Genomic DNA, 41,284 nt, shown 5'->3' with positions numbered 1-41,284 from the left:
ATTCGAATTTTCATATAAAATGAAGTAACACTAAAATAAAAAATAAATGTTGGTGCGGTTGTGACGTTTGAAAAAGAAAACATTATAAGGAGGAGCGAAAAATGGCTGAATATAAAGATTTATGTAAACACAGGCTAAAGAAGGAAGCAGCTGTATTGACGCTGATACTCCTAGCTATATTTGTATTTACCGGTTGTACTGCGCCGGCTACAGTCAATGAAACAGATTTTTCCGGCTATACGCTGATTGAAGTCGATGGTGGGGCTCAATCGGGACAACGCGAGCCGAATGTGGTTGTTGATATTGGCTTTGGTGATCGCGAGTATTATGCCTTTACCAATGAATATGGGCAATTGATTAAGGTAACGGCCGCCGAAATTATTTTACAGGATGATGCGAAGGAACCGGTTCTTGCAACGGGAAGATATTATCCCGATGAAGCAAAAGTGCCTGGCGTTGAAAACCCCACATTGGATGAGGGCCATGTCATCGCCGATTCCCTGGGCGGCGTGTCAAATGCTTATAATATCACCCCCCAGGAGAGTACCCTGAATCGGCATGGCGATCAGGCGTATATGGAAAAGGTCATTCGTGATGCCGGTGGTTGTACCGATTTTACGGCGTTGATTACGTATCCAGACACGTCGACCCAGATACCAAGTCATTATAGTTATACCTACACCTTGAAGGGAAACGTGATTCATGATGAGTTTGATAATGTCAATCCCGATGAAGTGAATAAAGCGCTGGGCATTACCACTCAAAATGATGCGGTAAATACGGGTATCTCCATTAGCGAACTGGATAAAAAGGCCGAATATATTGTGATCAAAAATGCAAGTGCGAATGCGGTTGACCTGACCGGATGGAAAATTGTGTCAGTTTTAGGGAATCAGTCGTTCACCTTTCCCGCGTTTAGTTTAGCGCCAGGTGCCGCGGTTAAGATTGGCGATTCAGCCAATAATTCCGGGATCGATTTTCACTGGTTGGATGGTGGTGGTACCTGGAACAACAGCAAGAGCGATCCAGCTGAGTTATATGATCGCAGCGGTGAATTGGTTGATACCTATAACGATTAAAGATAAAACAGAAGTGCCTATCAATTAAAAAACGGAGATCCTGCGACCATGCTCCCGGCAATTTTAGAAAAAGAGAATGGCCGGGTCTTACTTTTTTTGGTGGCAATACGTTTGACCGGACTTGGCACCATGGTCGCACCATTCTCACCGTGCCAGCAATACGTTTGACTTCTATCCACGTCTCGGGTTTATACGCCCGAGGCTTTTTTCGTGCCTGCCTTTACTGCTTACAGGTCCTGCATCCTGGGCTTAATCTACTATTGGCGAAAAAGTGTTGAAAAAATCAATTAACAATGGCTTTTCCCCAAGGTTAGGAGTAATATTAAAGCAATATGAAACATTGAAGATTTACAACCATAAAATGCTACTCACGATAGAACTATGATAAAGGATTTATCATTCAAGTAATACGCAAAATTTACAAGCTCTATATTAGAGAGAAATGTGAAAAAATATGGAAAGAGGATAGAACATGAAAAGAGGAAATATATTAGTTATTGGTAATTCAGGAGTAGGAAAATCAACTTTGATTAATGCTGTTCTCGGTGAAGAAAAAGCAGCGACAGGAAGGGGTTCGAAAGGAACCACAGAGGAACTAGCTATCCATGAAAGTAAAGTGATACCCTTTAGAATCATTGATACTGTTGGCTTCGAACCATCATTTATTAAGGAACACAAAGCCATCAATGCGGTGAAAAAATGGTCAAAAGACAGTGCTAAAGAAGGACATGAGGATAATCAAATCAATGTGATTTGGTTCTGTGTCGAAGGAACAACAAGTAAGCTATTCCCTGAGACAATTAAAAACCTTTCAAGAGCAACATCAATGTGGAAGTCAGTTCCTGTCGTTGTCGTCATTACCAAATCCTACTCCGTTCCTGAAAGAGAAATGAATATCAAAATGGTAAAGGATGCTTTTGCTGAACAAAAAAGATATTCAAAGAATTTGGCTGAAATAATACCTGTTGTTGCATCACCATATGTCCTCAATGATATAGCTTTTGCGGCCCCTGAAGGAATTACTGAATTAATCGATGCTACAAACGATTTAATACCAGAAGGAATCAAAGCTGGTAAAAAGGATGTATCCACATTTATACTTAACCGGAAAAGAGCCTTTGCACAGAGCATTGTCGGTTTAACCACGACAGCAGCAGTTACTGTAGGTGCGATACCCGTTCCTTTTGCTGATGCGTTAATCCTGACGCCGATAGAAATAGGACAAATTAATGCCCTTGCAAAGCTATATGAAATAAATAAAGGTGAAGATTCCAAACAGTTCATTAATTCAATAATAGAAGTTGGTACCGTGGGCATTGCTGCAAAGACTGCGATAAGTGCACTGAAGGCTATTCCAGGAATAAACTTAGCTGCGAGTGTGATAAATGCCATTATTGCAGGTAGTATTGTAGCTGCCATCGGAGAAGGGTCAATCTATGCGTTTGAAAAAGTGTATCTTGGCGAAAAGAGCGTGGCGGATATTGATTGGGTAAAGAAAGTGATGGAAGTAAAATTATCATCACAATTCATTGAACAAGTAACGCTAATTACAGAAAAGATTGCAAAGAGTGGCAATACTAAAGATATTGGAAAGTTTATTACAGATTTGTTAGTGACGGTATTTGGTGTAACGGACAGTAAAAAAACAGCTTAAAGATAAAGGCTCTAAATAATAACAAAAATCCCTGAATGTATGCAACGGGGACGTTTGGGATCAGCGAAAAAACCGCGTTTTTTTGTTGAATTTCCAAACTATAAGAAACTTATTTTTAAAAAAGAATAGAGAGGAAGCGGAGACGCTGTGTCCCCGCCCCCGGCAATTTTAGAAAAAGAGAATTGCCCGGGGCTTGCTTTTTTTGATGGCAATACGTTTGACAGGTCTTGGCACCGTGGCCGCAATACGTTTGACCTCTCCCCGCGCCTCCGGCTAACGCCCGAGGCTTTTTTCGTGCCGGCCTTTACTGCCTACAGGTCCTGCGCCCTGGTCTACGCTGTCGCTAGGCCCAAGACTAAATCAACGGTTGATGTTTCGCCTTCGTCCTGCCGCGCACGGCAGAGCGAGCGGCGCCATTACTTTTTTGTTCGACGCAATCCACGGGGAGCGTGGGCTCCGCCGGCGTTGCTCTGCCGACTACGCCCACACAACCCCTCACAGCCTACCCGAAAACCGCTCGCACAAACGGCAGTGTACCGCACCCACCCACCCCATATAAGTTTGCTTACGGTTAAAGTGCAGTCGGCTATGATTTTGAAAAATCATAACCGACTGCACTTTTTTTTGTTGTATAATTAAAAGAAAGTGGTTTTAAATTTTATGGAGGTGTAGTAAGTTGGCGAAAATTACAAATGAAATGGTAAAGTGTTCATATGAAGTGGCAAAAGAAGTATATTCTGGTAAATTCTCTCGCAGTGAAGGAAAAACGGAAATCTCTTCACTTACCGGGATGGGTATTGGCTCCGCCAATGATTATATTACTGTTCTTTTAGAGATGCTCAGAGGGAAAGAATATCATCGAACGATAAATACCTTTGCAACAGAATACTATCTGGAAAATATTTTGAATGACTTCGGCCAGGAATCCCTGACAAAAGCGCTGTCAGCTGTAAAAGGGCATGTGAAGTATTATGCGACGCTGGGACATGGTAATTTGGTCAGTATCGAGGATGTCGCCAGTAAATTCGAATGATATCAACCATGCCCCAGGATTATTTCCTGGCGAATATTTTTCTTTTAGGCTACGTTTAATTTAGAGCGTTCTTATAGGATGTTTCAATAGAAGATTGTTTTCGATACTACAGTGATAAAAATTGAAAATTATATTCTTGTTTGCGACAAAATTTAGTGTGCTAAACGTTTCTATTATTAGAACAGCAAATGATAAAAAAACAGAGTCAAAAATTTCTAGGAGGATTTGCCATGGATACAATTTATGATTATGATAATGAATTTAAGAAAATCGAATTTTACGGTCGCTTTCATCCCGAATACTTGCCTTACGTGGGGAAAAACTATGACAAGACGAAAATATTGTTATGCGGTGAATCGAATTATATCAAAGAATCTGAACTGGAACCTGATGAGATTCAATTGATAAAAAGCACCGAATGGTATACAACTAATTCCGGAGATAAAGAAAAACTGCCTGATGAAAATTGTATTGATTGGTGTCAGAACCGTAAAATTATAAGTTCTGCATTGAGCGGTAAAAAGAACGGTGATTCAATACCAAGAGCACATTATAATATGTATATCAAGCCGGCAATAGTCTTTCTTGATATTTTTCCGCAAATTGGGAACCCATGGGATGCGTATACCTATTTTGCTTCGATGAACTATTACCAAAAACCTGCCGTCAGAACCGGTAAAAGTATCGAATCAACTATTGAAGATAATCAGTTTGCGGCTGCAAATTTGAGTCGAGTTGTAAATGTGCTTAAACCTGAGACGATCATCTTTTTATCTAAAAAATCATATCGGGCTTTTAAAGCCAATGAACCGGATGAATTAAAAGAGTTGGATATTGATGCCTGTGCTCATCCTACCTGTGCCTGGTGGAATAGAGATAATGGTAACCATGGACGGGAATTGTTTAAAAAAATAATCAAGAAACGAATAACAATCGCATAACCTTAAATTTTAGAGTTACTGGCATAACTTTTAGTAGGTTTAAGCCTGCAGAGGAGTTGGCAGTAAATGCATCAGCCTTAATTTTGGGGCTCATAGTTTTTTTCATCATTGGTTTAACACATGATATTCTTGAAATATCAGGAGTGAAAATTAAGGAGTACTTATCTATGAGAACTAAAAGAATGATAATTTTGGCAACATGCTAAAAATCTATACTGTATTCGGTGTGGACTATGGGCGCTAATTTTATAGCTGGTGCTCTGCTGGCTTAAGCCTACTATGACAAATTAGGTACCGTCACCGTTTGCCAAAATGGTTTGTTTCTTCCTACGCCCCCGGCTATCGCCCGGGGCTTTGTTCGTCTTGGCCTTCACTGCCGTCGAACCTGCGCCATGGTCTCTGCTATCGCTGCGCCTAAACGCTAACTAAACGCTCCTCTTCGCGCCTACTTCCTAGCCTGCCGGCCAGAGCGAGCAGCTTATCAGCGTTTTGGGTTCGACTCCGTTTATCGGTACGTTATTCTGCTTTTGTCGTGGTCTCTACTTCATTTAATTTATTTTACAAGTTGTAGCAACCAATGTGAAAGCGTATACTAAATGTAACAAAGAAATGGGTGGTGCGTAAATGAAAACCGAATTGACAGAGCTTTTTAGTCAACGCGAAAAATTTCTCGAAGTAATTTATGAATATAACTGTATTGAAAATAACAAGATATGTTCTTTAAATGGTGACTGGGGTAGCGGCAAAACATTTTTCGTTAATAAAATGATTGAAATGAACAATGCCGATAGTGGTCTTAATATCATAAATTTTGATGCCTGGAAACATCAAGGAAACCGTGACATTAATGCTATTTTCCTTGAAGGAATATATGATGATTTAAAAACGAAATATTACGGAGATGATTCTTTTTATGAATTTTTAGTAAAAAACAGAAAGAAAGCATTCGAAAAAACCTGGAAAATATTATTGCAAGCAATTCCAATGGGTGAAACGCTGCGTGGCGGCATTGGTGCAGGTAAGGAATTAATTGACGAGTTTAAAAATAGCTGTACATTTGAAATACTTAATAACGAAATCATAAACAAATTTATCGAAGAAAAAGAGTTTTATGAAATTCTGATTAAAATGATGTTTCCAGAAAATGTAGATGCAACCAGTACTGTTGAAAAACCCGAAAAGTATTTGATTATCATCGATGAGTTGGATCGCTGTGAACCAAAATTTGCAATTGAAATAATAAAGAAAGTCATATACATAAATAGGGAAATTGAAAAAATTAACAAAAATGTTAACTTTTTAATCTGTATTAATAAAATCGAATTTGCCCATCAATTAAAGCATTATTATGGTACCGAATATAATACGGAACAATATTTTGATAAAATATTCGATTATGAGTTCGAATTGCCAAATGGTTTCTCTCATCTTGAGTATCTTAATTTATTTTTTAATGACATTGGGCCATTTACTGAGGAAGATCTTTTGTTTTTCGGTAGAAAAGAAATTGCGGCTTTATTTAGAACTTTAAATTATCGAAAGTTAAGAAGTCTAGCAAATCGTATAAATTCAAATGAAAATTTTAAAAAATGCAAACTGGAATCGAGAACGAATAGATTGTATTTTAACATGGAGATTCTAAAACTTGCAGACTACGAAAAATATTTAAGCATAAAAAGAATAGTATTACAGTTACGAGCGGATAAAAATATCACTTTCATTTCATATGGTATTTCCACGCAATCAAATGGTACTATCGCGTTAAATTCTTTTGAAGATATTCATGAAATAATACAAGATATTAAAGAAATTACGGTATATTTTTCATTTAAATTCCAAGATCATATTGATGTTGAGAATCAAGTTGATAATGAAACTCATCAGATGGAGGTTACGAGTCTAAAGGACATATCCAATGTTGATATAATTACACTTATTAAGACCTATGATTTTTCGATTTGATTTTTTGTGTTTCTTTTGAAACCTATGAATAGACTTACCGAAACATTGTTTAGTTTTAGATGGTGGTTGGACACCGTTCCAAACCGCATGTTTTATCGCAGTCGGCCTCAGTCAACTATAACCTGTAGAACTGCAGTAACCAGCCGAAAAATGCGGGGTTAGACATAGTTATGAAAGAATTCTTTACTATAGCCATATACTAACCAGAAGAGTATAATTAAAGATACGACAAAATAAATTAAAGTTAAGACAATTGCAAATATTAGCTGTTAGGTTAGTGTGAAAAACACCGCATTCATAAAAGACAAAAATTTAATCACAATTACGTTGTTCAGTTATAGAAATGTACCCTTGTTTGCTGCAATATAAAAATCCTGGAAATGGAGCATTTTAATGATGAGTTACATACATAATGAAAATTCAAGAGTGAAAATACCAGCGTTGGTTCATTTTACTCGGCTCGGTTATGATTATATTTCCCTAAAGAACTGTCAGGAAAAATTTGATGAAGATACAAATATCTTTGTTGATACTTTTTGCGAGTCACTAAACAGAATTAATGGTAAGAACCTATCTATCACAGAAACACAAAAAATAATTGATGAAATAAAAATTGTATTGAATGCTGATGATCTTGGCAGAGGTTTTTATAATATCCTGCTCACAGGTTATAATGGTTTAAAGTTGGTTGAATTTAATTCTGACTGTCGTGTTAAAAATACTTTTCAGGTTGTCACGGAACTGACTTGTAAAAATGGGAATGATGAATTTCGACCTGACATTACGGTATTAATAAATGGTTTACCACTTGCTTTTTTGGAAGTTAAGAAACCAAATAATAAAGATGGCATCCAGGCGGAATATACCAGGATGAACAAACGGTTTAGAAACAAAAAATTCAAACGTTTTGCTAATATTACGCAATTAATGGTTTTTTCCAATAATAGCGAATACGATGACAATGAGATTGTGCCATTAGAGGGCGCTTTTTATGCCGCCAGTAGCTATGAAAAGTTATTCTTCAGTCATTTTAGAGAAGAAGACACAAGTATAGTTAATAGTTTAAAGCCCATTGACACCCAATCTGAAAATTTTATATTAAAAGATACGAATCTTGTATCAATCAAAAGTATGCCAGAATACCAGACGAATCTCGCTCCAATAACGCCAACGAATAGAATCATCACTTCATTGTTTTCACGGGAGCGTTTTTTTGATTTTCTAAATTATGCCATAGCATATGTGGAAAAGACCAATGATGACGGGATCACGAAAATCGAAAAACACCTGATGCGCTATCCACAGTTTTTTGCAACAAAGGCCATTGAACAAAAGTTAAGTGCTGGGTCAAAAAACGGTATAATTTGGCATACTCAGGGTAGCGGTAAGACAGCTTTGGCTTATTATAATGTTCACTATTTAAAAGACTATTATAGGAGACAAGGTGTTATTGCAAAATTTTATTTTGTAGTAGACCGACTCGACCTGCTTACCCAGGCTGCGGATGAATTCCGTGCACGTGGGTTATATGTGGAAGAGGTAAACTCAAAAGACGATTTCGTTGCCAATATTAAAACAACAGGGACAACGAATAATACAGGCCTTGATACGATAACAGTATTGAATATACAAAAATTTTCAGAAGAATCTGTAGCCCGAGCGGCAGACTATAATATCACAGTACAGCGTATTTATTTTCTTGATGAAGCGCATCGCAGTTATAAACCAACGGGTTCGTTTCTGGCAAATCTAATAAACTCCGATAAAAATGCCGTGCTGATTGCTTTGACGGGAACACCGTTAATTGGGGATGGCTACAATACCAAAGACGTGTTTGGTGGGTATATTCACAAGTATTATTATAATCAATCCATTGCAGATGGCTATACGCTCAAGCTCATACGCGAGGGGATCGCAACAAAATACAGAATGAAATTACAATCATCATTGAATGAGATTGAAATGCATAAAGGCGCTATTTCGAAGAAAGAGTTATATGCTCATCCTAAATATGTGACAGCACTGGTGGATTATATTATCAATGATTTCAAAACTAGCAGAATTATAATGAATGATGAGACGATTGGTGGTATGATTGTTTGCGATTCCTCGGAGCAGGCTCGGGCAATTTTCAAAGCTATGAAGGATTCGGTGTTTAGTACAGCCCTTATTCTTCACGATGAAGACAATACAGAGTTGCGGAGACAAAATCGTAATGCTTTTAAAAAAGGTCAGATTGATTTTTTGATTGTCTATAATATGTTACTGACTGGGTTTGATGCGCCACGCTTGAAGAAATTGTATCTTGGTCGTATTATTAGAGATCACTCTTTGTTGCAGGCGTTGACCCGTGTAAATCGTCCTTATCAGAAGTTGCGCTATGGTTATGTTGTCGATTTTGCAGATATTCGTGTAGAATTTGACAAGACCAATAAGGCATATTTCGATGAACTACAGGCTGAATTGGGTGATGAATTTAAACAGTATGACAATATTTTCAAAACAACCGAAGAAATTCACAATGATTTACAGTTGATTAAAGACAAGCTATTTTTCTATGATACAACGAATGCTGAGGAGTTTTCTAAACAAATAAGTGCAATTAAAGATAAGACGGTTTTAATTGAATTACGACATGCACTGGAATTATATAAGGAGTTGTACAATATTGCTAAACTCTTCGGCTATGAGGAATTGTCTGATAAATTCGAATTGGTGAATATTAGCGCCCTCTACAATGAGGTTAATAATCGCATTAATCTTATTAATCTTAAGGAAAATATTCAGAATGCAGAGGATATGAGTGCTGTTTTGAATCATGCATTGGATGAGATTGACTTCCAGTTTAAGAAGATTTCAGAGGATGAACTGATTATTGCAGATAAATTCAGAGATAGCCTTGAAAGAGTTCGGAGAGAAATGCAAGGGAATCTTGATCCCAAAGATCCGGTATATGTTACTTTAATGGAAGAACTACAGCGTCTGTTAAAGAAAAAGCATATTGAAGAATTAACAGGGGCAGAAATGAAAGCATATATTGCAGAGCTGGATCGCATACGCCAGGCAGCAGAAAAGAAAAACCGTGAAGATCAAATGCTCACAAAAAAATACGAAAATGACCCCAAATTTATGCGTACTCATAAGCGCTTAAGAGACGCACCGCCACCACTCGCAACTGATTCAGTTTTATATAATGTGTTAGTATCGCTTAAACACCAGATTGATGGACGCGTGTTGACAAATGAGCGGCTTCTGGATAACGAACCATTTTTTGTTAGAGAAATTTTACCTTTAATTAAAAATGGTTTAAGTACCAATAATATACAATTTACAGCCCCTCAGGTTAAATATGTGGGCGCTTGCATTTCAAACGAATATTTTACTGAAAGGAATTGGGCAAATTAATGCAAATGTTAGACATTAAAGGACAAACAAAATCGATGATCGACGATATCAAGGCCATATGTACAAATTATGGTCTCGGTAACGCCAGCAGCGAGTATAAAATTATTACGGAGGTTTTTCTCTATAAATTTTTAAATGATAAGTTTATCCACGAGGCAAGACAAATTGAACCTCGTTTTTCAAAATTGACGGCTGTTGAAGTTGAAGCAGCCATGCTGGAAATGCCAGATGATGATTACGAAATGATGTTGATAGATTTTGGCGGTGCAACGGCATTATTAAAAAAAGATCACTACATCAGCTATTTGTTTAGACATATGAATGATGAGGGTTTTCATACCCTTTTTGATGAGACGCTAATCGATATTGCAAATTATAATATCGATATTTTTTCTGTGCAGACCGGTGGGCAATCAAAGATCAAGCTGTTTGATAGTCTTTCACAGTTTGTCATTGAACAAGAAAAAAAGGACAGCTTCTGTCGGGCTATTATTGACAAGTTGGCAAACTGCAGCTTTGATAGTGTATTTAGCCAGAAATATGATTTTTTTGCGGACATTTTTGAATATCTCGTTAAGGACTATAATAAGGATTTCGGCAAATATGCCGAGTATTACACGCCACATTCGATAGCCAGAATTATAGCCAGAATTATGGTACCAGAAGAGGTGCAGAATGTGACTGTTTACGATCCAGCGGCTGGTTCTGGTACATTGGTTTTGGCGCTTGCCCATGAAATAGGGGAACAAAACTGTACCATTTTCACTCAGGATATATCACAGAAATCCAATGAATTTCTGCGTTTGAATTTAATTTTAAATAATCTTGTTCACTCATTACCTAATGTGGTGCACGACGATACTCTGATCAATCCCAGACACCTCAATGCAAAAAAAGATGGGCTGATGACTTTTGATTATATTGTATCCAATCCGCCTTTTAAGGTGGATTTCAGTGATAACCGTGACACCCTTGCCGGAGAGAAGTATCAGAAACGTTTTTTTGCTGGGGTGCCAAATATCCCCAACAAGGACAAGAATGGTATGGCGATTTATCTGATGTTTCTGCAGCACATCATCTATTCTTTAAATAAAGAAAAGGGAAAAGCAGCGATTGTTGTGCCGACTGGTTTTTTAACAGCAGGTACTGGCATCCCCAAGAAGATTCGCCAGTATATTGTCGATAATCGGATGCTGCGGGGTGTTGTTTCCATGCCTTCAAATATTTTCGCCACCACGGGTACGAATGTTTCAATACTATTTCTTGATTGTGAGAATAAAGAGGGGCAGATTATTTTGATGGATGCTTCAAAGCTCGGAACCAAGGTTAGAGAAGATGGCAAAAATCAGAAAACAGTGTTGAGTACTGATGAAATACGTAGTATTATAAATACTTTTAATACGGTTGAACCGGTGGATGATTTTTGCGTTGTGCTGGATTACGCTGATATTGAAGCTAAGAAGGTTTCTTTCTCAGCTGGTCAATACTTTGATGTAAAAATTGAATACTTTGAATTGACACAAGAAGAATTTGATTTGAAAATGAATGATTACATGGAACGCTTAAATGCTTTCTTTGCAGAGGGGCAAAAGTTGGAAACAACTTTACAGGAACAGTTTAGACGGGTAAAGTATGAAGAATAACTTTAAAAAGTATAAAATCGGAGATTTTTTGACGGTTAAACATGGGTTTCCATTTCAGGGTAAGTATTTTACCACTGAAGGTAAATATATTGTTCTTACACCGGGAAATTTTTATGAAAACGGTAGCTTTAAAAGAATTATTGGTAAAGAAAAATACTATGCAGCTTCTTTCCCAAAAGAATATTTATGTACTGTTGGTGAACTTATAATTGCGATGACCGAGCAAGCAGAAGGTTTGCTTGGCAGTACAGCAATTATACCTGAAGCCGGTATTTATTTACATAACCAGAGAATTGGTCTTATTTCATGTAATGAAGATATTGTAGATCAGGTATATATATATTACTTATTTATGACAAAATCTGTAAGAAAACAGATACGTGATACATCTTCTGGTACAAAGGTCAAGCATACTTCCCCAGAACGTATATATGATGTTGATGTACTTATACCTGAAAGGGATGAGCAGGAAAAAATAGCAATACTATTGCGTAACATCGATAAAAAAATAGATGTTAACAATTGCATTATTTCCGAACTGGAAAAAATGACAAAAACTATCTATGATTATTGGTTTCTACAATTCGATTTCCCAGATGATAAAGGTAAACCTTATCGTTCATCTGATGGTGAGATGGTTTGGAATGAACAATTAAAAATAAAAATACCGATGCATTGGAATGTCGGTAATCTCTATACAATTGCTACATTTACTAATGGCATCGCATGTCAAAAATATAGACCAAGTGAAGATGAAGACACGTTACCAGTAATCAAGATAAAAGAAATGCACAGGGGTATTACAGAAGACACGGAAACGGTAACTGTAAATATACCAGAGAAAATAAAAATCCGTTGTGGTGATATATTGTTTTCATGGTCAGCAACTCTTGAAGTTCAATTATGGGCGGGACAGACTGCTGCTTTAAATCAGCATATTTTTAGAATCACACCGAAAGAACCTTATACAAAAAATTATGTTTATGAACAACTGGCATCGTATGTAGGAAAATTTATAAAAATGGCCGAAGCTCGAAAAACTACAATGGGTCATATAACCAGCGATCATTTAGAACAAAGCCGGATTGTTTTACCGCATGAAGAAATTATTGTACAGTATGAAAAGAAAGTGGCACCATTATTTATAAAGATTATGAAAACGACGCAAGAAAATCAAGAATTGAAAAAACTACGTGATTGGCTCTTGCCCATGCTAATGAATGGTCAAATCAGGCTGAAATAACTAACTGGAAAGAGGGCTATTAAATTTTCATTGTAAGTCGTTTGAAAGGAGAAATATGGACAAAATAACATTTATTGAAAGTTATATAGAAAGATGTGATACCACTGACGGAGCCCAAGGGAAACTAATTTATGAAATAGTGTATGCTTTTGGAAATGAAATCCCAAACATCGAAAATGGATTAGAAGAGTTTAGTCTAATCAGGGATTTAGATCCATCGATTCATGCATACACACAGGATTTAGAGAAATTAAAATCAATCCTCATAAACTATAAATTAGACCTTCAGCGTGAAGACAAGCTCAGAAGTGATGAGTTAAGAATGCTGGAGCTAAAAAACCAGATAACGATCAACAATAATAACACCAATAAATCAACGGCGATTTCCTCTTCTTTGGCTTCTGTTAACTTAACCATCAATCAAACTCTTGAGAGTATCAACCAGTTACCAGAAGAAATAATCGATGATGAAGGTCGTCAAAAACTCGAGGAAATGCTGTTAATCATTGAAGGAATGAAAAGCAAAAAAGATAAAAGTGGTATTAAATCAAAAGTCGGGAATGTTATTAAATTCATTGCTGATAAGGGTGTTGATGTATTTATTGCTGTTGCGCCATTCTTGCTCCAGGCGGCAAATTAGCACCGAGCTGCTTGTTGTTTTGAAATTCAAACAAAATTATTGGAAATGAGTGTTTTATGAAGAAAAATGGTTTAAACGATGATTATACAACTTTTATAATTTTCATCTTCACTGTGTTCGTTATTCTGTTGCCATGCCTATATTTTCAAGAAAATATAGGCACTAGTACAATCGATGCAACGGGTATTTTATCTTTTTACGGTTCAATATTTGGTGGCTTTGCAACACTAGTCGCTGTCGTGATGTCCATTAATCATTCAAAAGTGCAAATCCTCAAAGATCGCATTCTTTCCATTAAACCATACCTACAGGCCTGTTATAAACCTTGTGAGGCAAGGGATACAATAGACCATTCTTCAGATTTAAAAGAAATGTATATCGCAGTTGATTTAACTACCAATAAGATTAAGTCTTGCTATGAATTACCATCTTATTGGGATGTAACTGAGGATAAGGTTATCAAAATATTGAGAAATAAAAGAGAGCATTATCTTATTGAATATACCTTATCCAATGTAGGGGCCGGAAATGCGGTTAATTTAATAATGACGATAAACGGAGAATTTAATTATGCATTTCCACATATGGCGTTACCGGTTAACAAAAGTCAAACATTATTTATACGTTTTAGTAATTTAGATGAGGATTTGCAAGAAAAATGCATATCACTTTTATTCCGGTATTCTGATATACATTCAAAAGTAATTTATGAGCAGATGGATGAGATAGTCATTTGCAGAGGTACAAAAAATGAAGATGATTTTCTGTCTTCACGTCAAGAAAAAGCAATGAAGCCGCCAGTTGAATTGCCAGATTATACAATTGATGATTTACTGAAATTAATATAATTGTCGTTTCTATTACCTCTTCAACGATTACTTAATAGAATGGTTCTAGCACGCCTCCGGCTAACGCCCGAGGCTTTTTTCGTACCTGCCTTTACTGCCTACAGGTCCTGCGCCCTGGGCTACGCTGCCGCTAGGCCCAAGGCTAAACTAACGTTTGATGACTCTGCCTTCGTCCTGCCGCGCACGGCAGAGCGAGCGGCGCCATTACTTTTTTGTTCGCCGCTATCCACGGGGAGCGTGGGTTCCGCCGGCGTTGCTCTGCCGACTACTCCCACACAACCCCTCACAGCCTACCCGAAAACCGCTCGCACAAACTGCAGTGTACCACACCCACCCACCCCATAGTGAGTTGTTTACGGGATTTTAATTAGAGTGTGCCGTCAGCAGTTTCAAATAAATATTTTCCTAACCAAAATTTTTTCGTGTGGTGTTGTCCCAAACACTGGAATGTGGTAATCTACATTTGACTTTTAGAATTGCATGGCTAAAAAACACAACTGAAGTGAATAATTGGAAGCGAATCAAAACAAACAAACGGGGCCTAAATAGATAAGGCCCCGTTTGTTTGATGCTGATTTTTCTTGATTTTCTAAATTTTGAAGTCTATAATTACACATCATTGAGAAAGATATTAATTTCAAGGAGTTTGAGATGAAAAATAATATTTATAAAGGGCAACGCTTTGGACAACTTGTTGCAATAGAGGAGACTGAAAAAATAGGGAAAGATCCTCACCTCGCATGGCGCTGCCAATGCGATTGTGGGAATATTATTATAACAAGAGGTTATCTTTTAACCGGTGGTAAAAAAACGGATTGCGGCTGCATAACGAATAGAGCAGTAAATATATTAGGTGAAAGATTTGGCCGTTTAATGGTAATTGCACCGGCTGGTCTTGATAAATACAAGAATGCACAATGGCTATGCCGTTGTGATTGTGGTACTGAAAAAGTTATTCAAGGTGTAGCTCTTCGACGTGGTGCAGTTCAAAGTTGTGGTTGTCTAAAATTAGAGAAAAAAGCAAACATCCTGTATGAACGGAAAAAAAACTTCAAAATAGCGACAACCAACATTTCCGGTTGCAGAGGTGTAAGCTGGAATACTCAAGCAAATAAATGGATAGCAAATATAACCGTTAATGGCAAGAGGATTTATTTAGGTTTAGATTCCAATTTGGAGAAGGCAATTAAATTGCGGAAAGATGCAGAAGAAAAATATTATAAGCCAGTGATTGAAAAAAACAGAGATTAAAGATGCAAAATGAATTACGTCAAATAATCAAAATCTTTGACAATGATTTCTACCAGATCATCATTGTCAATTTTATAGTGTACCGGATTTGAATATTCCTTATAGATGTGCCATTTCATGGAATGCTTGTCTTGAAAAAGAACGATTTCTTTTTTACCTATCATAACTGAATATTTTGTACCAATACCGCCGCCATCAAAAACCACGTTATTTTGTTCCGTTAATATCTCGCTAATTAGATAAGATTTTTGATTAAATATGATGGCTGTTGGGAATACCAGGTCTTGATATTTAATGGTTTTAACTTCTAAAAAATATTTTTTCATCTTAACACCTCTTCAAAAGTATAATATGGGAAGCTTAAATATTAATAAATTCATAATATGAGTGATAGTGAAAAACAATGACCCATATTTGAAAGAATAATCAGTTTCACTGAATTATGTTCTTTTCTTCTCTACTGGCTTGGGCCGCGCTAACGCTAGGACCAAGCCTGATAATAATGGTAGCGAACAACCAACTTTTTCCCAAACACCCTTTTTCGGCTGCCGAAAACCTTTCGCGCTTAATGCGGTGTACCATACCGTCCAATGAAGGTTTGTGCACGGGTTTTAACTAACAGACCGAGATTCTAAAATAATTAAAACATTGTATTATGGAGTATTGCATTTACTTGAAGGAATGAAACTGATGATATATAATCATTCCATTGATACATTAATAATATTGAACGGGTGCAGTTATGGATATGATTTTTATTTCCAAAAATGGGCTTTACATGTTTAGACACGCTATTTAATTAAAAAAAAAACAGTTCTAACAATAGTGAATTTGGTCGAAATAAATAAACGAGGAGAGAATATGAAAAAAACATTATTTGTAATGTTACTGCTGGTATTTGTTTTTCTGACCGGGTGCACAACTAATAGTTCATCTTTAAATACAGAAACCAAGAAAGCAACAGTTGTTAATGGCACAATGAAAGTACACTTTATTGATGTGGGGCAGGGTGATGCCATTCTGATTCAGCAAGGTGAGAGCACTATGCTCATTGATGCCGGTGATAATCAATATGGGGAAACGGTTGTAAACTATTTAAAAGATCAAGGGGTACAAACCCTGGATTATGTCATTGGTACCCATCCGCATGCCGATCACATCGGGGGACTGGATGTGGTTATAAACAATTTTGAAGTGAAAAAAATAATCATGCCGAAGGTCGGCCATACAACAAAGACCTATGAAGATTTGCTGTTAGCCATTAAAAATAAGGGCTTGAAAATCACAACCCCGGTTGTGGGGGAAACCAATGACTTGGGAGATTCACAATTTACAATCATTGGTCCTAACGCTGAAAGTTACAATAGTTTAAATGATTATTCAGTAGCCATCAAACTCGCTTATGGGAACACATCTTTTGTTTTTACCGGTGACGCAGAAGAAAATGCAGAAAAAGAAATGCTGGCACTGGGCATTGACTTGAAAGCAGATGTTTTAAAAATCCCTCATCATGGGAGTTCAAGTTCTTTATCAGATGCATTTTTAAAGGCGGTCGCACCAAAAATCGGTGTGATCCAACTCGGTGCGGACAATGACTACGGTCATCCTCATGAAGAGACCATGGCCAAATTAGCAGGAGTAGAACTTTACCGAACCGATAATAATGGTACCGTTGTGATCGAAAGTGATGGGACAAACCTTTCTGTAAAAACTCAAAAAGCAGGGAATGATACATCAACGGCAAATACGCAAAAGGTGGTTCAACAAGAAAATACCGCAACCACTGCTGATACGGGCAGTTATATTGGGAATATTAATTCGCATGTTTATCATACTGTAACCTGTTCATCCCTGCCGCTGGAGAAAAACAGAGTATATTTTGATACCGAAGAAGAAGCCATAGCCGCAGGATACAGACCGCATGAAGAATGTAATAAATAAAAAAGGTGGTAAGAGATGATTATTGATCGATTTGAAGGAGAATTCGCAGTGGTAGAATTATCGGATAAGACTTTTATTAACATTCCTCTGAGTGAGCTGCCAAAGAGTTCTAAAGAAGGGGACGTTTTAATAATTGGGATTGACCAGAAAGAAACGGAAAAACGAAAAGAGCGAATAAAAGATCTCATGGATGATTTATGGAGTTGATAAAAAAAATGGCTTAGCAAAAGATAGAAGAGGAACTGGTAAACGAGTAAAAAATTTATTTGCACAATTATATAAAACAGGAAATATTTGTTGAGAACAAAGCCCCGGGCATCTACCGGGGTTTTATTCATCTCAGTCGACTAGTAGGGTGCAAATAATATAGGTTGTTTTGCTGACAAAAGCAAAGTGGTTGTGTATAATAAAAAAGAAATAGTCTTGCAAATCAACCAAATAAATATTTTTGTAGTAATGTTCAATTGTTGTTATTCAATACTGATTGATGACATATGTGTCTAAATTTAAAACAGGGAGAGTGTCATGGATATACAAACCATCCTAAGTCAAATCGAAATTGGCAGTTATGCACTGCCAGAATTTCAGCGTGGTTATGTCTGGAACCGAGATCAAGTCAGAAAACTGATGAATTCCTTATATAAAGGTTTTCCAATTGGCGGGCTGTTAGTTTGGGTAACACAGACCAATGAAGAAATATCCCGAGGCGTTCTTGAATTAACACCGGGTTCGGTAAATCTCATATTAGACGGTCAACAGCGTATTACAACACTCTATGGGATTATACGTGGCAAGGCGCCAGCATTCTTTGATGGCAACAGCTCTGCCTTTACGGACTTATACTTTGATTTGGAAGAAGAGATTTTCGGTTTCTATATGCCCATGAAAATGAAGGATAATCCCAGCTGGATCAATGTAACACAACTGATGCAGGAGGGTGTTGGGAATTTTGTCACCAAACGCATGGCTGCAATGCCTGGTGATGATTATCTCATTAAACATATGGATCAATTAAATCGAATTGATAATATTAAAAAAGTAGATCTGCATATTGATCAGGTAGCCGGTGCCGATAAAACGATTGATGTGGTGGTCGAAATATTCAATAATGTGAATAGCGGCGGAACGAAGCTCAGCAAAGGGGATCTGTCCCTGGCTAAAATATGTGCACAATGGCCGGATGCAAGGCGAGAGTTAAAAGCTGTTTTAGCGCGATTGCATGACGCCAGGTATGACTTTGAGCTGGATTGGCTGTTGCGATGTATTACCGTCTATTTAACGGATCAACCATACTTTGCTGCTTTGGGAAATGTCGATATCAATGACATAAAAGACGCTGTTCCAAAAACAGAAGCAATGATCGGTACAATACTGAATCAAATCGGTTCACGGTTGGGTCTGGATCACAATCGGGTTTTAGGAAGTCGTTTCTCAATCCCTGTTATGATTGAAGTGATCAAAAAGACCGGTGGTAAAATCGATTCCAGTGCTGATTGGAATAAACTGCTTTACTGGTATATCCATACTTTTTTATGGGGGCGTTATGCTGGTTCAACAGAAAGTGTGATGGCACAGGATTTAAGCATTCTGGCAAACGGTGACGGTGTTGATGGACTAATCCGCCAGCTAAGACAAAATAGAGGGGATTTGAAACTGCATCCGGAAGATTTCTGGGGATGGAGCACCGGCGCCAGATTCTATCCGTTGTTATATTTATTAACACGGGTTAACCATGCCAGAGATTTTGGTTCAGGGATTGAATTAAGCAATGCACTATTGGGGCATAATTCTTCTTTGGAAGTGCATCATATTTTTCCGAAAGATTTATTATATAAGCAGGGTTATACCAAATCCATTGTCAATGCATTGGGTAACTATACGTTTTTAACGAAAGATACCAATTTGGCGATTTCCAATAAGCCAACAAATGAATATATACCAGACTACATGAAAAAAACACCTGGAGCGATTGAATCTCATTGGATACCAACAGACAGCAATTTGCTTGAACTGGATAATTATGAAGAATTTCTTGGCAAACGACGGGAATTGCTGGCCGATGCCGCAAATAAATTATTGGATTCCCTTGTAAATAACACTGTTCATGAAGTGGCAATAACAAATTTCACAGTAAGAAGCGCAACCGATCAGGGTGGTGTTATGAATGATGAAGAGGAGCAAATCCTTGAATTGTTTCAATGGTTGGAGGATAAAGGATTGCCATTGGGTGACCTTAACTATGAAATAACGGATGATGACGGGAATATGCTGGCAATGTTGGATGTCGCCTGGCCTGCAGGTATTCAACAAGAATATAGCGTACCAGTTGCATTGATGCTTGATGAAACCGACGAGTATTATAAGATTGCTAATCAGCGAGGTTTTAAGTATTACAGTGATATAGCATCTTTTAAAGAGTATGTTATTGATTTGTATGGTATGTAAGAAGACCTGGCAATCATAACTACCCTGCCTCTCTGTCTAATTAATTATACTTACCATCTACCAACGCCTCCGGCTAACGCCCGATGCTTTTTTCGTGCCTGCAAAACTGCCTGCAGGTTTTGCGTCCTGGCTTAGGGCCAAGGCGCTGCAAAGGTCAGTGGCGTTCGCCTTCGTCCTGCCAGGCCCTGGCAGAGCGAGCGGCTAAATTACTTTTTGGTTCGCTGTCACCCTCGGGGCCTGGGAACGCCGGTGGCGCGCCACCGACTTTTCCCAGACTCCCTTACTGCGTTGCTGGAAACCTTTCGCATTGACTGCTGTGTATCCTACCCACCCACCCAAACGAAGGGTAGTGCCTGTATTTATGCATGCGTAGTTTAATTAAAATGAGATAAGATAAGATGGGAATAAATAAGAATAATTGTTTTTAATTGTTCCTATAATTTGATGCATATAGATATACAATTGATCTTGTTAAAACAGCAAATATGTTAAGAATCAAAAAAATATATAATCCTAAAAAAATACAATCGGTAATAATGTTACCCCAAACTGCACGAAAAAAGCATACGAAAAAAACTAATAATAATGCTATTATTTCCTGTAAAAGTGTAAAAATCATTATAATTAATAGATAACGATATATTGTTAAAGGATCTGACCCTATAAATTTTTCTTTTACTGATTTTTCGTATTTTTTTTTGTCGCTTGATATTATGATAGCAATCGCAGATATGCTAAACCCAATTAAAATAGCTAAAACATTAGGAAGGATCTCATTTAATGATATTATCGCATTTTGAATGAGGGCAGTTGGATAATAGATGAGTGTTACAATAATTGCTATAATTGCAGGAACAACAATATCAAAGATAACTTCATTAAATTTAACAATCCTAAAATAATCAACTATAGGAATTAACCAATCAAAATATAAAAATTTACCAATATTAGTCTTTTTATTCTTCAACACCGAATATATCCTCCATTTTTGCAAATAATGCAAAGCTATCAACTGTACCCCTCTCCTTAATTAATGCCACGTTTACTCGCTCAATCTTTTTTGTAAAGTAACTATCAATAGTAATCCCTACATTATTGCCATCTTTTCCCCGTATTCTAACTCTTGAAGTCTCTTCTCCCTGAGATACAAGTGAATGATAAATATTTTTTGCAGTGGATTTTAATAAACTCTCGCCCCTTTTAACTCCACATGAAATCATGATTTCATCTTTCATAAAAACATCAGATCTATCCATAATATCTAAACCGCCAGAAGTTAATAAATTTTTATGTGTGAAAATATCAGCTGAACAAATTCTTGATAAATTATCAATCGCTTTCTCAATATCATCAACAGGTACTCTAGAATATGCGACAATGAATTTTGGATCAATACTATTTATTTCGACATATCTTTTTAAGTGATGATTAAAGTATTTTATAATATTACCAATTGTAGCACCGCTTCTTCTTTCTTCTAAAATAATTTCCAGCTCGTTATTTCCTCGTTTACATAATAAATGAGTTGCTTCTTTTTCTCCTTCTTTCAAGTTTTTATCACTTTCTCTTTCAGATCCATCTTCACTAGATATATAGTTTGGCGAATGGTTATATTTACATGATTTTAGAACAATTTTTATTAGTTCTAAATGATCTCTTTCATATATTTCGTACCATTCAAGACCCATAGATTTATTTGTGTTTTGATTGTTCAACATTTTTTCGTGGTCACTTAAACTATTTTGAATATATTCTAATAAGCTTAAAAATATATCATTATCAAAAAAGGTATGTTGATTTCCATAGTATTTAAATTCCAAACAATAAAAGCCAAGTTTTCTATCTGCAGAACTCATTAATTCACCTCATGGTATTTTTGTTGATTATACTACTTTGTGAAATAAATTACAATAGAAATGATCTGCATACAATTTTGGAGTATGAAATTATATTTACAATATTACATTACAATGCTTCAATGGTACGTTACGGCTTAATCCAAAGAAGGATAGAAGTTTCATTACGAAGTCTTTTGGTTTAGGTTAAGAATATTTCAACTTCACATAGTTTTCTTTGGACACAATAAATCTCATGAAGTATTGTGTTTATGAAAATAAACATAAAGTGCAGTTATCTTTCAAATTTTTTAAAATTCTACACACTATGTGTATGTGCTTGCTATAATGATGATAACAAATTTAAAAGTGGAGGGAATTATGGAGAAAGCCATTAAACCATGCTCAATATGCAATGGCCTTTGTGATATCAAAACGGTGTTTGAACCGCAAAAGAAATATTGTGTGACCTGCACCGTCTGCGGCAATGAAACCGATCCAAAGCCAACCCGGAATGCCGCCATAAATTGTCACAATAAAACCAGTTTTAAAAGCATTAAATCATTATTGTAAGATGCACCCTAGTTAGGCATTCCCAATGCACTAACTGTGCTATATAAAAATGGAGAGGAGGTAAATCTATGGCAATTACCAGCGATGTTTTAGCAACAAAAATGGTCACCAGACTAAATTGCGGTTTGGTGAATGGTAAAGAAGTGTTTAAAACCAAAACGTATTCCAACCTGAAAGCCGATGCCACCATCGATTCGATTCATGCAATCGCCACAACCATCTGCAGCTTGCAAGTACCGACCCTTGAAGAAGTTCAACGCACCCAGACCTCATTACTTTTTAATGATGGTCAGTAGGAAGAATGTGAAAATTTAATTCATGAAAGGAGAATTTTATGCCAGATTACAAACTCGTCATGGTTTTTAAAAATTCAGAAGACAAAAGCACAACCATGACTATTTCCGAAGCAGATCCCACTGTTACCCAGGCTAATGCAGTCGCAGCAATGGATGCCATCCTTGCGGCCAACATCTTTCAACCCAATGGACTGACATTGGTTTCAAAGGTTGACTGTAAATTAGTCGCAACAACCGAAAGCGATTTCTATGATAAACCGGCCATTTAACACAGAGCAGCCCCTACAGGGGCTGCTTTTGCCATATGAATATGATTGACATTAAAACAATGGCGTTAACCGGAATCGCTTTGTCCGGTGCCTTCATAGCGGATCTGCTTGGCGGCTGGGATACTGGGTTACAGTCGCTCTTTATTTTTATGGCCATCGATTATATAACCGGGTTAATCGTGGCCGGCGTCTTTAAGAACAGTCAGAAATCGAAACAGGGAGCCCTGGAAAGTTATGCCGCCTGGAAAGGGCTGTTGCGCAAGGGCACGTCCCTGGCGGTGGTGCTCATTGCCTGCCGGCTGGATCTTTTGTTACAGACAACGATCATCCGGGATGCCACGGTGATTGCCTATGTGGCCAATGAACTATTGTCGATCACAGAAAATATCGGATTAATGGGAGTACCTCTGCCGAAGATTATCACCAATGCCATCGAAGCGCTTAAAGAAAGGGAATAATAAATGGATGATTATATTAAATGGATCCAGGAAACGTTAACCGCCCTGGGCTATGATCCTGGTCCGGTGGATGGTATTAACGGCGTGCGCACTGAAACGGCGGTTAAGAAATTTCAAACCGATTATCATTTGAAGGTGGATGGGATGGTCGGTGACTGTACGCACGATGCGTTATCAGCCGCTTTGAATAGCCCATTAGCACAAGTTGTTGAACGGGTCCCAATTGCCCTTAAAAACTTCACCCCGGATGAATTTAAATGTTATTGCGGCTGCGGGCTGGATGTCTGTGAAAAACTGAAAGGATTCGCCCAGAATTTACGGGATTATTTCGGCTGGCCACTGGTCATATCAAGCGGCGCCCGTTGCCCGCCGGTCAATCGTGCTGAGGGCGGGGTGCCGGATTCCTGTCATTTAACCGGGGAAGCCTTCGATGGCTATTTCCCCGGGCACATGAACGAAGCGGTTATGCAGCACATGGCGGATTTTGCTGTTGGCCAGGGCATCGGCGTGATCCGATATCCCAATCAGTTGTTTTGTCATTTTCAAGTTTATCCTAGGAATTCGATTACCTATTAAGCTTTTATTCAATACATTAGAATTTGAACTCAAAACCTTTAAAGCCCCGGCAATCTTATTGATTGTCAGGGCTTATCTATTGTGATTGCAAGATTTGTACATAGAAATTATAAATTGTAAAATCTGTATTATTTTATTTGCTCAAATATTTTGAATAAGCGAAATCTTGCCGAGAATATTCAGGAAGAGGATAGTATTTGGCAATTGTTGAATTTTATTTTAACTGATAAATATTTTTTGTGTTGCTACTAGTATCGAGATAAATAATAATATCATAATTAAAAGTTGTCTGACTCTTTTTTGAATTTTCACAGACATAAGTTAATATCATTTGATATAGGTATTGGTTATCACCATTTGGTTGAAAAAGCTCATGGTGTTTAAGATCTTTAAAATCAAAATAAATGCCATAGACCTTTGATTGACGGGATAAAATTTTATCGTGATAAGATTTCGTAATATTACAATTAATATCTTCTTCTCCCAATTTTATATTTTTCAATTTGCATGAAATAAGAAAAAAATCAACGGCTGTATTATCTGAATGGTTAATGATCTTAAATGTTAATAAGCACCAATTTTGTAATTTTGCATAATTGTGAGTTACAACGTCAAAAGTGTCTTCTTTAGCACCATTTGGATCATAATTATCAATCAATTCTAAAGAAAAAGAGTTATTTTCAATATATATTTCTGGTTGTAATTTTGAATTTTCGAGATCTAATAAGCGATTGCTGATCCTATTGGCATTTTTATTTTGCCAGATAGCAACGCAGCCAAGGATAACAGTTCCCATAAAAGCTAACCATGAGACATAAAGATCAAGTGCATCGCTCACTGTTAAACTTGTTTCTATAATAACAAACCCGCATGCACCAATAGCATAGAAACCAATAAGAATACATGGAATTACTAGGGCGACAATAAAAGTAAAAAATATGAATAAGTAAGGTTTCTTACGTGCATAGGATTTTATCTTTGAAAATATATTTTTCAGTTGTTCATTCATTTTCCATTCGCCTCATCAATATAAAATTTCACTAGATTGTTAGGATTATATCATAGCAATGCACTAATGCGAAAAAATTTGGTAGGTATTATAAATTGATTGAAACGTTGCAAAAATGGGTGCCACGTGGAATTATTTCATTGATTAGCGAATTAAATATGGTAGATAGGCCCGTTCTTTACATGTTGAATCTAGCAGATCAGCTGGCTAGAGAATTATGTATTTAACTTTTGCAAGCGAGGCGCGGGATAGTCGGCTCAGCTTGGTGTACCGCCAACTATTACCCACACGGCTCTTAATAAATTGTTTAGTATTTTTGCGGATATTGCTCTGTACCATATCAATCCAAATAGGTTTAATTTATTATCTTTTAAATACTAAAGTTTGTGAAAATAGGAGATTATACATTTTGTTTCATTTTAAGCTCATAGTCTCGCATTTCTTCATTTTTCTAAATCGTTTTTCAAGAAGCCATTCAAGGTCGGCATTTTCTTCAAGGATGCGGTTGGCATCATCGATCAGCAATGCATGTTTGGTGTATTTCAATAATTCTTCAAATCTTTCCGGGGTTTTCCTGCCGTTACTCTGGTAAACCAGGTGTGGATCTGGTGAGGTTGGACATATGGCGATTGACGAGTAATTTAACTCGGTGGCGCCATTGAATTCTTCCTGGGTCATCTCATCGATTGCAACAAACACACTCCTGATTTCATTAACTATTTCAGATATCATTCTTCACCTCTTTCAAAAGTATTTTATTTAATATTAATGGCATTGAAAACGAACGTCAAGAGTAAAAAGAAGCAGTGGTCAATTTGCATTTTCAGCGAAAAGAATGAATAAGAGGAAATATTCGTTAATGCATTCAATGATTAACGACATTCAAATTATGGGGGTAATAATTTTTAGGAAATTTGATTATTTAGTTTAAAAAATACCGCTGATATGAGGTGGATTGTGTTGATTAATCTCAAGCCGCCGCAGTTTGGTAAAAAACAGACTATATTCATAGCGGCTTTTACGCAGATATGTTATTGTCAACCCGTTCCTTTTTGCCTTGATCATGTTACTAAGTGTAACACATCATGTGCTTTTCTGTTTACAAGCAGCACTTTACGTGCTATAATGAGCCAAAAGAGGTGGCTAAGGATGGGCGGTTTTAACGAAAATCTTAGATTGCTTAGGAAAAAAAATGATATGACCCAGGCTGATCTGGGGAAAAAACTGGGTATTTCTTCATCGGCGGTGGCTATGTATGAGCGTGGTGAACGTGAACCGAATTTTGATACACTGAAAAATATTGGCGTATTTTTTAATGTGGATATGAATTATTTGCTGGGGCTGGATAACGATGAGCGACCATATCCAAGTGCAGATAATAAAGAAGAAGATCAGGTACATGAAGAACAAGGGGCTTATCATATAACTGCAGATGCGAAAGAAATTGCAAAATATTTATCTGAAAATCCCGAGCATAAAATATTATTTGATGACATCAAGGATTTAGAAAAGGATGATATTGAATTTGTTAAAAAGATGATTGGAAAAATAAAATAGATGTAACTGCGAATGAATTTAAAGGTAGCTGTTTTAATATGGAACTTATCTACTGATCAAGTTCTTACAAGAAGCAATGTTGTATTTTTTGAACTTTTAATAGTTTAGAGATTGAAAGCATTCGTATTGATTGAGTCACGTAAACAAACCTATATGGGGTGGGTGGGTGAGGATATCAGAAGTAAGTGCGAAAGGTTTTCGGCCGGGCACTGAGGGAGTCTGGGAAAAGTCGGTGGTGCGCCACCGGAATTCCCAGGCCCCGGGAGGTTGCGTCGAACCAAAAAAGTTTTCAGCCGCTCGCTCTGCCAGCGCCTGGCAGGACGAAGGCGATCGCTGCAAAAGTAAATAGGCACGGTGGCCTTCAGTTTATCGGCCACGGTGCCACGACATGTAGGCAGCATTGTAGAAAAAGAACAAAGCCTCTGGCAATTCTTCTTCTATTAAAATTGCCGGTGGCGCTGGTATCAGAGACGTTGTAAGGGAGTGTAGGAAAGCCGGCCGCCCTGTCACCAGCTGAAACACGGGGCAGGCATTTCTACGCCCCTGGTGCAGAAGTCGAACCCAAAAAGTAATGAAGCCGCTCGCTCTGCCAAGATTGGCAGGACGAAGGCGCTCACCGCAAAAGTAAATAGGCACGGTGGCCTTCAGTTTATTAGCCACGGTGCCACGACGTAGAGGCAGTATTGTTAAAAGCGAACAAAGCCTCTGGCAATTCTCTTTATTTTAAAATTGCCTGAGGCGTAGGGTTCGATAGTGTAGGAAGTGTATAATAAATTGAACTTCACTAAACGAGGTAAAACAAATGCAGAGTTGAAAATACATACAACATTATATAAAGAGAGATCTAATGGTGGTTAATATGGAAAATATCTTATATGACTTTTTAGATAAGCGATATGAAGGAGCCTACTGGGATTTCAAACAAGAATACCACGACAACAAAGCTAAGTTACTCCATGATATTATTTGTATGGCCAATAATTTGATCGATAGAGATGCATATATAATTTTTGGCGTAAATGATCAAGGAGAAGTTTTTGGAGTTGAAGATGACCCGAATAGAAAAAACCAAGAGAATTTCATTACTTTTCTTCGAGATAAAAAGTTCATTGGGGGTTATCGTCCTGAACTTGAACTCAAAGTGGTGCAACTAGGGTTACATGAAGTTGATGTGCTCATAATAAAAAGAAATAGTAGAACTCCTTTTTATCTCTCAGAAGATTTTGTGGATAAGGGCGAAAAAATCAGAGGAAATTATATATACACAAGAGTTATGGATACTAATACACCAAGGGATAAATCTGCCGATGAAGTGAATGTAGAGTGGTTATGGAAAAAGAGGTTTGGTCTGGTTCCATTGCCATTAGAACGTTTAAGAATCTATTTAGGTTATAAAGTACGCTGGATGAAACGCGGTGAAACACATTATTATGAAGAAAACCCAGAGTTTACTGTTAATAGATATGATGATAAAGATAATGAAAGAATTAGTAGAAGAGAAAATCTAGAATTTTATTGCTACTATCAGACAAATAATTCTTCGTATTATGAAATGATTAACTGTAAATATTTTTCAACAATTTTATATTCTTGTCAAATAGTAATACTGGATAGTGGAAGATATATTACTACAACGCCTACATGGGACCATATTGATTTAGATCAATATCATCAGCAACATCTTACATACAGGTATTATATCAAAGAAACTATGGATTATAAGATGCACTTATATTTATTTGATGAAACGTCAGATGAAGCATGTACTGCTCGACGTAAATTTATGGAAATTGTTCTGCTATTTGAATCAGATATTGAAAAGGAGCAGTTTAAAGAATATATCCAAGGCATACTTTCAAGCTTTCGTGATGAACTAGAAAGAAAGAAAAACAAAAATTTGGTTTTTGATTGTGACGAAGAAAGTGTAAGGGTAATCGAGAACGAGAGGATTCATACTGGTTTATTGCTGAATGAGGAATTAAAGAAATTTAGAAAGATTAACCATTTGACACTAAATTCCATTTATTGGAATCAGGGTTTATAAAATAAAGTTTCAATTGAATTTTGAGTGAGGAAAAAAATGAGTAATGCAAAAAATAGCTATCCTAAAGATGATGAAGATGTTTACTTTGCAGAAAATCAGCAAATAATTGATGTATTCTCTGACTTTTGGTCTATTTGTGGAAAAACAAGAAAAAATTATTATAGACTATGCAATATAAAGAAAATGATTGCCTATACTCCCATTATTGAAAAGAATAAAGAATTACTCGAAGACAGAACAGCAAAAAAAATATCGCTAATTGAAGGTTTCGAAAAGATATCTAATAAGTATAATGCTTTCGATAAAGAATTAATTTTTGATTGTCAAAAGGGTAGTGACTCTTTCGAAAATATAGCAATCATGTTTACAAGAAAAATACTTGAAACAATAAGTATTAATGAAGAATTAGGAAAAAATATTTATGCAGGGCTAGAATATCTATGTAAGGTAAGAGACTTTCTAAACGTATCTCTTAGAAGTGTGTGTAAGGATACAATGAATATTGATGCTGAAATGCAAAAGTTTTTTATCTGTCAAAATTTTGATGTATCTTTAGACAGAGATAAAACAAATAATTTTGAATTGGTATGCAAAAATATGTCAGGGTTTTCCTCTGCAGAATTTCACGAAAAGTGGGTCGAAGTAGGACATAACAGGGATGAATTGTATCCAACAGCAAATGACTTTGATAAATTAATTGCAGATAAACAAAAGTATTTTTTGTTTATCTGCAATAATACTACGTTGTTTTATAATCAGATAAATGAAGAAAAGAAGGAAAGAATGCTTTCAAGACTTAATAAATCCGTTTTATGGTTGGCATTTATGAGTGTAGTAGCTTCTATAATTGCATTAGTGCCTAAAAAAAGTGATGATATGCTTTCGATAGGTGCAGGGATTTTAGGAATATTACTTTTACTTGTTTTAGTATTTATTATTCAGAGTCGAGAGTAGCTTGTTGAATAATAATTAATGCCTAAATAAATGTGAAATAAAAACATATAAATTTAAATGATGTGCCATGATTTGTAGGTAGTCTTGCATGTGGGAAACGAACTAAGTTTCTAGTAGTATTGGGACTGCCTGAGGCGCTGTTCAAAGGAGCTAATAATTAGCCAATTATTAGCCAACTTACAACGAAAAACCATTGGCTTTCTTGTGAATTTATTGCGCAAGAATGGCATAAGCAAGCCATTCTAAAACAGTTTAAAACACGTTTTTAATCCCGAGAGGTCGTGGGTTCGAATCCCGCCGGGCACACCAAAAACCGCATAGCAAAGCCATTTATAAGTTTCTTATAAATGGCTTTTTTTCGTATTTAGCCAACTTTTAGCTAACAGATTTAGTTTTAAAAATAATATCATGATCATAGATGGCATCAATCAATGACGCTGTTATTTTTTCCAAAAGTTGGGTTTTCAGGGGGGTTGCTAATTTAGTCTTACCCTAACAGTTTTAATATGTGAGGTTATTCCAAGAAAGAGAAAATAAATTGTCTAAACAAAGGTCTCTTTGGAAAAACTATCAAAACGAGAATGAGTTAGCCAGGGAAGTCAATTAATGATAGTCTTTTTCTTAAAGATGTTTGATTGTTTTTAAAAAGGGTAAAATTTGAAATACAATTAGCATCTATTAAAAAAAAAGGATGCAAAATAAATTTTAGAGGAGGCGTTTCTAATGGCTGGTTTAACACCTAATAAGAAACATAAATCAATGCCGCAAAAGGATAATATGGTAGACTTCAACAGTATGGTTGATGATTATATCGATGACATCCAGTCACCTGTTCAAAGTTCTACAACCGAAGATTTCAAACTTGATGTAAAGGAAAAAAAAGGTGAATATATTGTTGATGCAGAATTTGCCGGTTATGATAAAGAAGATATTCAAATCAATTTTGATAATGACATATTGGTAATCTATGCATTAAAAAAAGAAGAAATAAATGATGAAAATGAATGGTATATTCATAGAGAGCGTACATTCAGTTCCGTGGAAAGACGCATACATCTTCCCAATGTAGCAGCAGGTGACATCAAAGCCAGTTTTGTAAATGGTATTTTACAGGTGCATATTCCTAAAGAAAAAGAGCTGGAAGTGAAAAAAGCCATACAAATTGAATAAGATTAGACAACCTCGAAAGAGGTTGTTAAATTTTTCAGAATAAAAGGAACTGATTGTTCATAAGATCACCCAGATACTTCACTGGAAGCGGGTGTTTTAAAATAATATTAAGTTTGGTTGCATAGAAAAAAGGTATACTGTCGGCATAAGAATAAAGTGAGGTTTTAGAATGGAAAAAGCTTTTATAAAACCACCTAAAAAAATACCGTTTTTGCTTAAACTGGGCTTGTTTATTGCAAAAAAAGAAACCGGCAAGGATTTATTGCCAGCCCGCCTTTTGGCCTGGTACCCCAGAGCTGCCGTAGGGTCCGGTGTTTTAGAAATGATGACTGCAAAAGGAAAAACCCCTCAGGAGAAAAGGTTGCTTAATCTGGTCAGACTGCAGGCATCATTGATCTGTTCATGCGCATTTTGTATTGATATGAATGCGGATGGTATCAATAAGAATGGTATTACCGGAGATGAGCTGTTGGTATTGCAGGGTAAACGAGAGGTCCAGTCGGTTGCAACGTTTAACCTTCGTGAACTACTGGCGCTTGAGTATGCCATCATTTTATCAAGTACTCCTCCAGATCTGACAGAAAAATTCATTAAAATTTAACCAGTGAATTTTCTGAAAAAGAAATTGTCATGCTGGCCAGCACCATTGCCAGTGTTAATTATTGGGCAAGGCTGAATCAGGGCCTGGGTATACCACCGGCGGGCTTTAGTGATCAATGCCTGGTATTTAATAAATAGTAGATGGGTTTGTATCCTGTATTACCGAAGGGAATCCCATTGGATTTGTCTCACCTGATGCTGGAAAAATGATGAAAGTTACCAGAATTGAACAGTAGTGGTGGCTTTAAATTCCCAAGTATTTATACATCAATCAAATTAAAGATCCCGACAATCCTTAGAAAAAGGGTTGCCGGGATTTTTGAATTTCGGGGATCTTATACGCCATTGACAATATTAATGGGAATTTCACCCTTTGATACTGCTAAAATATTCGTCCAAACCGTTTTGTGCATTTTTTCAAAAGCCTGTCTGGTAGTGCCGGCGATATGGGGAGTGAACAGTAGTTTGTAGTGACAATCCTCCGGCAGATTAAGCAGAGGATTATCCAGGGTAACGGGCTCGGGATACATGGTATCCAGGCCTGCTCCGGCGATTTGGCCATTAATCAATGCGTTGACCAGATCTTCCTGTACAACCAGCTCACCCCGGGCCGTATTGATCAGCAGAGCAGTTGGTTTCATTAGAGCCAGCAGTTTCTGATTGATGATCCCGGTGGTTTCCGGAGTCACCGGCAGATGGAAGCTGATGATGTCGCACTGCTTACAGAGTTCTTCCATGGATAGATAGCTCAGTCCAAGTTCATCTTCTGCTTTATTTTTTCGGGAGCGATTAAAATAGCTGAGTTTTGGCCCAAAAGCTTTCAATCGTTTGGCGGTTTCGAGGGCAATGGAACCCAGTCCCACCAGTCCGATATGACAAGATCTCAGTTCGGGAATACCGTCCAGAATAAACGAGCCCTTAGCCTGGATCTGTTGGCCGCTGCGGACCATATGATCCCCTTCCAGAAGCCGTCGCTGGAGTCCCAGCATTAACAGGATAGCGTGTTCAGCCACCGCCGCCGAGTTGGCGGCGGTATTGTTGCAGACATAAATACCTTTTTCTTTGGCGGCGTCAATATCGATTTTATTATAGCCGACGCCTTCGGAATGAATCAATTTCAGATTGGGCATATTATCAATCAGGGTTTTGCTGATTTTTCGGATGGCATCGGCAAAAATAAAATCCGCATCGCCGGCAGTTTTTAGAACGGCCTCATCTGTAGTAAGGTCTTCGCCGAAAACTAGTTTCCAGTCCGCTGGGATTATTGTTAAATCGGAAAATTTTGACACACGTTTCTTAGACGTTAAAATCAGTACTTTTGGCACGGGATTACCTCCATTATATAGATACATTTCATTATATAATGGAGGTGATTTAATCACAACTAAAATTTGCACTGTCTTTATTAAAGACAGAAATAGTAGGGACGTTTTGATTGTCACATTGAAGATTGAACACCAAGAAACAGCCTAGTAGGATTAAGTGTTTTTAGACTTTTTTTGACGTCTGTAAAAGAATCGTGCCACATAAAAACTGGTGATGAGAAAAACAAAGAACCAAGTCTTTGGATTTGCCCAGTTTACAGTCCAGCCCAGCCCATATGGTTTGGGCACAAGAAAATTTGAATCTTCGGGGTTGAGGTAATAAAAAGTGCTATTATTTTCTCGATACGTATCAATTTCTTGCTTTGTCCATTTTCTCTTATCCATTTTTTTTCTCCCTTCTATGATGGTGGTTTAATTAATATAGCGATGCAGTTATTTTACCCCTAATTTTCAGGAGTAATCAACTCATTTAATTTGTGCTGAATTTGATTTCGTCTTGCAGCAGAAGGTATCACTAAAAAACCAAAAGATGCGATAAAAATCGATAAAGCCATGGTGTTTCCCATAAGCTGGCGCAAAGAAAAGAACGCAATGATTTCAAGAATAAAAATAATGACAACGAACATAACTGAAATGATGATGTTCCAAAATATGACAAAAAAAATTGTCTGCCAAAAATGACCCTTCATGAGAAAAATGCTCTTTTTGATTGTATCATGTGGTTTGTATCAAAAAAAGAGGGAAGATCGGGTACCATTATGATGATGCCTTTTGGACACTCGGAAATGGATAAATCAATATTTATAATAAATTGTAAATATTGAAATTTTATAAAATATCCCAATGCTTGATAAAAATATTTATGAATAAAAACATATAAAACAAAAGGAAATCGTTTAAAATACAAGAATGATAACAGCTAATAACGATTACATGCATCAATAATTAGTTAAATCAATAAAATATACTAAAAATACGGTTGACATTTGGAATGAATACGAGTACAATCATGTTATAAAAACACTAGTAATTATAAAATAATTTACTAATAAGAAGCAAAAAAGTCAATAAGTTAATCTTTGAATAATCAAAATCTCTTCAGTGATCATCGATTTAATGAGAAAGGAGAACGGGCAGGATTGCACTGTAAACGAAAATTATCTTGCAAAATTAATCAGTACTGACGGAGATATTGGATAGAATCTTTGAGACTGGCTCAAGGTATGTGGATTGACCATTTTATGTGGTTAGGACTAAGGGTCATAAAAAGGAATCATTATTATTTTATTAAATTCAAAAAACAGAGGAGAAAAATTATGAATAAACCATTGAAAAAATCAGTTATTAATCTTTATGGATTGCCTTCTTTTGGATTTCAAACACTCGTAAACATTGAAGTCTTTTTTTTCGCAGCCTTTTTAACCGATTTTGCAAAATTACCTTTAGCAATTGTAAGTATCATCTTACTTGCTACCAGTATCGTTGATATTTTAGCGGTACCAACATCTGGAGTTATCCTGGAAAAAAGCAATATGAAATGGGGTAAATACCGTTCATGGCTTTTGGTAGGTCCTCCCATTGCCGCAGTGTTTTATGTGCTTCAGTTTTCACAAATTGGTTCATCAACAACTAGTGCACTCATAATTTTTGTTGGTTTTGCCGTCAGTCATCTTGTCTGGAATACCTTTTATGCAGCACATATATCACTGAATAATGCGCTGACAACCGTTCGTGAAGAACGAATTTCTATGGCCAGTAACAGAGGAATGTTCAATGCACTTGGTGCACTCGTATTTTCTTACTTTGGAGTTAAGTCCATTACAGCAATTGGTGCCAGTGTCGGTAATCCGGTTTTAGGGTATACCTACATGGCTGCCATCACAGGCCTTATCATGATCGCATGTAATGTAATTTATTTTATTATGATAAAAGACTATGCTCAAAGTGGTAGTGAAACAAAAATCGGAAAACCAGCTGACAAGATGTCTGTTGGAGAAATGCTAAAACAAATTGTAATCAACCCACCTTTAATAGGTTTAATGTTAGTGGAACTGGGAAGATACTTGGGTCGATTCGTTATTTTTGGAATGGCATTTTATTACTTCAAATATGTCATCAATGACTTACCGGGACTGGCATTATTTATGACTGGATTAACCATTGTAAGTTTCTTTGCAGCCATGATCGCGGCACCTGTTGCTAAGCGCATTGGCGAAAAAAACGCGTACATAATTTCTCTGGGTTTATTAGTTATCGGCTTGCTGATGGTATGGTTTTTACCACTTCAGGCAAATGTTTTCAAAATTGTTATGTTTGTTGCCTATATCGGTTACGGCTTACCAGATTCATTGGGTGTTGCTATGTACTCAGCAACAGTTGACTATGGTGAATGGAAAACAGGGAAAAATGCCCGCGGATTTATCATGTCACTGATCAGTTTCCCCATAAAAATTTCTATTTTTATCAGATCGGTAATCATTGCCGCTGTGCTTGGTTCTGTAAGCTATGTTGCGGATATGGCAGTTACCCCGGAATTAGTCCAGGGCATTAAAAATGGATTTGCATTGTATCCAGCAATCTTTATGATAATAGGATTGTTATTGATGATGAAATTATACACATTAACACCTAAAAGAATGGCTGAAATTAATCAGGAAGTTGCAGAAAGAAAACAACTAACATCTGAAGCAAAATAAATCAGCATGAGAATTTTGAACAAAATTTAATCAGGTCTTTGCAAAAAGTACCGTTATCGGTCTGTCTGTTTACATGAAGCAATTTTTCAAACCTGGCTGAATAGTGGAATCCACTGTTCAACCGGGTTGTGAAATTGTTTATGAAAACTGACATCAAGCAATTTATGGCTATTTTTAAAAATTTCACAATTGCCCACAATATTTAATTCCAAGGAGGAAAAAAATGACTAAAATTGAAGAAGTAAAAGCTAAGGTAGAAGCAGGAAAATCCAAACTCGTTCCGGGTCTGGTACAAGAAGCACTGGACGCGGGGAATAATCCCCAGGATATTCTGGATGCTATGGTTGAATCCATGGGTGTTGTCGGTGAAAAATTCTCAACCGGAGAAATTTTCGTGCCGGAAATGCTCATCGCTGCTAAAGCCATGTCAAAGGGCGTGGATGTTCTTAAACCACACCTGGCCGGTGACGGTGCCTCAAAATTGGGCACCTGCATCATTGGGACCGTAGCCGGTGACTTGCATGATATCGGGAAAAACCTGGTATCACTGATGATTGAAAGTGCCGGATTTGATATGGTTGATCTTGGCGTTGACGTACCCGCCGAAACTTTTGTTCAGGCCATTAAAGATCATGATAATGTTAAAATCGTGGCCTGCTCAGGTCTGCTAACCTCAACCATGCCGGCCATGAAAGAAGCTGTTGCTACCATCAAAGCCAGCGGTTTAACCGGATTCAAGGTCATTGTCGGTGGAGCTCCGGTGACCCCGGAATACGCAGCCGAAATTGGCGCTGACGGATTTGCTCCCGATGCCGGAACCGCCGCTGTCAAAGCCAAAGAGCTGGCAACCGCTTAGTTTTATAAATCTAAGGAGATAAATATGATCATTATTGGAGAAAAAATAAACGGTGCGATTCCATCAACCGCCAAGGCCATTAAGGAAAAGAATGCTGATTTTATTCGAGAGCTGGCCATTAAACAAACGGAAGCCGGTGTGGACTTTATCGATGTCTGCGCATCCGTGGACGATGACATCGAACTGGAAACCATGAAATGGCTCATCGATATCGTCCAGGATGCCACTGACCTTCCCATTGCGGTGGACAGCCCCAACGTCCACACCTGCATCGAGTCCATGAACTATTGCAACAAACCCGGACTGTTTAATTCCGTATCCCTGGAAGGGGATAAGATTGACGCCGCATTTGCTGCCATCGCCGACACCAAATGGGAATGTGTGGCCCTATTAAACAGCGATAAAGGCATCCCCAAAACCGCCAAAGACCGACTGGACGTATTTGCCGATTTAATGGCCAAAGTCAAGGAATATAAGATCGATCCTGCCCGGATGCACATTGACCCCCTGGTTGAAATGCTCTGCACTTCCGAAGACGGCATTGCCATGGTCACCGAAGTCATTAAAGAGATCAAAACCCAGTACCCCACCATCCATGTCACCGGTGCAGTCAGCAACATTTCTTTTAACCTCCCAGTTCGTAAAATGGTTAACATGGGCTTTGTGGTTCTGGCTATGAACGCCGGACTGGACAGTGCCATCCTTGATCCATTAAACCGCGATTTAATGGGCATTATCTTCGCCACGGAAGCGCTGTTGGGCGAAGACGAATACTGCATGGAATACATCGGCGCCTACCGCGAAGGGATTTTTGGACCTGTAAAATAATTTAAAGACGAAACACCTAAATAGAGTTAATTAAAAAGGAGAAATTATAATGTTGACAAAAAAACAGAACTTAGTAGAAGTGATGAAGGGTGGCAATCCGGATCGCTTTGTCAAACAATATGAAGCGTTTGCGATGATGATGAGAACCCCGATTACCCGCATTAAACCGCCAATCGGTGGAGAAATAGTCAATGAATGGGGAGTAACCATCCGCTGGCCGGAAGGTCAATTGGGAGCATTCCCGGTTCACGATGAGGAACATATTGTTATTAAAGACATTACCAAATGGCGGGATTACGTTAAAGCTCCTTCCGTCGAATGCTCGGAAGAATCATGGGCGGTGGCTATCGCCGATGCTGAAGCAGTCGATCGAAATGATCAGTATGTCACTGTTTTTGTTGCTCCGGGTATTTTCGAGCAGGTACATTACCTGATGAGTATGGAAGAAGCATTAATGGCCTATTATGAGGAACCGGAAGCCATGCATGAACTGATTGATTATATTGTGGAATTCGAACTGAAGCTGGCCAAAGAATTTGTTGATCATCTTCACCCGGATGCTGTTTTTCATCATGATGACTGGGGTAGCCAGATTAACTCTTTTATCTCCCCAGCCATGTTTGAGGAATTCTTTGTTCCGGCATATAAGAAAATTTATGGTTACTATAAAGACAATGGTGTTGAATTGATTATTCATCATAGTGACAGCTATGCTGCCAATCTGGTCCCAGCTATGATTGAAATGGGAATCGATATCTGGCAGGGTGTTATGACAACCAACCATGTTCCGGATTTAATAAAAGAATATGGCGGAAAAATTACATTCATGGGCGATATCGACAGCGGCGTCATTGACTTCCCTGGCTGGACCAAGGAAAACATTGAGGAAAAAGTGGAAACAGCCTGTCGACGATGCGGTAAGCTATACTTTATTCCCGGTGCCAGCCAGGGATTGAATGTCAGCTCATTCCCGGGTGTTTATGAAGCAACCGATGAAGCAATTGACCGAATGACTAAGGAAATGTTTTAAAACTGCACCGTTAATCAAACTTTTAATTTGAAAATCAATAATTAATGTCAAATAAATCAAGAAGCCTTTTCTGAATCACGAATTGGCTTCTTGTTAATTAAAATGAAATCATAAAATAAAGTCATAAAATAAAGTCTTGAGGTGGATAATGAATAGAAAACAGCTAATCGGCATAATATTAAGCATAACCGTACTTGTTGCCACTTTTTTTCTGCCTGTACCAGTTGGTTTAACCGATCAGGGGATGGTTACCATCGGCATCCTTTTGTTCTTTCTGATCATGTTGATTTCTGAAGCGCTTCCGGTTGGTGTCATCTGTTTCTTATGTCTGGGTTTGTTACCGGTACTGGGAGTAACGAAAAATTTAGCGTCCGGTTTAATCGGTTTTACCAATCCGATCTTATTTTTCGTGCTGGCTTCTTTCGGTTTGTCCGAAGCTGTCAGCTCGACTCCGATTGTACCGCGGATCCTCCATGCGCTGATTAAAAGATTCGGAAAAGATGTTAAAACCTGCGTGCTGGCCATCATGATCGCCGGTGCCATTGTTTCCTCCATTGTCACCGATGTGCCCACTGTTGTTGTTTTTATGGGCATCGGCGCCAGCTTCCTGACACTTTTCAAAAATGATGCGGATCGCCGAAAAACCGCCAAATCCCTGATGATGGGAATCCCCATTGCCATCATGTTGGGAGGAATCATGACCCCAGCCGGCAGCGGCATCAATATTCTGACCATTGGGCTGTTAAGGGATTTGGCCGGGATTCAGATTACCTTTATCCAGTGGATGGCCTGTGCGATTCCCATTGTGCTGGTTATGGTGCCCCTTTCGTGGCTGGTATTAACAAAAATATATCCCCCGGCTGAAATCGATGCCGATGATATCAGGCAGTATCTGACCACCATTGAGGTCAAAGAAAAAATCGGCACGCGCGAAATCAAAGTGATTATTATTGCATCCGGGATGATGTTTTTCTGGTTGCTCAGTTCCTTTTTTCCTGCCATTGAAGTGGCCGTTGTGGCCTTGTTCGGCTGTGTGTGCTTATTCCTTCCCGGCATCAGAGTCTTAACCTGGGACAAGTATATGAAAGCCGTCAGCTGGACCTCCTTTATCCTGATCGGGACGGTTTTATGCATTGCCAGTACAATTGTGGCAAACGGCATCACCGAGTGGTTTGTGACCTATATTTTACCCACATCCCTGTCGGTATCCACTATGGGAGCCGTTTTCTTTGTGGCGGTGATGGCTTTTCTGATTATGCTGGTTGTGCCGGTAGCGCCGGCCCTGATCGGAGTGCTATCTCCGGTGATTGTCAGTTTGGGGGTCACCATCGGGATCAATCCGGCCCTGCTCATCATTACCCTGGGGCTGTGTGCCGGAAACTGTTATTTATTTCCCATCGATACGATCCCATTGATTACCTATACCGCCGGCTATTATAAAATGACGGATATGCCTAAGGCCACGGTCTGGCTGCAATTGGCATTTATTGGCTTGGCTACGCTCTGGCTGCCCATCGCCGGCCGGATTGTTGGTTTTATATAAAGTTGTGGATAACAGGCCGAACAGGAGATAAAGCTAACAGGATCTTGCATTTGATATGGCACATTAAAAACATTCAAATTATTTAGAAAGGAAACAAAATGGCAGAAAAATTAAAGAAAAGTGTTATCTATCTCTATGGTTTGCCTTCGTTTGGGTTTCAGATTTTTATCTATGTTGAACTCATGTTTTTTTCGGCATTCTTAACTGATGCGGTTAAAATGCCGGTTGCGTTGGCAGGGTCAGTGCTCATGATTACCAGTATCTTTGATCTGATTTGGGTTCCGGTTGCTGGGATCATCCTGCAGAAAAGCAACCTGAAGTGGGGGAAATTCCGATCATGGCTGTTGATTGGTCCACCAATAGCGGCGATGCTTTATATCCTTCAATTTTTAAAAATAGGAAGTCCGGTGACTAATGCCATTACGGCATGTATCGGTTTTGTCGTCGGCCATTTGGTGTTCGATGTTTACTATTCCGCTCATATAGCGATGAACAGTGCGCTGACGTCTGATGTCGAAGAAAGGGTTAAGATGTCCGCCAATCGAGGCGTTTTCAATGCCCTTGGTTCCCTTACCTTCGCATATGTCGGAGTGAAAGCCATCCAGGCGGCCAGCATTGCCTTCAATGATCCGGCACGCGGTTATCTTACGGTTGTCATCATGGTTGCCTTGATTATGGTATTGTGCTATTGGACGTTTTTTTTCCTGACAAAAGAATATGCTTTTCGGGGAACCACTCTCAAGTCTCAAAAAACCGAAGGCATGCCGATTCGTGAAATCCTCAAACAGTTGCTCCAGAATCCGCCGTTAATCGGTTTGCTTTTAATCGATCTCGGCAGATATGTAGGGAAGTTTGTGGTCCTGGGTCTGTCATTCTACTATTTTAAATATGTCCTTAATGATCTCCCGGGCATGGCGATCTTCATGACCGGTCTGACCGTTGTTATCCTGATTTCAGCAACATTGGCGACCACGGTGGCAAAGCGGTTTGGACCGAATAAGGCTTATATAGGGGCATTGTGTATTTTCATTGCCGGCCTGCTGATTACCTGGCTGTTTCCATTGTCGCCAACCGCTTTCAAAATAGTGATGCTGGTATCCTTTGTCGGTTACGGCCTGCCGGATTCCCTGGTTGTGGCCATGTATTCTTCTTGTGTTGATTATGGCGAATGGCGAACTGGGAAAAATGCCCGCGGTTTTATCATGGCCCTGTTGACGACACCAATCAAAGTCGGAAACTTCATAAAAAGCGTCATCATAACAGCAGTACTGGCATCGGCCGGGTATATTGCCGATATGACACCAACTCCGGAGCTGATTCAGGGGATTAAAAACGGTTTTTGTCTGTTCCCTGCCATAATCATGATAATTGGGCTGATCGTCTTTGTGATTCTCTCAAGAAAAATGAAGGACATGGACAATGATATTGCATCAAAAAAAATAAAAACTGAATTAGAGATTATTTAAGCGGCAGTCCTGACTTCGTTTAAGAATTAGGTTATCTGATGCCAGCGCAGCCTTTGAGTAACCAATGTGCATTGCGGATGCTTAATCTGAGTTATTAAAAAAAGAGGGTGTAAC

At 38.0% G+C, this 41,284-nt stretch carries 39 protein-coding genes; 31 read left to right on the top strand and 8 right to left on the bottom strand.

Annotated features, from left to right (window positions below; all coding sequences use genetic code 11):
- Positions 1 to 101: 101 nt before the first annotated feature.
- From AKG39_RS19460 to AKG39_RS16800, 11 genes are all read left to right on the top strand, one after another.
- On the top strand, positions 102 to 1,079 hold the full coding sequence (locus tag AKG39_RS19460) for a lamin tail domain-containing protein (protein ID WP_083439634.1): 978 nt from the start codon (positions 102 to 104) through the stop codon (positions 1,077 to 1,079).
- Between the two features lie 472 nt (positions 1,080 to 1,551).
- Positions 1,552 to 2,733 (top strand): YcjF family protein, encoded by a 1,182-nt coding sequence (locus tag AKG39_RS16845; protein ID WP_050741566.1) that lies wholly within the window; start codon positions 1,552 to 1,554, stop codon positions 2,731 to 2,733.
- Positions 2,734 to 3,409: 676 nt separating this feature from the next.
- The gene (locus AKG39_RS16840) at positions 3,410 to 3,766 is read left to right on the top strand and encodes a hypothetical protein (RefSeq protein WP_050741565.1); all 357 of its coding nucleotides are present in this window, start codon (positions 3,410 to 3,412) and stop codon (positions 3,764 to 3,766) included.
- 230 nt (positions 3,767 to 3,996) lie between these two features.
- Complete coding sequence (locus AKG39_RS16835) at positions 3,997 to 4,707, top strand: hypothetical protein (RefSeq protein WP_050741564.1); 711 nt, start codon at positions 3,997 to 3,999, stop codon at positions 4,705 to 4,707.
- 624 nt (positions 4,708 to 5,331) lie between these two features.
- Complete coding sequence (locus tag AKG39_RS16830; RefSeq protein ID WP_050741563.1) at positions 5,332 to 6,669, top strand: KAP family P-loop NTPase fold protein; 1,338 nt, start codon at positions 5,332 to 5,334, stop codon at positions 6,667 to 6,669.
- A gap of 393 nt (positions 6,670 to 7,062) precedes the next feature.
- Positions 7,063 to 10,074, top strand: a complete 3,012-nt coding sequence (locus AKG39_RS16825; RefSeq protein ID WP_242852651.1) for a type I restriction endonuclease subunit R — start codon at positions 7,063 to 7,065, stop codon at positions 10,072 to 10,074.
- A 5-nt stretch (positions 10,075 to 10,079) separates the two neighbouring features.
- Positions 10,080 to 11,717 (top strand): HsdM family class I SAM-dependent methyltransferase, encoded by a 1,638-nt coding sequence (locus tag AKG39_RS16820; protein ID WP_242852650.1) that lies wholly within the window; start codon positions 10,080 to 10,082, stop codon positions 11,715 to 11,717.
- Positions 11,707 to 12,960 (top strand): restriction endonuclease subunit S, encoded by a 1,254-nt coding sequence (locus tag AKG39_RS19455; protein ID WP_083439633.1) that lies wholly within the window; start codon positions 11,707 to 11,709, stop codon positions 12,958 to 12,960. Before AKG39_RS16820 ends, AKG39_RS19455 begins: the two co-directional genes overlap by 11 nt.
- A 55-nt stretch (positions 12,961 to 13,015) precedes the next feature.
- Positions 13,016 to 13,600 carry a hypothetical protein gene (locus AKG39_RS16810; RefSeq protein ID WP_050741561.1) on the top strand — a complete coding sequence of 195 codons (585 nt, stop codon included), beginning with the start codon at positions 13,016 to 13,018 and terminating at the stop codon, positions 13,598 to 13,600.
- A gap of 56 nt (positions 13,601 to 13,656) precedes the next feature.
- Positions 13,657 to 14,448, top strand: coding sequence for a hypothetical protein (locus AKG39_RS16805; protein WP_050741560.1), 792 nt, complete (start codon positions 13,657 to 13,659; stop codon positions 14,446 to 14,448).
- Positions 14,449 to 15,099: 651 nt separating this feature from the next.
- Positions 15,100 to 15,699, top strand: coding sequence for an AP2 domain-containing protein (locus AKG39_RS16800; RefSeq protein WP_050741559.1), 600 nt, complete (start codon positions 15,100 to 15,102; stop codon positions 15,697 to 15,699).
- A gap of 14 nt (positions 15,700 to 15,713) precedes the next feature.
- Here the strand turns inward: AKG39_RS16800 and AKG39_RS16795 are convergent, their stop codons facing one another.
- Positions 15,714 to 16,025, bottom strand: a complete 312-nt coding sequence (locus AKG39_RS16795; RefSeq protein WP_050741558.1) for a hypothetical protein — start codon at positions 16,023 to 16,025, stop codon at positions 15,714 to 15,716.
- 535 nt (positions 16,026 to 16,560) lie between these two features.
- Between AKG39_RS16795 and AKG39_RS16790 the strand changes: the two genes are divergently transcribed.
- From AKG39_RS16790 to AKG39_RS16780, 3 genes are all read left to right on the top strand, one after another.
- Positions 16,561 to 17,640 (top strand): MBL fold metallo-hydrolase, encoded by a 1,080-nt coding sequence (locus AKG39_RS16790; protein WP_083439632.1) that lies wholly within the window; start codon positions 16,561 to 16,563, stop codon positions 17,638 to 17,640.
- A gap of 15 nt (positions 17,641 to 17,655) precedes the next feature.
- On the top strand, positions 17,656 to 17,847 hold the full coding sequence (locus tag AKG39_RS16785) for a DUF3006 domain-containing protein (protein WP_050741557.1): 192 nt from the start codon (positions 17,656 to 17,658) through the stop codon (positions 17,845 to 17,847).
- A gap of 318 nt (positions 17,848 to 18,165) precedes the next feature.
- A complete protein-coding gene (locus AKG39_RS16780) occupies positions 18,166 to 20,085 on the top strand; it encodes a GmrSD restriction endonuclease domain-containing protein (RefSeq protein WP_050741556.1) in 1,920 nt (639 codons plus the stop codon).
- 424 nt (positions 20,086 to 20,509) lie between these two features.
- Here AKG39_RS16780 and AKG39_RS16775 read toward each other — a convergent pair whose 3' ends face one another.
- Entirely contained in the window at positions 20,510 to 21,055 is a 546-nt protein-coding gene (locus tag AKG39_RS16775; RefSeq protein WP_050741555.1) for a hypothetical protein, read from the bottom strand.
- Positions 21,042 to 21,941 (bottom strand): hypothetical protein, encoded by a 900-nt coding sequence (locus AKG39_RS16770; RefSeq protein ID WP_050741554.1) that lies wholly within the window; start codon positions 21,939 to 21,941, stop codon positions 21,042 to 21,044. Before AKG39_RS16770 ends, AKG39_RS16775 begins: the two co-directional genes overlap by 14 nt.
- A 360-nt stretch (positions 21,942 to 22,301) precedes the next feature.
- Between AKG39_RS16770 and AKG39_RS16765 the strand changes: the two genes are divergently transcribed.
- The 5 genes from AKG39_RS16765 to AKG39_RS16745 all read left to right on the top strand — a co-directional run bounded on the left by AKG39_RS16765 (position 22,302) and on the right by AKG39_RS16745 (position 24,092).
- Complete coding sequence (locus AKG39_RS16765; protein ID WP_050741553.1) at positions 22,302 to 22,493, top strand: hypothetical protein; 192 nt, start codon at positions 22,302 to 22,304, stop codon at positions 22,491 to 22,493.
- 68 nt (positions 22,494 to 22,561) lie between these two features.
- Positions 22,562 to 22,789 (top strand): DUF1659 domain-containing protein, encoded by a 228-nt coding sequence (locus AKG39_RS16760; protein WP_050741552.1) that lies wholly within the window; start codon positions 22,562 to 22,564, stop codon positions 22,787 to 22,789.
- 38 nt (positions 22,790 to 22,827) lie between these two features.
- Positions 22,828 to 23,058, top strand: a complete 231-nt coding sequence (locus tag AKG39_RS16755) for a DUF2922 domain-containing protein (protein ID WP_050741551.1) — start codon at positions 22,828 to 22,830, stop codon at positions 23,056 to 23,058.
- Between the two features lie 35 nt (positions 23,059 to 23,093).
- The gene (locus AKG39_RS16750) at positions 23,094 to 23,516 is read left to right on the top strand and encodes a phage holin family protein (RefSeq protein WP_050741550.1); all 423 of its coding nucleotides are present in this window, start codon (positions 23,094 to 23,096) and stop codon (positions 23,514 to 23,516) included.
- A gap of 3 nt (positions 23,517 to 23,519) precedes the next feature.
- Positions 23,520 to 24,092: a peptidoglycan-binding protein gene (locus AKG39_RS16745; protein ID WP_050741549.1), complete on the top strand. Its 573-nt coding sequence runs from the start codon at positions 23,520 to 23,522 to the stop codon at positions 24,090 to 24,092.
- 214 nt (positions 24,093 to 24,306) lie between these two features.
- Here the strand turns inward: AKG39_RS16745 and AKG39_RS16740 are convergent, their stop codons facing one another.
- Together AKG39_RS16740 and AKG39_RS16735 are read right to left on the bottom strand one after the other, a co-directional pair.
- Positions 24,307 to 25,101, bottom strand: a complete 795-nt coding sequence (locus AKG39_RS16740) for a hypothetical protein (protein WP_050741548.1) — start codon at positions 25,099 to 25,101, stop codon at positions 24,307 to 24,309.
- Positions 25,102 to 25,515: 414 nt separating this feature from the next.
- Positions 25,516 to 25,833 carry a hypothetical protein gene (locus AKG39_RS16735; protein ID WP_050741547.1) on the bottom strand — a complete coding sequence of 106 codons (318 nt, stop codon included), beginning with the start codon at positions 25,831 to 25,833 and terminating at the stop codon, positions 25,516 to 25,518.
- Between the two features lie 228 nt (positions 25,834 to 26,061).
- Between AKG39_RS16735 and AKG39_RS19450 the strand changes: the two genes are divergently transcribed.
- The 6 genes from AKG39_RS19450 (at position 26,062) to AKG39_RS16705 (ending at position 31,427) form a co-directional block, all read left to right on the top strand.
- The gene (locus AKG39_RS19450) at positions 26,062 to 26,658 is read left to right on the top strand and encodes a helix-turn-helix domain-containing protein (protein ID WP_242852649.1); all 597 of its coding nucleotides are present in this window, start codon (positions 26,062 to 26,064) and stop codon (positions 26,656 to 26,658) included.
- 166 nt (positions 26,659 to 26,824) lie between these two features.
- Positions 26,825 to 27,007: a hypothetical protein gene (locus AKG39_RS16725; protein WP_050741546.1), complete on the top strand. Its 183-nt coding sequence runs from the start codon at positions 26,825 to 26,827 to the stop codon at positions 27,005 to 27,007.
- 510 nt (positions 27,008 to 27,517) lie between these two features.
- Positions 27,518 to 28,702: an ATP-binding protein gene (locus AKG39_RS16720; protein WP_160316213.1), complete on the top strand. Its 1,185-nt coding sequence runs from the start codon at positions 27,518 to 27,520 to the stop codon at positions 28,700 to 28,702.
- 36 nt (positions 28,703 to 28,738) lie between these two features.
- Entirely contained in the window at positions 28,739 to 29,656 is a 918-nt protein-coding gene (locus AKG39_RS16715) for a hypothetical protein (protein WP_050741544.1), read from the top strand.
- A gap of 723 nt (positions 29,657 to 30,379) precedes the next feature.
- Positions 30,380 to 30,826 (top strand): Hsp20/alpha crystallin family protein, encoded by a 447-nt coding sequence (locus AKG39_RS16710; RefSeq protein ID WP_050741543.1) that lies wholly within the window; start codon positions 30,380 to 30,382, stop codon positions 30,824 to 30,826.
- 169 nt (positions 30,827 to 30,995) lie between these two features.
- Positions 30,996 to 31,427 carry a carboxymuconolactone decarboxylase family protein gene (locus tag AKG39_RS16705; RefSeq protein WP_242852648.1) on the top strand — a complete coding sequence of 144 codons (432 nt, stop codon included), beginning with the start codon at positions 30,996 to 30,998 and terminating at the stop codon, positions 31,425 to 31,427.
- A 334-nt stretch (positions 31,428 to 31,761) separates the two neighbouring features.
- Here the strand turns inward: AKG39_RS16705 and AKG39_RS16700 are convergent, their stop codons facing one another.
- The 3 genes from AKG39_RS16700 to AKG39_RS20140 form a co-directional block, all read right to left on the bottom strand.
- Positions 31,762 to 32,751 (bottom strand): 2-hydroxyacid dehydrogenase, encoded by a 990-nt coding sequence (locus AKG39_RS16700; protein WP_050741542.1) that lies wholly within the window; start codon positions 32,749 to 32,751, stop codon positions 31,762 to 31,764.
- Positions 32,752 to 32,904: 153 nt separating this feature from the next.
- Positions 32,905 to 33,135, bottom strand: coding sequence for a DUF5808 domain-containing protein (locus AKG39_RS16695; RefSeq protein WP_050741541.1), 231 nt, complete (start codon positions 33,133 to 33,135; stop codon positions 32,905 to 32,907).
- 59 nt (positions 33,136 to 33,194) lie between these two features.
- Positions 33,195 to 33,440 (bottom strand): hypothetical protein, encoded by a 246-nt coding sequence (locus tag AKG39_RS20140; RefSeq protein ID WP_050741540.1) that lies wholly within the window; start codon positions 33,438 to 33,440, stop codon positions 33,195 to 33,197.
- 627 nt (positions 33,441 to 34,067) lie between these two features.
- Here AKG39_RS20140 and AKG39_RS16685 point away from each other — a divergent pair.
- From AKG39_RS16685 to AKG39_RS16660, 6 genes are all read left to right on the top strand, one after another.
- Positions 34,068 to 35,447: an MFS transporter gene (locus AKG39_RS16685; protein WP_050741539.1), complete on the top strand. Its 1,380-nt coding sequence runs from the start codon at positions 34,068 to 34,070 to the stop codon at positions 35,445 to 35,447.
- A gap of 223 nt (positions 35,448 to 35,670) precedes the next feature.
- A complete protein-coding gene (locus tag AKG39_RS16680) occupies positions 35,671 to 36,303 on the top strand; it encodes a corrinoid protein (protein WP_050741538.1) in 633 nt (210 codons plus the stop codon).
- Positions 36,304 to 36,327: 24 nt separating this feature from the next.
- Positions 36,328 to 37,131, top strand: a complete 804-nt coding sequence (locus AKG39_RS16675) for a methyltetrahydrofolate cobalamin methyltransferase (RefSeq protein WP_050741537.1) — start codon at positions 36,328 to 36,330, stop codon at positions 37,129 to 37,131.
- A 49-nt stretch (positions 37,132 to 37,180) separates the two neighbouring features.
- Positions 37,181 to 38,161, top strand: coding sequence for a uroporphyrinogen decarboxylase family protein (locus tag AKG39_RS16670; RefSeq protein WP_050741536.1), 981 nt, complete (start codon positions 37,181 to 37,183; stop codon positions 38,159 to 38,161).
- A gap of 148 nt (positions 38,162 to 38,309) precedes the next feature.
- A complete protein-coding gene (locus tag AKG39_RS16665) occupies positions 38,310 to 39,704 on the top strand; it encodes an SLC13 family permease (RefSeq protein ID WP_050741535.1) in 1,395 nt (464 codons plus the stop codon).
- 98 nt (positions 39,705 to 39,802) lie between these two features.
- Positions 39,803 to 41,170, top strand: a complete 1,368-nt coding sequence (locus AKG39_RS16660; RefSeq protein WP_050741534.1) for an MFS transporter — start codon at positions 39,803 to 39,805, stop codon at positions 41,168 to 41,170.
- Positions 41,171 to 41,284 lie beyond the last annotated feature (114 nt).

The sequence above is a fragment of the Acetobacterium bakii genome (genome assembly GCF_001263355.1).
In the GTDB taxonomy this organism is placed as follows: Bacteria; Bacillota; Clostridia; order Eubacteriales; family Eubacteriaceae; genus Acetobacterium; species Acetobacterium bakii.
Note: the sequence above shows the minus strand (reverse complement) of the source record. Positions and strands in the feature narration are given on the sequence as shown.

Bases quoted from the DNA above. Each gene is read 5' to 3' on its own strand.
- AKG39_RS16705 (WP_242852648.1), top strand. From the start codon at position 30,996: ATGGAAAAAGCTTTTATAAAACCACCTAAAAAAATACCGTTTTTGCTT.
- AKG39_RS19455 (WP_083439633.1), top strand. From the start codon at position 11,707: ATGAAGAATAACTTTAAAAAGTATAAAATCGGAGATTTTTTGACGGTT.
- AKG39_RS16800 (WP_050741559.1), top strand. From the start codon at position 15,100: ATGAAAAATAATATTTATAAAGGGCAACGCTTTGGACAACTTGTTGCA.
- AKG39_RS16750 (WP_050741550.1), top strand. From the start codon at position 23,094: ATGAATATGATTGACATTAAAACAATGGCGTTAACCGGAATCGCTTTG.
- AKG39_RS16805 (WP_050741560.1), top strand. From the start codon at position 13,657: ATGAAGAAAAATGGTTTAAACGATGATTATACAACTTTTATAATTTTC.
- AKG39_RS16790 (WP_083439632.1), top strand. From the start codon at position 16,561: ATGAAAAAAACATTATTTGTAATGTTACTGCTGGTATTTGTTTTTCTG.
- AKG39_RS16765 (WP_050741553.1), top strand. From the start codon at position 22,302: ATGGAGAAAGCCATTAAACCATGCTCAATATGCAATGGCCTTTGTGAT.
- AKG39_RS16660 (WP_050741534.1), top strand. From the start codon at position 39,803: ATGGCAGAAAAATTAAAGAAAAGTGTTATCTATCTCTATGGTTTGCCT.
- AKG39_RS16670 (WP_050741536.1), top strand. From the start codon at position 37,181: ATGTTGACAAAAAAACAGAACTTAGTAGAAGTGATGAAGGGTGGCAAT.
- AKG39_RS16835 (WP_050741564.1), top strand. From the start codon at position 3,997: ATGGATACAATTTATGATTATGATAATGAATTTAAGAAAATCGAATTT.
- AKG39_RS19460 (WP_083439634.1), top strand. From the start codon at position 102: ATGGCTGAATATAAAGATTTATGTAAACACAGGCTAAAGAAGGAAGCA.
- AKG39_RS16735 (WP_050741547.1), bottom strand. From the start codon at position 25,833: ATGATATCTGAAATAGTTAATGAAATCAGGAGTGTGTTTGTTGCAATC.
- AKG39_RS16745 (WP_050741549.1), top strand. From the start codon at position 23,520: ATGGATGATTATATTAAATGGATCCAGGAAACGTTAACCGCCCTGGGC.
- AKG39_RS16795 (WP_050741558.1), bottom strand. From the start codon at position 16,025: ATGAAAAAATATTTTTTAGAAGTTAAAACCATTAAATATCAAGACCTG.
- AKG39_RS16785 (WP_050741557.1), top strand. From the start codon at position 17,656: ATGATTATTGATCGATTTGAAGGAGAATTCGCAGTGGTAGAATTATCG.
- AKG39_RS16695 (WP_050741541.1), bottom strand. From the start codon at position 33,135: ATGGATAAGAGAAAATGGACAAAGCAAGAAATTGATACGTATCGAGAA.
- AKG39_RS20140 (WP_050741540.1), bottom strand. From the start codon at position 33,440: ATGAAGGGTCATTTTTGGCAGACAATTTTTTTTGTCATATTTTGGAAC.
- AKG39_RS16845 (WP_050741566.1), top strand. From the start codon at position 1,552: ATGAAAAGAGGAAATATATTAGTTATTGGTAATTCAGGAGTAGGAAAA.
- AKG39_RS16675 (WP_050741537.1), top strand. From the start codon at position 36,328: ATGATCATTATTGGAGAAAAAATAAACGGTGCGATTCCATCAACCGCC.
- AKG39_RS16680 (WP_050741538.1), top strand. From the start codon at position 35,671: ATGACTAAAATTGAAGAAGTAAAAGCTAAGGTAGAAGCAGGAAAATCC.
- AKG39_RS16715 (WP_050741544.1), top strand. From the start codon at position 28,739: ATGAGTAATGCAAAAAATAGCTATCCTAAAGATGATGAAGATGTTTAC.
- AKG39_RS16810 (WP_050741561.1), top strand. From the start codon at position 13,016: ATGGACAAAATAACATTTATTGAAAGTTATATAGAAAGATGTGATACC.
- AKG39_RS16665 (WP_050741535.1), top strand. From the start codon at position 38,310: ATGAATAGAAAACAGCTAATCGGCATAATATTAAGCATAACCGTACTT.
- AKG39_RS16825 (WP_242852651.1), top strand. From the start codon at position 7,063: ATGATGAGTTACATACATAATGAAAATTCAAGAGTGAAAATACCAGCG.
- AKG39_RS16740 (WP_050741548.1), bottom strand. From the start codon at position 25,101: ATGAATGAACAACTGAAAAATATATTTTCAAAGATAAAATCCTATGCA.
- AKG39_RS16720 (WP_160316213.1), top strand. From the start codon at position 27,518: ATGGAAAATATCTTATATGACTTTTTAGATAAGCGATATGAAGGAGCC.
- AKG39_RS16820 (WP_242852650.1), top strand. From the start codon at position 10,080: ATGTTAGACATTAAAGGACAAACAAAATCGATGATCGACGATATCAAG.
- AKG39_RS16685 (WP_050741539.1), top strand. From the start codon at position 34,068: ATGAATAAACCATTGAAAAAATCAGTTATTAATCTTTATGGATTGCCT.
- AKG39_RS16770 (WP_050741554.1), bottom strand. From the start codon at position 21,941: ATGAGTTCTGCAGATAGAAAACTTGGCTTTTATTGTTTGGAATTTAAA.
- AKG39_RS16760 (WP_050741552.1), top strand. From the start codon at position 22,562: ATGGCAATTACCAGCGATGTTTTAGCAACAAAAATGGTCACCAGACTA.
- AKG39_RS16710 (WP_050741543.1), top strand. From the start codon at position 30,380: ATGGCTGGTTTAACACCTAATAAGAAACATAAATCAATGCCGCAAAAG.
- AKG39_RS16780 (WP_050741556.1), top strand. From the start codon at position 18,166: ATGGATATACAAACCATCCTAAGTCAAATCGAAATTGGCAGTTATGCA.
- AKG39_RS16830 (WP_050741563.1), top strand. From the start codon at position 5,332: ATGAAAACCGAATTGACAGAGCTTTTTAGTCAACGCGAAAAATTTCTC.
- AKG39_RS16755 (WP_050741551.1), top strand. From the start codon at position 22,828: ATGCCAGATTACAAACTCGTCATGGTTTTTAAAAATTCAGAAGACAAA.